The organism is Microbacterium sp. 22242, from assembly GCF_052045495.1.
Lineage (GTDB): Bacteria > Actinomycetota > Actinomycetes > Actinomycetales > Microbacteriaceae > Microbacterium.
In genome coordinates this window covers 1-54,682 of the sequence record NZ_JBQEOZ010000001.1, presented here as the reverse complement: position 1 = coordinate 54,682, position 54,682 = coordinate 1, and the positions used below count along the sequence as shown (strand labels likewise).

Genomic DNA, 54,682 nt, shown 5'->3' with positions numbered 1-54,682 from the left:
CAGCGCCACGCCGCCGCCGCGCTTGGACAGCTGCAGGGCGGAGTTGATGCCACGGGCGATCGACTCCATGTTGTCCTCGATGCGCAGCAGGAAGCAGCTGACGAGCTCGCCGCGCTGCGCCTTGCCGGCGTTGAGGAAGGTCGGGGTCGCCGGCTGGAAGCGGCCGGAGATGATCTCCTCGACCAGGCCCGTCGCGAGCTTCTCGTCGCCGTCCGCAAGGGCGAGGGCGGTCATCACGACGCGGTCCTCGAAACGCTCCAGGTAGCGCTTGCCGTCGAAGGTCTTCAGCGTGTAGCTCGTGTAGTACTTGAACGCGCCGAGGAACGTCTCGAAGCGGAACTTCTTCGAGTAGGCGAGATCGTTGAGCTTCTGGATGAACTCGAACGAGTACTTCTCCAGGACGGCGCCCTCGTAGTACTCCTTCTCCACGAGGTAATCCAGGCGCTCCTTGAGCGAGTGGAAGAACACCGTGTTCTGGTTGACGTGCTGCAGGAAGTACTCCCGCGCCGCGCGCTTGTCCGCGTCGAACTGGATCTTGCCGTCCGCGTCGTACAGGTTCAGCATCGCGTTGAGGGCGTGATAGTCGATCCCTTCGTATGCTGCGTCGGCCTTGAACGCGGCCTCGACCTTCGCCGGCGCTGAGTCCTTCAGTGCGTCACGCTCTGCGTGCTCGATTGCAATACCCACCATTGATCCAATCCGTCGGTCACCCGATCGACGTCGTCCTGTGTGCCGTAGATCTCGAGCCGGTACAAGTGGGGCACGTGGCACTTGCGGCTGATGATGTCACCGGCGGCGCAGAACGCGTCGCCGAAGTTGGTGTTGCCTGCGGAGATCACTCCGCGGATGTGTCGCCGGTTGCGCTCGTCGTTGAGGAACCGGATGACCTGCTTCGGCACGGCGCCCTTCTCGTCGCCCCGCCCCTGCCCGCCGCCGTAGGTCGGTGTGACCAGGACGAACGGCTCGTCGACGACGAGCGGCTCCTCCGTGCTGTGCAGCGGGATCCGCCGGGCCGGAAGACCCAGCTTGCCGACGAACCGGGCGGTGTTGCCCGAGATGCTCGAGAAATAGACCAGCAGAGGCGCGGCAGTCGCTGTCGCGGTGTTCATGACTGCCTCCTCTTCTTCGTCGCCGATCCCTGAAATCTCGAAGTACTCGAAGGGCTCCTCGCGGAGGGTTACGCCAGACGCGCGGCGAGCTCGTCGATCTTGTCGGGACGGAAGCCCGACCAGTGGTCCTCGTCGGTGACGACGACGGGAGCCTGCAGGTAGCCGAGCGACTTCACGTGCTCGAGCGCCGCGGCGTCCTCCGAGACGTCGTGCACCTCGTACTCGATGCCCTTCGCGTCGAGCGCGCGGTAGGTCGCGTTGCACTGCACGCAGGAGGGCTTGGTGTAGACCGTGATGGACATGTGTTGCGCCTCTTCTTTCCCCTCAGAACCCGGCTTTCGGACAGGTGGCCCTGCCGGGAGTTCAATACTACATATAGGGACCGACGTTCGGACCGACCACAAGGGCTAGTAGTTACAACAGTGTAGTTTTCCACCGCATTCCCCCGCCAGACCACAGGCTCTCCACCGTTCTGTCCACAGCCGGAGGACGGCTCCGAGCCCCCGCGAACCGCGATATCCCGCGGCCTGCGGATCCCCCGGCCCGATCCGTCCACAGATCCGACGCTAGAAGGGGCATCCGACATTCCCCAGGCTGTGGAATTCGCCCTCCGGCGTGTCGCGGGCGTGTCGCGAGGACGCGGGTGCGCGCGGGGCCCGACCGCCGTCTGGAGAGCGACCGACCGGTAACGTGGATCCGTGGCCGGAACGGGATACAGGGAGCTTCTGCGCACCCCGGGGGTGGGACGCATCATCGCCGCGCAGCTGACCGCACGCTTCCCCAACGGCATGTCCAGCCTCGCGATCCTGCTGCACGTCGAGCACATCACCGGCTCCTACGGCGCGGCCGGCCTCGTGCTCGCCGCCTCCTCGGTGGGACAGGCCGTGGCCGGCCCCGTCACGAGCCGCTGGATGGGCCGCTGGGGCATGCGCCGGGTGCTCACCCTCACCCTCGCCGTGTGCGTGCTGGCGTTCCTCGGGCTCGCCTTCCTGCCCCTGCCGTTGGCCGGCCAGATGGCGCTGGGGCTCATCGCCGGGCTGTCCACGCCGCCGATCCAGTCGGCGGTGCGCACGATCTACCCGAAGCTCGTGAACTCGTCCCAGCTGACGCCGCTGTTCTCGCTGGACGCGTCGCTGCAGGAGATCATCTGGATCGTCGCGCCGGTGGTGATCACAGTGGTCTCCACCCAGGTCGGCACCGAGCAGGGCCTGCTGCTGGTGGCGGCCGTGCTCGTCACGGGCGGCGCCTGGTTCATCCTCTCCCCCGAGGTCGGGAGGGTGCGGATCCCGCGCAGCCGCCGCGGGTTCGGCGCCGTGGTGCTCAAGCCGCCGGTGCTGCTGGCCACGGCGATCGGCTTCCTGCTGATCGGCTGCTGCGCGGCGGTCGAGGTGGGCGTCGTGAAGACCTTCGACGAGGGCGGACTGCAGGCAGGACTCGTGCTGGCGCTCTTCTCGGTCGGCAGCCTGATCGGCGGCCTGGCATCGGGCCGGATCCCGATCGGTCCGTGGGCGATGGCGCGCCGTCTCGTGGTCGTGACGGTCGGGCTCTCGCTGACGATGATCTCGCTGAACGTCTTCTGGCTGGGCGGCACGCTGGTCGCCGCCGGCATCGGCGTCGCGCCGGCCCTCGCCGTGCTGTTCGCGATGACGTCCGCGAGCGTCAAGTTCTCCGAGACCGCGGAGGCCTACGGCTGGGTCGGCACCGGACAGCTCATCGGCGCCGCCGCCGGATCCGCGATCGCCGGCTTCCTCATCGACAGCGCGCACAGCCCCGTCGGCGCCTGCCTCGCCGCCGCCCTGTTCGCCGCCGCCGCACTCGTGGTCTCGGTCGTCTTCGTGCGCTCCTTCCCGGACCTCCGGCACCGCGACGCGTCCCCGCTGCCGGACACCGAGGCCGTCCCGCTGCTCTGAGGAAGCCTCCTCCTGATCCTCGGAATCCGCAGGATCCGCCGATTCCGACCTACGGTTTCTGTTGTCATCTCCGAGTTGGAGTGACAGGATCGGAGCATGAGCGCCGATCTGCAACGGAAAGCACACGATCACCTCTGGATGCACTTCACCCGCCAGTCCACGATGGACCGCAGCGGGGTGCCGATCATCGTCCGGGGCGAGGGTCACCACATCTGGGACGACACCGGCAAGCAGTACATCGACGGGCTGGCCGGCCTCTTCGTCGTCAACGCCGGCCACGGCCGCAAGCGGCTCGCCGAGGCCGCCGCGAAGCAGGCGGAGCAGCTGGCGTTCTTCCCGCTGTGGTCGTACGCGCACCCCGCGGCGATCGAGCTCGCGGACCGCCTCGCCGGCTACGCGCCGGGCGACCTGAACCGCGTCTTCTTCACAAGCGGTGGCGGCGAGGCCGTCGAGACCGCGTTCAAGCTCGCCAAGCACTACTGGAAGCTGCGCGGCAAGCACACCAAGCACAAGGTCATCTCGCGCTCGATCGCCTACCACGGCACGACCCAGGGGGCGCTCGCGATCACCGGCATCCCGGCGATGAAGGCGATGTTCGAGCCGGTCACGCCCGGCGGCTTCCGCGTGCCGAACACGAACATCTACCGTGCCGCTGAGATGGGCGCTCCGACGGATCCCGAGGCGTTCGGCGTCTGGGCGGCGGACCGTATCGAGGAGATGATCCAGTTCGAGGGGCCCGACACGGTGGCCGCCGTCTTCCTCGAGCCGGTGCAGAACTCGGGCGGCTGCTTCCCGCCGCCTCCTGGCTACTTCCGGCGGGTGCGGGAGATCTGCGACCGCTACGACGTGCTGCTCGTCTCGGACGAGGTGATCTGCGCGTTCGGCCGGATCGGGCACATGTTCGCATGCGACGCCTACGGCTACGTGCCCGACATCATCACCTGCGCCAAGGGCATCACGAGCGGCTACTCGCCCCTGGGCGCCGCGATCGTGAGCGACCGCATCTACGAGCCGTTCGCGCACGGCGACCTGTCGTTCCCGCACGGCTACACCTTCGGCGGACACCCCGTGTCGGCCGCGGTCGCCCTGGAGAACCTGGACATCTTCGACGAGGAGAAGCTGAACGAGCGGGTCCGCGAGAACTCGCCGCTGTTCCGTGCCGAGCTGGAGACCCTGCTCGACCTGCCGCTCGTGGGCGACGTGCGCGGCGACGGCTACTTCTTCGGGATCGAGCTGGTCAAGGACAAGACGACCCGCGAGACGTTCGACGACGACGAGTCGGAGCGGCTACTGCGCGGCTTCCTCTCCGGCGCCCTGTTCGAGGCGGGCCTGTACTGCCGCGCCGATGACCGCGGGGATCCCGTGATCCAGCTCGCCCCGCCGCTCACCGTGGGCCCGGCGGAGTTCCGCGAGATCACCGGGATCCTGCGCGGGGTGCTGAAGGAAGCCGAGTCGGTTCTGTAGTCGCCGGGGATGCAGGACGAGACGCGGTGCCCGTGAGGGCACCGCGTCTCATCTCGGACATGGGGGCGAGGCTGTGCTCGCCCGGCCCGCTCACCGCGACGGCGTGGCGATCATCAGGCTCGTCGGGCCCACCTGCTCGACGCTCACGAGGTCGAGCGCCGCGCCGTCGGGGAACAGGCGACGCCCCGCACCGGTCGCTGTCGGGAACACCCGCAGCCGGTACTCGTCGACCGCGCCTTCCGCGACGAAGCGCTCGACGAGCGAGCCGCTGCCGATGACGACGACGTCGCGCTCTGCGGCGGTCTTCCGCGCCCAGCCGACCGGATCCGCCTCGACCTGCCGGGAGTTCTGCCACCGGCCGAGATCGATGTCACCGCCCGTCACGACGGCCTTGTCCGCGGCGTTCAGCGCCCGCGCGAACGGATCCGTCGCGTCGCGCGGCGGCCACAGTGCGGAGAACGCCTCCCAGGTGCGGCGCCCGAACAGGAAGATCCCCGACTGCAGGATCGGCCCGTAGTGGAACTTGTCCCCCGAGATCGCCTCGGGGCCGTGCCGGAAGCACCATCCGCCGAAGGGCGTGCCGTCGGATCCGTCCGGATCCTCCACGACCCCGTCGAGGGTGATGAACTGCGCCACGATGATGCGTGCCATGTCATGCTCCTTGCGTCGTGCCCGATGCGGATCCTCCGCGGCGGGCTTCAGAGAGATATACGGACGAGGGGCGCCGAACTCATCGGTGCGGACGGAAACCGCGCGACGGGCTCACACCGCGACGAGGCCGTCCCGCTCGAACAGCCTGAACAGCGCGTCGTCCCGGTAGACCAGCACATGGCCGATCCGCTCGCCGGATGCATCGGCCTCGAACAGCTGCACGGTGTGCGGATGCGCACCGTCGTCGTCGACGCGCAGAAGGAGGAAGCCGTGCTGCCCGTTGGCCGAGGTCGGCCGGGTCTGCCAGCGGGTGCCCTGCCACTCGAACAGGTGCGCCATGAACGCGGCGTACGTCTCGCGGCCGATCGACCAGGACGGCACCGGCGGCATCTCGAACAGCACGTCGGCGGCGACGAGCTCGGCCAGCGCCGCCGCGTCGGCCCGCTCGATCGCCCTCGCGTACCCCTCCACGGTCTCCCGCCGCAGCGGAGCGGGGCGTGAGGAGCGCTCGGCGACGGCGGCCTTCGCCCGCTGCAGGGCGGAGTTCACCGAGGGCACGCTCGTCTCGAGGATCTCGGCCGTCTCCGCCGCCGTATGTCCGAGCACCTCGCGCAGGATGAACACCCCGCGCTGCGTCGGTGGCAGCGCCTGCAGGACGAGCGTCACCGCGAGCCGCACCCCGGACGCTTCGGCGACCGCGCGCTCCGGCTCGGAGTCCGGCCACCAGCGGGTGGGCGCCGGCACCAGCCACGGCACATCCAGCGCCGGCACCAGTGGTGCACCGACGTCGAGGCCCGGATCCGTCAGGTCGCGCGGCAGCGGGCGCCGCGGCGCCTCGCGGAGCCGGTCCACGCACACGTTGCGGGCGATGCGATACACCCAGGTGGACAGCGCCGCCCTGGCGGGATCGTACGACGCCCGGCCGCGCCAGGCTCGCTCGAGCGCGTCCTGCACCGCGTCCTCCGCGTCGAACGGGGAACCGAGCATCTGGTAGCAGAAGGCGAGCAGGCCGCCACGGAGCGCGGCGAGGTCGGAGGCGTCCACGAAGTCGATCGTAGAGAGGTTCCCGGCCCTTCGACAGGCTCAGGGACCGGGGCGCGGGCGGGCCCTTCGACAGGCTCAGGGATCGGGATGCGGGCGGACCCTTCGACAGGCTCAGGGACCGGGTCGCGGCCGGACCCTTCGACAGGCTCAGGGACCGGGACGGGGAACGCGCCGGTCTGTCGGAGCTGCAGATCGCCCCTGTCGCCTACTTGGCTTGGAAGTCGAACGCCTTCAGAAGCTCCTCGATGGCCCGATCGCGCTGCTCGCCGCCCTCGTCGAACATGTGCGCCACGTGCGTACGCAGGTGGTTCTCCAGCAGCAGCTTGTTGAGCGACTCGAGGGAGCGCTGGATCGCACGGGACTGCGTGATGATGTCCATGCAGTAGTCCTCGTTCTCGATCATCTTCGCGACGCCGCGGAGCTGTCCCTCGAGGATGCTGGTGCGGTGCAGGGCGCGCTTCTTGATGTCTTCGATCACGAGGTCGAGAGTACCGTCCGCGTCCCCCGTCGCGGACGGGCACCTGCGAGGATGGGCGCATGGCCCGCGCGCGTGAAGCACTGCTGCCCCCCGCGGATCTGGAGCGCCTGCGGGCGCTGCGGCGGATGAAGACCGTCGCCCTCGCCGCGCTGGGGGTCATGGCCGTCGCCTTCGTGGTGGCGTTCTGGCTGCAGTCCCGCTACCCGTGGCTCGAGTACGTGCGCGCCGCCGCGGAGGGCGGCATGGTGGGCGCCCTGGCCGACTGGTTCGCCGTGACGGCACTGTTCCGCCGTCCCCTCGGGCTGCCGATCCCGCACACGGCGATCATCCCCAACCGCAAGGACGAGATCGGGCGCACGCTCGGCGAGTTCGTCGAGACCAACTTCCTCTCCGCCGAGGTCGTGCGCACGAAGCTCTCCGAGACCTCGATCGCCGCGCGACTCGGATCCTGGCTGCGCGTTCCCGCCCACGCGGAGCGGGTCGCGACTGAGGGGTCCACGATCGCCTCCGCCGTGCTGCGCGCCCTGAGCGACGACGACGTGCAGAGCGTGATCGCCGAGCTCGCCCGCGAGCACCTGGTGGACCCGGAGTGGGGCACGCCCGCGGGCGCCTGGCTGCAGCGCATCGTCGAGGCCGACGCCCATCGCGGCGCCGTGGACCTCGCCGTCGACAGCATCGCGACCTGGCTGGACGGCAACGCCGCCGCCTTCCACGGGCTGCTGTCGCGGCGGCTGCCGGGATGGGTGCCGCGACTCGCGCATCGCTTCGTGGACGAGGCCGCCTACAACGAGGCGGTGCGGTTCGTGCGCGCCGTGCAGGCGGATCCGCGTCATCCCGCCCGGCGCGCCCTGGACGGCTATCTCGCGCGCCTCGCCGACAACCTGCAGCACGATCCGGGCACCAGGGCGCGCCTGGAGAACGCGAAGGCAGCCGTGTTCGACAGCCCGCGCGTAGGCGCGCTGGCCGCTGAGGCGTGGAATGCGGCCAAGACCGGGCTGCTGGCCGCGCTCGCGGATCCGGAGAGCGGCCTTCGCCGCCGGGGCGCGGTCGCGATCGGCGAACTCGGGGACCGCCTGGCGACCGAGGACGCGTTGCAGCACCGCGTCGACACCTGGCTCACCGACGCGGCTGTGTTCCTCGTCGACCGCTACCGGCATGACATCGCGTCGATCATCACGGACACCGTGGAGCGCTGGGATCCGAAGGAGACGACGGAGAAGATCGAGCTCATGGTCGGCCGCGATCTGCAGTACATCCGCCTGAACGGCACGGTGGTCGGGGCGCTGGCGGGGCTCGCGATCTTCGCGGTCGCGCACGCGCTCATTCCGGTGTAGGCGTGCGCCGATGCCGCCCGGTCGGATGCCCAGCCCATTCCTCTTCGAGCGCGACCAGCACTCGCCGGATCCGGCTCGTCGACGCTGAGCCAGGCGTGACACGGAGCGGCGAGAAGACCGGCGACCACGTGCGTGCTGCGCGCGCGGGTCACCGGGTGCAGAATGAGACCCGGGCGCAGCCCGGTCCTGCCTGAGCGGCCTGCACCCCCATCCACAGGGAGAACACGTGTCGCAGCGACGGATGGGCATCTTGGTCTACGACAACGTGACCATGATCGACGTGGCGGGACCGGCGGACGTGTTCTCGCACGCCAACAGCTTCGGTGCCGACTACGAGACGCTGCTCGTCTCGGCCGACGGTCGCAGCGTCAAGGCGTCGAACGGTCTGACTCTGACCGCGGAACTGCCTGCCGCCGAGGCGGGTCGTCTTGACACCGTGATCGTGCCCGGTGCCTACGGGATGATCTCGCGTCCGTTCGAACAGGCGCTCACCGACGCCGTCACCACCCTCACCGCAGAGGCCCGGCGGATCGCGTCCGTCTGCACCGGCTCGTTCCTGCTGGCGCAGATCGGACTGCTCGACTACCGCAGGGCGACGACGCACTGGACCCGGGCCGCGCAGTTCGCGAAGGCGTTCCCGCGGGTACGCGTGGATTCGGAGGCCCTGTTCGTCCGCGACGGCCACATCATCACGTCGGCCGGCGTCAGTTCCGGCATCGATCTCGCGTTGGCGATCGTCGAGGACGACTGCGGCCCGCGTGTCGCTCGTCAGGTGGCCCGGCAGATGGTGGTCTTCCTGCAACGGCCGGGCAGCCAGTCGCAGTTCTCCGCACCGTCGCGCGATCATCTCGCCGCCGACAACCCGCTGCGCCGGCTGATGGACACGATCGCCGCCGACCCGGCCGGCGACTACTCGCTCGCCCGGATGAGCACGATTGCGAACGTGAGCACGCGCAGCCTCACCCGGCTCTTCCACGACGACATCGGGACCACGCCGGCTCGATACGTGGAACTGATCCGGATCGAAGCGGCTCAGATGATGCTGAAAGCCGGCGCATCGGTCGCCGAGGCCGCCGCTCGCAGCGGCTTCGGCACATCGGAGACACTGCGGCGCGTGTTCGTCGCGAGGGTGGGGTCGAGCCCTTCCGTCTATCAGGAGCAGGTGCGTTCAGCGTCCTAGCCGCTGCCGGAGCCGCGGTGCTCACGCGTCGGCGAGGTTGGCCGGATGTGTGGGCATCGCGGCCCGATTCTTCCTGGGCCGATTCTCGGTTCGCCGCGAGAGTGAGGTCACCGCATACGAGATGCGGTACCGACAGCCAGGAGAAACTCATGCCGTTCGTCAACGTCAAGCTCGTCGAAGGCGTCTTCACCGAATCCGAGAAGCACGCCATGGCCGCCGCACTCACCGATGTCATGGTGAGGTTCGAAGGTTCCGAGGCGTTCCGCGAAGTCGTCTGGGTGCTGATCGAAGAACTGCACGCCGACGGCTGGCACATCGGCGGCGAGCCGTTCCGCGGACCCGCCAGCATCATGGACCAGATGGCGCGTGCGAAGGATGTCTACGAGTCCATCGACGGTCATCCCGTCACCCGGCCCGAGCTCGCCGTGGCCGCCCCTGTCACCTCCCGCTGACCCGAGTCAGGGCGCACACCGGCGCATCCGCCTGCCCGGCCGCCGACTGCCCGCCACCGACGGGCTGCGGCGGCCTGGACGGCCGCGAGGAGCGCCCCCGACCGGATCGCCATCGAAAGGAATCGATCATGAACACCGCACTGATCGTCGGACACCCCGACCTGACCGCCTCGCGCGTCAGCGCGGCGCTGACCGCGACGGCCGCGCGCATCCCCTCCGTGGACGTCCGCCTCCTCGCGGACCTGTATCCCGGAGGCGCGCCCGACGCCCGCGCCGAACAGGCCGCGCTCTCGCTCGTCGACGATGTCGTCCTGCTCTACCCCACGTACTGGTACTCCGTTCCGGGCGCATTGAAGAACTGGCTGGACACGGTGATGATGCGCGGCTGGGCGTACGGCACCGGAGCCCCCGGTGCGCTGGCGGGCAAAGCGCTGCGCGTGGTCACGACGACCGGCGGCGACGCACGCGGCTACCGGCCGGGCGAGTTGCACAGCTACGAGTACGACGCCGTCCTCGCGCCGCTGCGGGCGACCGCGCACCGGCTCGGGATGCGGTGGCGCACTCCGCTGGTCGTGCACGGCGTACGCGACATCGACGACCAGGCGCTGGCGGAGCTGAGCCGTCACTTCGGCGACCTCCTGCAAGGCCTGGCGGAGCCCGACATGCGCTGGGGGAACCCGCCGTTGGCCGAACCGGTCGACGCGGCCGAATTCGTCGAGGCGGTCGGCCGATGAGCCCCGCGCAGCGGATCCCGCTCAACACTCTCGCGATCCCCTTCGGCCTGGCCGGACTGGCCGAGGTCTGGACGGTCGCCGGCAGGCTGCTGGGCGTTCCGGGCGCCGTCGGCCAGGCGCTCTGGGCCGTGGTCGCGATCGCGTGGATCTGGCTGATCGGCGCGCACCTGCGGCGCGGCGGGCGCAGCGCCGACTCCCTCGCCCAGCAGCTGCGGCAGCCCGCGCAGGGCCCGATCGCGGCATTGGCGCCCGTCGTGGGAATGCTGCTCGGAGCCGATCTGCACCGATTCGTCCCGCTCGCGGGCGAGATCCTCGTGATCGGATCCATCGTGGTCGCCGCCGCGCTGGCGGGATGGATGCTGGCCTTCTGGCACAGCGGAAGCCTGCCGCCCGAGGCTTTCCACGGCGGCTATCTGCTGCCCACGGTCGCGGCCGGGCTCATCGCGGCGACGACGTCCGTCATGATCGGCCTTCCTGTGCTCGCGGTCGGGTCGTTCGCGGTCGGCGTCTTCTTCTGGATCGTGATCTCCACCGTTCTGCTCGCGCGGCTGGCGTTCTTCACTCCGCTGCCCGGCCCCCTCACCCCGACGTGCGCGATCCTGCTCGCCCCTCCGGCCGTCGCCGGCACCGCGTGGTTCACGATCCGCGGCGAACACGCGGATCTGGTCTCGACCGCGCTGCTCGGCCTGCTGGTCCTGATGGCGCTGCAGCAGCTGGCCCTCATCCCCCGCTACCGGAGGCTGACCTTCACGCTGGGTTTCTGGTCGTTCACGTTCCCGCTCGCCGCGGCCGGCGGATACGGGGCCGAGTGGGCATCGCTCGCCGCGTTCCCCGGTTGGCAGCTCGTCGCCTGGCTGCTGATCGTGCTCGTCACGGTCGTGATCCTCGCGGTCGCGGCGCGCTCTCTTCTGCTCATCACGAGCGTGCGCCGCGGTGCGCGCCGAGCCGAGATCGTCCTGCGTCACGCCGATGACGCCGTGCAGCGCCGCTGAGGGCTGCACACGTCACGACCGCACGGATGTCTCACAGGCCAGACAACGAGCACGGCGGCTTGCCCGTCGTGGAACCCGCGCCGTGGCACTCTGGACAGCGGATGCCGACCGCGCCTCCGAGAAGGGACTCCTCATGGCACTGTCGCACGATCCCCTCTGGCCCCGCGGCGGGGACTGGCCCGCGTTCGAATCGAGCGCCGATGCGGTCCTGCTGGGCGTGCCCACCTGGCGGACATCCCTCTCCCCCACGGGCGCGCACGCCACGCCCGCCGCGATCCGCGACGCGCTGCGCCGGTACAGCCCGACCCTGATGGGGCCGCCCGCCGTCGACCTCAACGCCGTGCTGCGGATCGCCGACGCGGGCGACGTGCACGAGCCTGACGGCGACGAGGGCGTCGCCCGCACGGTCGCCCGGGTATCGGAGCTCACCGCGGCGTCCCGGCTCGTGGTCGCGCTCGGCGGCGACAACTCGCTCACCTACCCCGTCGCTCTCGGCGCCGGCGCGACCGGCCTGATCACGATCGACGCGCACTTCGACCTGCGCGACGGCGTCTCCAACGGCTCCCCCGTGCGCCGGCTCGTCGAGGACGCCCCGGAGGGATCCGCGATCGACCCGCACCGGATCGTGCAGATCGGGATCGCCGACTTCGCGAACTCCGCCGCCTACGCGCAGCGCGCGGCGGACTGGGGCATCCGCGTCATCACGCTCGACGAGGTGCGCCGCCGCGGCATCGCCGATGTCGTCGCAGAGGCGGTGGAGATCGCCGGGGCCGGCGACGCCTCGCGCGTGCACCTCGACATCGACGTGGATGCCTGCGACCGCGCCGCGACGCCCGGCTGCCCGGCGAGCGTGCCGGGCGGCTTCGCGGCGTGGGAGCTGCGCGCGCTCGTGCGCGGGATCGCCGCCGACGCGCGCGTGGTCAGCGCGGACATCGCCGAGGTGGATGCGACCGCCGACGACGAGGACGCCCGCACGGTGCGCCTCGCCGCGCTGTGCGTGCTGGAGCTGCTCGCCGCGCTGGCCGGCCGGGGATGAGCACGGATCCGGACGGGTCGGCGGCGTCGCGCAGCACGCAGGATCCGTTCCGCGACGGGGGACCAGGGCTGCGTGCCGCGCTGGCCGTGCGGTTCCTGCTCGAACTCGCGCTGCTCGCGGGATCCGCGATCGCGGCGGTGCGGCTGGCGCCGGGCTGGCCGGGCTGGCTCGTCGCGGTCGCGGGCGTCCTGCTCGTCGGCGTCGTCTGGGGTCTTCTCCTGTCCCCCAAGGCCCGCATCGACATCCGCCCCATCGGGCGGGTGTGTCTGGAGGCCGTGCTCTTCGGCTCCGTGGCGGGAGCGCTCTGGGCGTCCGAGCTCGGCGGGGCCGGCGTGACGCTCCTCGTCGCCTGGATCCTGGACCGGATCGCGCTGAGACTGCTCAGCGGCGTCGCAGCGCCGCGTCGATCGCCTCGTCGCCGTCGTTGAAGCGGATCGTCCGCCCGATCGTGGCGGGTTCCACGAGCGCCTGCGCGATCACCCGGGCGACGTTCGCCCGAGACACCTCGTCGGAGCTCTCCGTGGCGGCGTCGATCCGTCCCGTCGCAGGTCCCAGGGTGAGGCGGCTCGGGCCGAGGACGGTCCAGTCCAGCTCGGTCGAGCGCAGGTGCTCATCGGCCTCGGCCTTCGCCTGCGCGTAGGCGTGGAACGAGTTCGAGGCGGGGATCCCGTGCTGGAGCGAGGATCCGAAGTACGACACCATCACGTAGCGGCGCACGCCGGCATCCGCGGCCGCGTCCATCGAGCGCGTCGCCGCCTCGAAGTCGACGGCGCGGGTCCGCTCCGCGCTGCCGCCGCCGGCACCCGCCGACCAGACCACCGCGTCGTGCCCGGCGATCAGCGCCGCCATCGCCTCTCGCGATGCCGCCTCGACGTCGAACACGACCGGGGCCGCGCCGGTCGCGCGCACGTCCTCGATCTGGTCCGCGTCGCGGATGACCGCGGTGACCTCGTCGCCGCGCGCGGTGAGCAGGGGTTCCAGGAGCAGTGCGATCTTGCCGTGCCCGCCGAAGATCAGGATTCTCGCCATGGCACCACGCTATGCCCCATCCCGCCACCACGAGGCGGCGGATCCGGATCCGCTCCAGGCGGGACACTGCGCAAGAGCGCCTCGTCCCGTCGCGCTCGGCGTGCGGCATCCTCGCCGGACGGCGCCCGCCCCGGTGTCAGACGGCGCGCACGCCGTCCTTCCAGACCGCCTCGACGAGCGGCACGCCGGGGCGGTACGCCAGATGCACGCGGCTCGTGCTCTTCAGCAGCACCACGTCGGCGCGCATGCCCGGAGCGATACGTCCGATGTCGGTGCGGCGCAGGGCGGCGGCTCCCCCGGCGGTCGCCGCCCAGATGGCCTCGGCGACCGTCATGCGCATGTCGCGCACGGCGACGGCGATGCAGAACGGCATCGACGAGGTGAAGCTCGAGCCCGGGTTGGTGTCGCACGCCAGCGCGACGGTCACGCCGGCGTCGATGAGCCGCCGTGCGTCGGGATAGGGCTGGCGGGTGGAGAACTCGACCCCGGGCAGCAGGGTGAGCACGGTGTCGGATCCGGCGAGCGCGGTCACGTCGTCGTCGGTGAGGTAGGTGCCGTGGTCGATCGAGGCGGCGCCGAGGTCGACCGCGAGCTGCACGCCCTCGCCCGGGCCGAGCTGGCTGGCGTGCACGCGCGGCTGCAGCCCCCGGGCGATCCCGGCCTCCAGCACGCGGCGGGACTGCGGCACGGTGAACGCCCCGGTCTCGCAGAACACGTCGATCCACTTGGCGTGCGGAGCGCAGGCGTCGAGCATCTCGCCGGTCACGAGCTCGACGTAGTCGTCGCCGCGGTCGGCGTATTCGGCCGGCACCACGTGCGCGCCGAGGAACGTGACCTCGGGCGTGACCTCGGCGGCGAGGCGCACCAGGCGCTCCTCGGTCGCGACGTCGAGGCCGTAGCCGCTCTTGATCTCGACCGTGGTGGTCCCCTGCGCGAGCATCTCGTCGAGGAAGCCGCGCAGGCGGATCCGCAGCTCGTCGTCCGTGGCGGCGCGGGTGGCTGCCACGGTCGAGCGGATCCCGCCCGCGGCGTACTTCTGCCCCTGCATGCGCGCTTCGAACTCGGCGGCTCGGTCGCCGCCGAAGACGAGGTGGCTGTGGCTGTCCACGAAGCCGGGGATCACGGCGCGGCCTTCCGCGTCGACGATCTCGTCGGCCTCGGGCGCGTCGGCGGCGGGGCCGACCCAGGCGATCCGGCCGTCCTCGATGAGGATCGCCGCATCGTGCAGAGTGCCGCAGAGGTCGTCGTCCGCCGCGACGTTCGTCGTCAGCTCGCCGATGTTCGCGATCAGGATCCGCATGGCAGTGCCTCTCAAGTCGTTCCCGCGTGAAAGGGCCGGACGCTTCGACAAGCTCAGCGACCGGACCTCCTCCGCGAAGTGTCGCGTCCCGCGCTGCGCGCCCCCATCCCCCGACGGAGTGCGCAGCGCGGGACGCCGTCTGTCTCAGAGCCCCATCGGGACCTTGAGTCCGCGCTCCCGCGCGATGTCCTTGGCGTGGTCGTAGCCCGCGTCGACGTGCCGCATGACGCCGGTGCCCGGGTCGTTGGTGAGCACGCGCTCGAGCTTCTCCGCAGCGAGGGCCGAGCCGTCCGCGACGGTCACCTGGCCGGCGTGGATGGAGCGGCCGATGCCGACGCCGCCGCCATGGTGCAGCGACACCCAGCTCGCGCCCGATGCGGTGTTCAGCAGCGCGTTCAGCAGCGGCCAGTCGGCGATCGCGTCCGAGCCGTCCTTCATGGACTCCGTCTCGCGATAGGGCGAGGCGACGGACCCGGAGTCGAGGTGGTCGCGCCCGATCACGATCGGGGCGGACAGCTCGCCCGAGGCGACCATCTCGTTGAACTTCAGGCCCGCCAGGTGGCGCTCCTTGTAGCCCAGCCAGCAGATGCGGGCCGGCAGCCCCTCGAAGTGGACCTTCTCGCCGGCCTTCTCCAGCCAGCGGTGCAGCGCCGCGTCCTCAGGAAACAGCTCGGCGATGGCGCGGTCGGTCTTGTAGATGTCCTCAGGGTCGCCCGAGAGGGCAGCCCAGCGGAACGGGCCGCGGCCCTCCTCGAACTGCGGGCGGATGTACGCCGGCACGAAGCCGGGGAACTCGAACGCCCGGTCGAAGCCGCCGAGCACGGCCTCGGCGCGGATCGAGTTGCCGTAGTCGAACACCGCCGCGCCCTTGTCCTGGAACGCGACCATGGCGGCGACATGCGCGGCCATGGACTCGCGCGAGCGCCGGGTGAACTCCTCGGGGTCGCGCTCGGCCTCGGCCTTCCAGTCCGCCACCGAGATGCCGATCGGCAGGTAGGCGAGCGGGTCGTGCGCGCTGGTCTGGTCGGTGACGATGTCGATCGGCACCCCGCGGCGGAACAGCTCAGGGAAGACCTCGGCGGCGTTGCCGACGATGCCGACGGAGAGGGCCTCCCCGGCGTCCTTCGCGGCGACGGCACGGGCGATCGCCTCGTCGAGGTCGGTGTAGTAGACGTCCAGGTAGCCGTGGTCGACCCGGCGCGACAGGCGCGACTCGTCCACGTCCACGATGAGGCAGGCGCCCTCGTTCAGCGTGACGGCGAGCGGCTGCGCGCCGCCCATGCCGCCGGCGCCGCCGGTGAGCGACAGAGTGCCCTTGAGCGAGTCCTTGCCGAGCGAGCGGGCGACCGCGGCGAACGTCTCGTACGTGCCCTGCAGGATGCCCTGGGATCCGATGTAGATCCAGGATCCGGCCGTCATCTGGCCGTACATGATCAGGCCGAGCTGCTCGAGCTTGCGGAACTCGGGCCAGGTGGCCCAGTCGCCGACGAGGTTGGAGTTGGCGATGAGCACGCGCGGCGCCCACTCGTGCGTGCGGAACACGCCGACCGGCTTGCCGGACTGGACGAGCAGGGTCTCGTCGGGCTCGAGCTCGTCGAGGGTGCGCACGATCGCGTCGTACGCCTCCCAGCTGCGCGCGGCGCGGCCGGTGCCGCCGTAGACGACGAGGTCCTCGGGGTGCTCGGCGACCTCGGGGTCGAGGTTGTTCATGAGCATCCGCTTCGCGGCCTCGGCGCCCCAGCTCTTCGCGGTGCGCTGGTTGCCGCGGGTCGCCCGGATCGACCGGGTCGGGTCCGAAAGGGTCGGCCCTTCGACAGGCTCAGGGACCGAGATGGTGGTGGTGTCAGTCATTCGCGTGCTCCTTCGCAATAGCGGCGATCCGGCCGGACTGCACGAGCGCGGTCACGGCCTCCATGTCGGGAGAGAGGAAACGGTCGGGGCCGGGGCCGCCGGCCACGGTGCGGACCAGGTCGCGCACGGCGCCGGTCGCTGGCCCCGCCTCGAGCGGCGCGCGCAGGTCGAGGGCGCGGGCGCCGGTGAGGATCTCGATCGCGAGCACGCGGCCGAGGCCGTCGATCGCACGGCGGAGCTTGCGGGCCGCGGCCCAGCCCATCGAGACGTGGTCCTCCTGCATCGCGGAGGACGGGATCGAGTCGACGGACGCGGGCACCGCGAGGCGCTTGAGCTCCGACACGATGCCGGCCGCCGCGTACTGCGCGATCATCAGGCCGGAGTCCACGCCGACCTCGTCAGCGAGGAACGGCGGCAAGCCGTGGCTGCGGGCAGGGTCGAGCGCGCGGTCGGTGCGGCGCTCGGCGACCGAGGCGACGTCGGCCACCGAGATCGCGAGGAAGTCGAGCACGGCGGCGACGGGCGCGCCGTGGAAGTTGCCGTTCGACTCGATGCGGCCGTCGCTGGTCACGACGGGGTTGTCCACGACGCTGGAGAGCTCGCGCTCGGCGATCGTGGTGGCGTACGCGGCGGTGTCGCGGGCGGCGCCGTGCACCTGCGGCGAGCAGCGCAGCGAGTAGGCGTCCTGCACGCGGCCGTCATCGGGACCCTTGTGGCTGGCGACCATCGGCGAGGATCCGAGGAAGGAGCGCAGGTGCGACGCCGACACGGCCTGGCCGATCTGGGGGCGCAGCGCCATCAGGTCGGCGGCGAAGACGGCGTCGGTGCCGAGCTGCGACTCGATCGACATCGCGGCCGAGATGTCCGCCGTGATCAGCAGGTCCTCGAGGTCGTGCAGCGCGAGCACGAGCATGCCGAGCATGCCGTCGGTGCCGTTGATGAGGGCGAGGCCCTCCTTCTCCACGAGCTGCAGCGGCTCGATGCCGGCCATGGCGAGCGCGTCGGCGGCGGGGACGAGGTCGCCGGCGGCGTTGCGCACCTCGCCCTCGCCCATCGAGGCGAGCGCGATGTGGGCGAGCGGGGCGAGGTCGCCCGAGCAGCCGAGCGAGCCGTACTCGCGGACGATCGGGGTGATGCCGGCGTTCAGCATCGCGGCGTAGGTCTCCACGACCTGCGGGCGCACGCCGGTGTGGCCGGACGCGAGGGTCTGCAGGCGCAGCAGCTGCAGCGCGCGGACGACCTCGGTCTCGACCTCGGCGCCGGTGCCGGCGGCGTGCGAGCGGATCAGGCTCTGCTGCAGCTGGCGGCGGCGCTCCGGGGCGATGAACGTGGTCGCCAGCGCCCCGAATCCGGTGGACACGCCGTAGTGCGGCTTGGGGTCGGCGGCCATCCCGTCGATGACACCGCGCGCAGCGGCGACGCGGTCGAGCGCGCCCTGGTCGATGACGATGGCGGCGTGGTGGCGGGCGACGGCGACGACATCCTCGGGGCGCAGCGGCGCCGCACCGACGATGACAGGGGAAGTATGAGGCATGAGACGATTCCACACCCTCGGGATCCGCGTGAACAGGCCGAACGCGCCTCCGCTGTCTGCGATACCAGACAATCGGGATAGGGCGGCGCGTGGGGCCGGCTCGAGGTCCTACAGCGCGTCGATGAGGCCGGCGAGCGCGGCCATGTCGTCGAACACGAACGTGCCGGCGCCCGTGAGCCGCTGCGCCGGGACCGTGCCCGCGTAGGCGAGCACGCGCATCCCCGCGGCCCGCGCCGCCTGCACCCCGAAGGGGCTGTCCTCGACCACGACGCACTGGTCGGGCGTGGCGCCCATGCACTCCGCGGCCCGCAGGAACACATCCGGCTCCGGCTTGCCGCGCGCCACGTCCTCCGCGCTGAAGATGCGGCCCTCGAAGTGCTCGAGCAGGCCCGTGAGCGTGAGCGTCTCCCTGATCCTGGTCCGCCCGCTGTTCGAAGCGACGCACCGCGGAAGGCGCAGCCCTGCCAGCGCGTCGCGGATGCCGGGCACGGGCCGCAGCTCGGTGCGGAAGGCCTCCGCGTACCAGTGGTGGTACGCGGAGTCCCAGCCCGGCTCCAGCGGCCGGCCGATCACGTCGGCGATGCCCGCCTCGAAGACCTCCGCGGACGCCCCGGCGAACCGGTCGAGGATCTCCGGCATCGGCACCTCGAAGCCGAGGTCGGCGAGCACCCGCTGGCTGACCCTGGCCGCGACCGTCTCGCTGTCGACCAGCACTCCGTCGCAGTCGAAGATGACGAGCGCCGGGGCGCTCACGCGCCGCGCCCCACTACTTCCCGATCCCCTCGGCGAGGCCGCGCACGAAGAAGCGCTGTGCGGCGAAGAAGAACAGGATCATCGGGACGGACGCCAGGGTCATCCCGGCGAACACCATCGGGTAGTTGGTCGACAGCTTGGATGCGAGGTTGGCGAGACCGACCGGCAGCGTCATCGTGTCTGTGCTGCTGACGAAGATGAACGCGAACAGGTACTCGTTCCAGGCGAACAGGCACTGCAGGATGACCGCGGAGACGACGATCGGCATCGACATCGGCAGCGTCAGGCGCCAGAACTGCTGCGCCCTGGACGCGCCGTCCAACCGGGCCGCCTCGTCGACCTCGTGCGGCAGATCGACCATGTACGAGCGGATCAGGAACGTCGTGAACGGGATCCGGAAAGCCGTGTACAGGATGATCAGCCCCAGCAGCGAGTCGTAGATGCCCAGCCCCTGCAGGATCCGCAGCAGCGGGATCAGCGCCACGGTGGGCGCCAGCATCATGCCGCCGACGATGAGGAACAGCACGGTGCGGGAGAACGGCATGGTCAGCTTGGTGAGGCCGAACGCCGCCCAAGCGCTGATCAGGGTGGTCGCGATGATCGAGACGACCGTCACGATCACGCTGTTGATCATGTACTGGCCGACGCCGAGGTTCCAGGCGTCGACGTAGTTCTTCCAGTTCAGCGTGGTCGGCGGGCCGAACGGGTCGGACAGGAACTGCTGGTTGACCTTCAGGCTGCTCAGCAGCATCCAGATCAGCGGGATCACCACGATCAGGGCGATCACGAGCAGGAGGCCCCAGATCAGCAGCCGCAGCACGATGCCGGCGAAACGGATCCTGGTCACCATTCGACCCTCCTTCGACGGGCGATCCACAGCTGGACGATGGCCAGCGCGATCGTGATCACGAACACGACCGTGGCGATCGCCGCCGCGTAGCCGAACTCGTTGTTGATGAAGCCGGCGTGGTAGAGCCACGTGCCCAGCACCTGGCTGCTGTTGTTCGGCCCTCCGGCCGTCATCACCATCACCTCGTTGAACACCTGGAACGCTCCGGTGACGGTCACGATGATGAGCAGCGTGCTCATCTCCCGCACCAGCGGCGTCGTGATGTGCCAGATGCGGGCGAGCGAGCCGACCCCGTCGAGGTCGGCGGCGTCGTAGAGCTCGCGCGGGATGCGCTGGATGGCGACGGAGTACAGCAGCGCGGTGTAGCCGAAGCTCTGCCACTGGCTCATCACGATGATCGCCCAGATGGCCGTCGACTCCTGCCCCAGCCAGGCGTGCGCGAAGCCGCCGAGTCCGACGACGCGGAGGAACTCGTTCAGCAGGCCGGTCTGCGGCTGGTAGATGAAGTAGAACAGCAGGCCGGCGACAGTGAGCGAGATCGCCGACGGGATGAAGTAGATCGCGCGCAGGATGCCGCCGTGCTTGCGCACGAACGTCTCGACGAGCGCGGCGAGGATCAGCGCGCCGACGACCTGGAAGATCAGCGAGACGACCGCGTACGCGACGTTGTTGAACAGGGACCGCCAGAAGATCGGGTCCTGCGCCGCCTGCGCGTAGTTGTCGCCGCCGACGAACTCCGGGATCGGCTTGAACACCGACCACTGGAAGAAGCTGAGATAGATGTTCTCCAGGAGCGGGTAGTAGACGAAGACGGCGACGAGGAGCAGGCCCGGCACGACCCAGAGGAAGGACCTCCAGCCGCCGATCGCCCGGAGGGGCGACCGGCGGCCGGAAGGGCCTCGCCGTCCGGTGCGACCGCGCGTGACGATCGCCTCGGTGACGGTGATGTGGCTCATGGGAGAGCTCCGCTCACTTCGATCCTGCAGCGGCCTGCTGCACGGACTTCATCACGCTGCTCGGCGAACCGCTGCCGCCGACCAGGGACTCGCCGCCGGCGAGGTAGGCCTGCGCCACCTGCGGGGAGGCGACGGTGTCCAGCCAGATCGCCAGGCTCGACGCCTTCGCCAGATCCGACATGGCCTCGACGACCTGCGGCTGGGTGGTCGCAGCGTCCAGCGAGTCCTTGACCGGGCTCGGGTAACCGCTCATCAGGTCGGGCATCTTGGACGCCCCCTGCTTGGACACGACGAACTTCAGGAACGCGACCGCGAGGGCGGGGTTCTTCGACTTCGGGTTGACCATCAGCAGGTCGGGAGCGCCGACCAGCGCGCCGGTGTCGCCCTTGGCGTCGTCCGGCGGCGGCAGCTGGAACAGGCCGAAGCCGTCCTTGTCGGCCTGCGTGTCCTTGAGCAGCCCGATCTCGAGCGACTCGAGGTACATCATCGCCGACTTGTCCGCGCCGAAGCCGACCTGGGCATCCGTGTGGTCGATGCCGTTGGCGGAGGTCCCGGTCACCGTGCACTGGTCGATCACCTGGGTGAACTGGTCGAGCGCCTTGACGTAGCCGGGGTCGGTGTAGGAGCCCTTGTCCGAGGAGTAGTCCTTGTCCAGAGTCGCCGCCGGGACGTTGTACGCGTTCAGCTGCGTGACGTAGTGCAGCGCGGGCCAGCCGTCCTTGTTGCCGAAGTTGACCGGCGTGATGCCCTTCGCCTTGAGCGTCTTGCAGACCGAGAGCAGGTCGTCGAACGTCTTCGGCACGGTGATCCCGTTGTCGGCGAAGATCTTCTTGTTGTAGAACATGAACTTCGCGTCGAGATCGATCGGGACCCCGTAGTTCTTCCCGTCGTAGGCGCCGGCCTGCACCGCCGACGGCGCCAGCGACTCGTTCCACGACGTGCCCTTGCCGATCGCCGAGGTCAGGTCGAGCGCGAGCCCCGCGTCCACGAACTGCTTCGCGTACGAGCCCGGCCAGGAGAAGTAGATGTCGGGGATGCTGTTGGACGACGCGAGCACCTTGATCTTGTCCTTGTAGCCCTGATCGGACTCCTGCTGGACCTTGACCGTGACGCCGGGGTGCGCCTTCTCGAACTCCTTCGCCATCTCCGGGAAGAACTTCGACACGCTCGGGTCGGAGAACTTGTTCACCATCGAGATCGTCCCGTGATAGTCGACCTTGTTCAGGTCGACGGACGCGGAGCCGCTCCCACCCGACTGCGCGGAGCAGCCGCTGAGGACGACCGCGGCGAACGCCGTCGCCGCCAGGAACCTGGTCTTTCGTGTTGGCCTCATTCTTCGCACTCACCTCTCTGTAACGTGCGCTGCCCTCAACCGGACACGGGCAGTCTGACACGAAGTTGATACCGGTGTCAATCATGAGTCGAAAACGTGATACCTGAGCCGGGTCGTGAGGGATCCGTGCGGAGAAGTTCCCCATGGGCCACATGCCGATCTCGGCGGTGCGGCGGCGCGATGCCCGGAATCATGCGGAAACCCGCCCTCTTGACAGGATTCATCAGACCATTCACACTGTTGTCCGACAAGTATCACCCTTTTGGGAAAGGACCCAGGCATGCTGAACTTCGACGCGGAGCGGTTCCTCCGGATCGAATCCGGAGCGCTCGCGCTCGCCCGGCCCCTGCAGCAGCTCGTCGGCGAGCTGCTCGACGGCGGAGCGCGGAACCTCTTCTTCCTCGGCGCCGGCGGCGCCGGCCGGCTCATGGAGCCCGCCGCTCAGCTGATCGCGCGGAACGGCGACTTCCCGGTGCACCTGGAGAACGCCGCCGAGCTCGTCGCCATGGGATCCGCCAACCTCGGTCCGCAGTCCATCGTGGTGATCCCGTCGCTGTCGGGGACGACCCGCGAGGCCGTGGCCGTGCTGGAGTATGCGCAGGAGCGCGGGGCGAAGGTGATCGCGCTCACCGCCCACGCGGACTCCCCCGTCGCGCAGCAGGCCGACGTCGCCTTCACCGCCTTCGCCGAGGACGACACCTCGTCGGAATCGTTCTACCTGCAGTCCCTCGTCATCGCGCTCGCGCTGCTGAACCGCCTCGGCCGTTTCGACGGCTTCGAGGCCGCACTCGCCGAGCTCGAGCAGCTGCCGCGGCTGCTCCTCGGCGTGAAGGAGGCGTTCGAGCCGACCGCGGCCGCGATCGCCGAGAGCATCCGGGACGACGACTACCACATCGTGACGGGCGCCGGCCCGAGCTGGACCGAGGCCTGGTACTACGGCACGTGCATCCTGGAGGAGATGCAGTGGATCCGCACCCGGCCGATCCACGCCTCCGACTTCTTCCACGGCACGCTCGAGCTCGTCGAACCCGGAGTCAGCGTCCTGCTGTTCAAGGGCGAGGACGCGTCGCGGCCGCTTGCCGAGCGGGTGGAGAGGTGGGTGCCGTCGGTGACCGACCGCCTGACCGTGATCGACACGGCGGACTTCGACCTCCCCGGCATCTCCCCCGAGATCCGCGCGCTCATCCCGCACGTGCTGATCGCGACCGTGCTGGAGCGGGTCAGCGCGCACCTCGAGGTGCTGCGCGACCACCCCCTCACCACGCGGCGCTACTACCGCCGGATCGACTACTGAGGCGGCCATGACCAGGGACGTGCGGGTGGCCGGGGTGGGCGACAACACGGTGGATCGCTACCAGGGCGGACCGGTGCTGGTCGGCGGCAACGCGCTCAACGTCGCCGTGCAGCTGCGGCTGCTCGGACTCCCTGCGGCGTACTCCGGCGTCGTGGGCGACGACGCGGACGGGCGCACCATCGCGCGCGCCCTCCGCGACCGCGACGTCGAGCTCTCCGGGCTCGTCACGGCGGCCGGGCCGACGGCGGTCACCGAGATCGCGCGGACGAGCGAGGGCGAGCGGGTCTTCGTGCGTGAGGACTTCGGCGTCACGGCGGACTATCGCCCCTCGGACGCGGAGATCGCGCGCCTGGCGTCGCTCGACTGGGTGCATCTCGGCATGGTGCCGGACGCGCCAGAGCTCGTGCGGCGGCTGCGCGACGTCAGACCCGGCGTCGCGATCAGTCAGGACTGCGCGGTGTCGGGCGGGTACGCGGGGCTCGATGTCGCCTTCTGCTCTGCCGGCGAGGACGCGTCGGCGGCGAGGGCCGCCGCCGCTGCCGCTCTCGCGGGCGGCGCCGCGCTCGCGGTGGTCACCCGCGGCGCAGCCGGCGCGCTGGCGACCGACGGCGCGGACGAATGGCGCTGCGCGGCGCTGCCGATCGACGTCGTCGACACGACCGGCGCGGGAGACAGCTTCATCGCGGGGTTCATCGCCGCGCGGCTCTGCGGCCGCGACGTGCCGGCCGCGCTGGACGCGGGTGCGCGCACGGCGGCCCGCACCTGCGGCCACATCGGCGGGTTCCCGCAGTGAGCGCGGTGCGATGCCAGGATGAGAGGGTGACGACGCACGCCCGCTCCCCGCTGGGGGCGCCATGACGCCCCGGGCCGGGAGCGACGGCCGCGCCTCCACGTCCTCCCTGCGCGACGACATCGCCCGGATGATCTCCGACGAGGGCCTCGCGCCCGGCGACCGGCTCCCCACCGAGGCGCAGCTCGCAGAACGTTTCGGCCTCGCCCGCTCGACCGTGCGGGAGGCGCTGAAGCGGCTCGAGGAGGAGGGCCTCGTCGACGCCGTACAGGGCAAGGGACGGTTCGTCTCCGCGGTCGCCGCCGCGATCGTGGAGCGGCCGATCACGCGCTACGAGGGCGTCACCGAGATGCTCGGCCGGCTCGGCCACGAGGTGACGACCTCGGTGTTCTCGGTCGCGGAGGTCCCCGCCGACGCGGCGCAGGCGCAGAGCCTGGACGTCGCGGAGGGCACCCCGCTGATCCGGCTCGCACGGCTGCGCTACGGCGACGGCGAGCCGCTGGTGTTCAGCATCGACCACATCCTGCGCGACGCGCTGCCCGGACCGATCTCCCATCGCGACTGGTCGGCGCCGCTGACCGAGGCGCTGGAGGCGAACGGGCACCAGATCGTGTCCTCGGTGGCCCGGATCAGCGCCGTGGAGCTGGCCTTCGACCTCGCGCGCCGGCATCGCCTCACGGGACTGGGACCGTGGCTGCTGGTCACCGAGGTGTGCCTGACCAGGGCCGGACGGCGCGTCCTGCTGGCCGAGGACTACCACCGCGGGTCGCTGATCGGCTTCAACGTGCGCCGTCAGCGCTGACCGCATCCTCCTTCAGCGGCGCGACCGACTTCAGCGGCGCGACCGACGCCCGGGAGACGAAGGTCGACGGGATGGTCTCGATCACCGCGTCGCCGTCGTCGCCCGCGATCCGCGCGAACGCGTGCTGCGCCGCCGCGCGGCCGAGCTCGAGCATCGGCTGCGCGATCATCGTCAGCGGGGGCTCGATCACGCTCGCCCACGAGCTGTCGTCGAATCCGATCACCGAGATGTCCCTGGGATGGCGCAGACCCGCCGCCCGGATGGCACGGAGCGCTCCCACCATCGCGTCGGTCTCGGTCGTCAGCACGGCGGTCGGCGGATCCGGCATCGCGAGCATGTCGCCCACGGCCCCGACCGTCGCCTCCTCGTTGTGCGCGCAGGTGCTGACCAGGGCGGGATCCAGGGGGATCCCGGCCTCGTCCAGCGCGTCCACGTAGCCGCGCAAGCGCTCGGTCTCGCTCCACAGCCAGTTCTCGGCGGATGCGAGCAGCCGCCGCCGGTCCGGCAGCGCGTCTGGCAGCGCCGGCCCCCACACGAAGGCGATGCGGCGGTGTCCCCACTCGATGAACTGCCGCACGGCGTCGCGCGCCGACTCGCGGTTGTTGATGACCACGGCGTCGAGGTCCAGGCCGCGCACCTTGCGGTCGATCAGCACGACGGGGATCCTGCGGCTCATCGCCTCGAGGATGTGCGCCGTCTCGTTCGGCCGCAGCGCGGCGGAGGCGATGATGAGCGCATCCACCTGCTTGTCGATGAGCACGCCGACGGCGGCCTGCTCGGTCGCGAGCTTCTCGTCGGTGCTCATCACGATGGCCGTGTAATCGGTCGCCTCGCAGGCGTCGGCGATGCCGCGCATGACGCCGGCGAAGAACGGGTTGCCGACGTCGGCGACGATCACGCCGATCGTCTGCGTGATACCCGTGGTCATGCTGCGCGCGAGGCTGTTCGGCCGGTAGCCGAGCTTCTCCGCGGCCGCGAGCACCCGCGCGCGCGCCGCCGGGCTCACCGCGCCGTAGTTGCCGAGCGTCCTGGCCGCGGTGGCCTTGCCGACGCCCGCTTCGGCGGCGACTTCGGCGACCGTCGGCGAGGAGACGGATCTGGACCGTTGTCCGGGCATCGCACCTTCCTTTCGCGACGGGACCCCTTCGTGACGAGACGCCGTCTCGCCAATCTAGCCGACAGGCGCCCGGATCAGCCCAGGGTGGAGGACGGGCGGAACGACATGTCGGCGCCCTCGGGGATCGCCCGGCCGTGGCCGAACGCGCCGTCCGTGAAGCACTGCTCCGCGGCGAACGCGGACCCCGCCGAGAGCGCGGCGTCGATCGCGTCCGACGAGGGCGTGCGACCCTTGCGCCACCCTGCCTGGAGCAGCGAGCACACCACGGCGCCGAGGAACGCGTCGCCGCAGCCCATCGTGTCCGCGATCGGCCGCGCGGCGTCCAGCGGGACCGCCTCCGCCCGGTGCAGCGCGGTCCCGTCGAAGAGGAGGGATCCGTCTGCGCCGCGCGTGCCGATCGCCATCCCGGCGCCGCGGGCCACCACGGAGCGCAGCGTCGCCGCGGTCTCCGTCTCGGTGAGGTGCGAGCAGGACAGCAGCGCGAGATCGAGATGCGGCGCGAGCGGATCCAGGTACTCCGGAGAGCGGAAGCGGCTCTCGCTGGACAGGTCGTAGGTGACCAAAGCGCCGGTGTCCGTGAGCACCGGCAGTTGCGTCTCCGTGGCCGAGTAGACCCCGGAGTGCACGAGGTCGAAGCCGGCCACGTAGTCCAGGTCCTCCGACGTCAGCAGGATCGGCTCCCGCACCGTCACGCCGCCGTCGTTGCCGCCCAGGAACACCCGGTCTCCGTCGACCACCTCGACCATCGCGATGCCCGTCTCGCCCTCCCGGACGACGCAGCGGGACACGTCGAGGCCGATGGCGGCGAGCTCGGATCGGAGGAAGGCTCCCGCCTCGTCCGATCCGAACACGCCCAGATAGGCCGCCTCGATCCCGAGCTCGTGCGCGAACACCGCGAAGTTGACGCAGTTGCCACCGGGGTAGTCGATCCGCCGGTCGACGAAGCGATCGATGACGTTGTCGCCGAATCCGAGGACCCTCACGGCCGCTCCTCAGTACTCGACGACGCGGTAGTACCGGCGCACGTCGAGACGGTGGTTGCGGACCAGCTCGAGGTGGGCGCTCAGCCGGCTCGCGGCGGTCCCGATCACGAGCGGCGACACCAGGGCGCGGAACTTCTCGTCGAAGCCCTCGAGCGCGTAGTCCGCGGTGTCGAAGACCGTGACGTCGTCGGAGTACAGCTCGACGAAGTTGCGCACCCGCTCCATGAGCGGCCGCGTCTCGTCCTCTCCGAAGAAGAGCAGCGTCGTGGTGTCCTTCTCGATGAGCTCGAGCGAGCCGTGGAAGAACTCGGCGGCGTGCACGCGGGTGGTGTGCAGCCACTGGCACTCCTCGAGCACGCACATCGAGTACAGGTAGGCGTACCCCCACACGTTGCCGGATCCGACCACGAACAGGTACTCGACGTCCTTGTGCTTGTTCGCGAACACGGATGCCTTCGAGTCGGCCTTCTTCGCGACGTCGACCATCAGGGCCGGCAGCAGCGCGAGCTGGCCGGCGAACTCGTCGTAGTCGGCGAACTCGCCGCGGGCGCGGAGCAGCCCGGTCACGAGCAGCAGCAGCTGGATGTCGTAGGAGTGCGCGCTGGAGAGGAAGACGTGGTCGAGCGACCGGGCGAACGGGCTGTCCGCCTCGCCCGTGAATCCGACGGTGGTGGCACCCTGCGCCTTCGCCCACTCGATCGCGGAGTTGACGTCGGGCGTCGAGCCGGTGGCCGACACGAACACGGCCAGGGACCCCTCGCCGAACGCGGTGTCGGGGGCGAGCAGGAACTCCTGCGCGATCGCGGCGACGCCCGGCAGGGTCGACTTCGTCTGCAGCAGCAGGGCGTACGGCATCATCTCGGCGTACGAGCCCCCGGCGCCGAGGAAGTAGACGTTCTTCACGCCGTCCCCCAGCTGGGCGACCAGCGCCTCGATGTCGTCGCGCAGCGCGACGGCGCTCGAGAGCTGAGCGGTGAATTCGTCTTGGTTGAACTTGAGCACAGCGGGATTCCCCTTCTTCGCGGATGAGAGTGATACCGGTATCACTCCTCAGCATCCTGACACAGGGCCGATCCGCGGTCAAGACCCCGATTCGGAGCCAGATTCCGGACTGGTGCGGCCGGGCGGCGAGGGCCCCGGAGCCCTGGATCCCCGCGGCCGGCGTTCTGAGGACTCCGCATCCCGGCCTGCGCCTCCCGGGGACCGCCGGTCCCGAAAAGCCGCAGGATCTGGCAGCCCTTGACGTGCACCATGACCGGCGATTACGCTCCTTCCATTCCCTCATGGGACCGGTATCAGGCCGGCGGCGCGGTTCTCGTCCTCGCCACCGGGTGCACAGGCGGTCCCCGAACCCCAGGAGAGAGCCCATGACCGTCGCGGAACCCGCCCACGTCGTGATCCTCGGCGGCGGCATCTTCGGCACGTCCGCCGCCGCGCAGCTCGCCCGCAAGGACGTGCGCGTCACCCTCGTCACCGAGAGCGCGCTCGCCAGCGGCGCCTCCGGCCGGTCCCTGGCCTGGCTCAACGCCGCCTGGAACTGGCCGGCGCCGTACTTCGCGATCCGGATGGCGGGCATCGACCGCTGGCGCACCTGGGCCACGCGCCACGCCGACGCGGCGCGGTACCTGCGCTTCACGGGCGGGCTGATGTGGGCCGACGAGGCCGACGGCGAATCGCTGCGCGACCTGTTCGCCACCGAGCGCGAGCGCGGCTACGACGCGCAGTGGGTCGGCCGCGACCGGATCGCCGAGGTCGCGCCCGGCGTGGATCCCGCCGCCGTCGCCGAGGAGGGCGCGATCTTCAACCCCGGCGAGGGCTGGGTCGACCTGCCCTCCGTGATCGCGCTGCTCGCCGAGGAGGTCGTCTCCCGCGGCGGGTCGGTCCTCGAGCGCGCCGGCACCTCGCGTCCGATCGTCGAGCACGGCAGGGCGGTCGGCGTGCGCACCGCCGGCGGCGAGGAGGTGCGCGGCGACGCGGTGCTGCTCGCCACCGGCCCCTCGGTGCCCGGTCAGCTCTCCGAGCTCGGCATCGAGATCGGCACGTCCAGTCCCCCCGCGTTCGTCGCCTTCACGGCTCCCGTGGACACGGCCCTCGACACGACGCTGAACACCCCGCACGTGGCGATCCGCCGCACCGTCGACGGCGGCCTGGCCATGGACTCCGGCTGGTCGGAACGCTCGATCGAGGTCCGCGAGGACGGATCCCTGCACATCCCCGACGCGGTCGTGACGCGGCTGCTCGACGAGGCGCGGCGCGTGCTGGCCGGCCACCCGCACCTGCAGCTGGCGCGGATCGGATCCGGCTACAAGCCCGTCCCCGCAGACGGCGAGCCGGTGTACGGCCGGATCGACGAGGTCCCGGGCCTGTACGTCGCGTTCAGCCACAGCGGGGCCACCCAGGGCCTGATCGCGGGCGAGCTGCTGGCCGACGAGATCGCCACGGGATCCGTGTCGCCCCTGCTCTCCGCATTCCGCCCCGGCCGGTTCGCATCGCCGGCCTGATCCGTCCCGCACGGCGTGCGCCCGCGCTCCTGCTCCGGAGAACCCGGCGTGGGATCCTGAGTGGATGAGCTCTGAGCGCGAGGTCCCCGAGTCGAGCGCCGCCGTGCTTGCGGGCGCCCGCGACGACCGTCCGCAGGTCCCGGCGGCGGACCAGACGCTCCGGATCCTGCGGTTCCTGGCCCGGCGCGCCGGCCCGGTGGCCGCGTCGGCGCTGGCACGCGAGCTGGGGATCCCCCGATCGAGCGTCTACCACCTGCTCGCGACCCTCGAGGCGCACGGGTTCGTCGTCCATCTGCCGCAGGAGCGGCGCTGGGGGCTGGGCACGAGCGCGTTCGAGCTGGCGGGAGGCTACGCGCGTCAAGAGCCGCTCGCACGCCTCGGCCGGCCGCTGCTCGCGGGGCTCGCGGACCGTCTCGGCGAGAGCGCGCACCTCGCCGTGATGACCGGACGCGACGTGCTCTACATCGTCGAGGAGCGCGCCCTGCGCCGCCCCGCGCTGATCACCGACGTGGGGGTGCGCCTGCCCGCGCACCTCACGGCGACCGGCCGCGCGATGCTCGCCGCGCTGCCGCGCGAGCAGGTGCGCGCGCTCTACCCGGACGCGCGGGCCTTCGCCGAGCGCACCGGCCGGGGCCCGAGCCGGCCCGCCGAGCTGCGCGAGGTGCTGCGGGATGTGCGCCGCGAGGGCTTCGCGAGAGAGGACGGCGAGATCACCGCGGGCTTCCGCTCGATCGGCGTCGCGGTGCGCGACCACGTCGGCTGGCCCGTCGCCGCCGTCGCCGTCACCTGGTCGGAGGAGGCCCCGGTCGACGCCGACCGGATCGCGGACCAGGTCTCCGAGACCGCACGTCAGCTGCAGCGCCGCCTCGGCTACGGCGCACGGTGACGACCGCGCACCGCGCCGCGGAGCCTGTTCACAGCCGCGGACGCCAGTCTCGATCCGTGCCCACGTCCTCCCGATCGCGCCTGGGACGCATCGCGATGATCGCCGGTGCGACGGCGACGGCGCTCGGCGTGCTGGGATCCTGGATCCCCTCGTTCTGGGGCGACGAGGCGGCGAGCGTGATGTCGGCGACGCGCAGCTGGCCTGAGCTGTGGCGGATGCTGCAGACCGTCGACGGCGTGCACGGGGTCTATTACGCGTTCCTGCATATCTGGATCGGCCTGTTCGGCGCGAGCGAGTTCTCCGTGCGGCTGCCGAGCGCGATCGCGGCCGGGTTCCTGGCCGCGGGCACGGCGGTGCTCGCGGGGCGCTGCGGCGGGCCGCGGCTCGCACTGGCGGCCGGGCTGATCGCGGCTCTGCTGCCGCGCACCGCCGTGATGGCGGCGGAGGGCCGCTCGTACGCGATCGGATCCGCGATCGCCGTGTGGCTGACGGTGCTGCTCATCGATCTGCTCGACCGCCGCCGCAGCTGGTGGGGCTGGGCGGCCTACGCGGTCGGCATCGCCGTGGGGATCTACGTCTTCCTCTACCTCGCCCTGCTGCTCGTCGTGCACGCGGTCCTGGTCGTCCTCTTCCACCGGCGGCGGCTCCGGCGGTGGGCGGCCTCGGCGGCTCTCGGCGTCGTGCTCGCCGCCCCCATCGTGCGGCTGGCCGCCTCCGAGCGGAACCAGATCGGCTTCCTCGCCGACCGGGACTACCTCACCCCGCTCGACGTGCTCGCGCTGCAGTGGTTCGACCCGGCGACCGCGATCGTCTGCTGGACGCTCATCGTCGTGGGGCTGGTCGCCGTGTTCCGTCCCCGCCCCCGGGACCCGGATCGGGTGCGGTTGGCGACGCTCTGCCTGCTGTGGCTGGTGCTGCCGACCGCCGCCGTGCTGCTCGGCAGCGTGCTGATCGCGCCGATGTACACCGTCCGCTATCTGTCGTTCTGCACGCCCGCGGCGGCGATCCTCGTCGCGGGCGGCGTGCTCTCCGCGGCCCGCTGGGCCGCCGGCCGCGTCCCCGTGGCCGCGACGACCGCCGGCGCGGTCCTGCTCGCGGTCGTGCTCGCCGCGTTCGTCCCGAACCTGGTGGTCCAGCGGGAACCCTTCGCGAAGGACGGCAGCGACTGGCGCGAGGCCGCCGCCTATCTGCACGGGCACGCGCGGGCCGGCGACGCGGTCGTCTACGACGAGCGCCCCAAGGACTCGGAGAAGCCGCGGCTGATCGCCGGCGTGTATCCGACGGACGTCTCGGGTCTGCGCGATCCCGCCCTGATCACGCCCTTCCGCGTTCGCGCCGGCCTCTGGGACCGCACACGCCCGAACAGCACGCTCACCGCCGCGGACCTCGGCGGCCGCGTCTGGGTGCTCGAGCGGGGTCCGGATCCCGAGCGCTCCCCCGACGTCGCGCACCTGCAGTCCCTCGGCTACCGGATCGTGGCCCGCCACCGCGTCAACGTGACCACGGTGCTGCACCTCGAGCGTCCCTGAGCCGCGCAACCCATCGTCGCGCCCCGCTCGCCCCGCTCGCTCGGGGACGGGAGAGCTCAGACCGGGACGTACATCACGACGGTCAGCCCGGGTGCGTCGGCCGGCACGAGGCTGTGGTGCTCGAACACGAGCGGTCCGTCGGACGGGTGCACGAACTCGCGCTGCCGGGACGCGAAGCGCTCGACCGCGTGCTCGGCCCACTGGATCCGGAAGTCCTCGCTCGCCGCGAGCAGCCGCCCGATCAGCGCGCGGTGCCGGTCCGAGCTCAGCCGCACGCCCGACTCGGCGCGGAACTCGGCGAGGAAGCGGCGGCTCTCCTGGTCCCAGTCCGGCAGCATCCGGCGCAGCCGCGGGTCCGTGTAGATGAGCCAGAGCAGGTTCCGGTCGGCCGGATCCACGGTGTCGATGGGCGCGTACAGCCGGGAGTACGGCTCGTTCCAGCCGACGATCGCCCAGTCGCTGGCGACCACGAACGCCGGGAAGTCGAGCGCGTCGACGAGCCGCTGCAGGTGATCCGGGATCCGTTCCGTCTCCTCCGCCGCGGCGTCCTCCGCGGGACCGGCGAGCCGCACGACGTAGTCGGTCTCGGCGGGGCTGAGCTGCAGGACGCGCGCGACGGCTCCCAGCACCTGCCGGGAGACGCCGATGTCGCGGCCCTGCTCGAGCCAGGTGAACCAGCTCGCGCTGACCCCGGCGAGCGCGGCCACCTCCTCGCGGCTGAGCCCGATGTCGCCCCGCCGCGCAGCGAGCGGAAGGCCGAGTGCGGACCGGCTGGCCGCGCGGCGGCGGGAGGCGAGGAACTCCCCCAGCTGCTCACGCCGGGGGGTGCGCGGACGGATCACTCTCACACAGTACCCGGAGTACTAGTACAAACCCTCCTCGCGCCCGGGCTCGGCAGAATCCCGGGACGGGTCCACAATGGTCACCATGGTCGCTTATCGCTCTCGCACGGTCACCCACGGACGCAACATGGCCGGCGCCCGCGCCCTCTTCCGCGCCGCCGGCGTGAACGGCGCGGACCTCGGCCGCAAGCCCATCATCGCGGTCGCGAACTCGTTCACCGAGTTCGTCCCCGGCCACACCCACCTCGCCCCGGTCGGCCGCATCGTGTCCGAGGCGATCAACGAGGCCGGCGGCATCCCGCGCGAGTTCAACACGATCGCCGTCGACGACGGCATCGCGATGGGCCACGGCGGCATGCTCTACTCGCTGCCCTCCCGCGACCTCATCGCCGACTCGGTCGAGTACATGGTCAACGCGCACTGCGCCGACGCCCTGGTCTGCATCTCGAACTGCGACAAGATCACGCCCGGCATGCTGCTCGCCGCGCTCCGCCTGAACATCCCCACGGTGTTCGTCTCCGGCGGCCCGATGGAGGCGGGCCGGGCGACTCTGGTCGACGGCACCGTGCGCTCCCTCGACCTCGTCGACGCGATCAGCGACGCCGTGAACGAGAAGATCTCCGACGCCGACATCCTGCGCATCGAGGAGTCGGCCTGCCCGACCTGCGGATCCTGCTCCGGCATGTTCACCGCGAACTCGATGAACTGCCTCACCGAGGCGATCGGCCTCTCCCTGCCCGGCAACGGCTCGGTGCTCGCGACGCACACGGCCCGCCGTGCGCTGTACGAGAAGGCCGGTTCCCTGGTCGTCGACATCGCCAAGCGCTACTACGACGGCGACGACGAGAGCGTGCTGCCGAAGAGCATCGCGACCCACGCCGCGTTCGGCAACGCGATGGCGCTGGACATCGCGATGGGCGGATCCACGAACACGATCCTGCACCTGCTCGCCGCCGCGCACGAGGCGGGGGTCGACTTCGGGCTCGCCGAGATCGACGCGATCTCCCGACGCGTGCCGTGCCTCGCGAAGGTCGCCCCGAACTCCGCCGGGGGCAAGACGTACTACATGGAGGACGTGCACCGCGCCGGCGGCATCCCCGCGCTGCTCGGCGAGCTGCGCCGTGGCGGGCTGCTCGACGACTCGGTGCACACCGTGCACGCCGCGACGCTCGGCGAGTGGCTGGACGAGTGGGACATCCGCAGCGGATCCGCCTCCGACGTGTCCGAGGACCTGTGGCACGCGGCGCCCGGCGGCCGCCGCTCGGCCACCGCGTTCTCGCAGTCCGAGCGCTGGGCCTCGCTGGACACCGACGCCGAGGGCGGCTGCATCCGCGACGTGGCGCACGCGTACTCGAAGGACGGCGGGCTGGGCGTGCTGCACGGCAACATCGCCGAGAACGGCGCGGTCGTGAAGACCGCGGGCGTGGACGAGTCGATCTGGACGTTCTCCGGCCCCGCCGTCGTGTGCGAGTCGCAGGACGAGGCGGTCGAGAAGATCCTGAACAAGCAGGTCAAGGAGGGCGACGTCGTCGTCATCCGCTACGAGGGCCCCAAGGGCGGTCCCGGCATGCAGGAGATGCTCTACCCGACGTCGTTCCTCAAGGGGCGCGGCCTGGGCAAGGCCTGCGCGCTGGTCACCGACGGCCGCTTCTCCGGCGGCACCTCGGGCCTGTCGATCGGCCACGTCTCCCCCGAGGCGGCGGCCGGCGGCGTGATCGCGCTCGTCGAGGACGGCGACATCATCTCGATCGACATCCCCACCCGCAAGCTCGAGCTCGACGTGCCGTGGGAGGAGCTGGAGCGCCGCCGCGAGCACCTCGAGGCGAACGGCGGCTACCGGCCGCGCAACCGCGTCCGCGAGGTCAGCCCCGCGCTGCGCGCCTACGCGCACTTCGCCCAGTCCGCCGACAAGGGCGCGATCCGCGTCGTCCCGGAGCTGTAAGCCCGGCCGGCAGGCCCGTCGTCCCGGGGCCCGGCGTCCCGGAGCCCGGCGTCCCGGAGCCCGGCGTCGTCCGGGATCCCGGCGAGAAACCACATTCAGCATGAGACACCACGCCTGCGGGCCGGTCTCATGCTGGAAGTGGTTTCTCACCGGGTGCGGCGCTCCCGAGGAGCTCGCCGCGCCGGCTCGACTCGCGCACGACGATCGCGCCGTGATCGGGATCCGGCACCTCGATCGTCAGCCCGGGCTCGAGCTGGCGCAGCAGCGCTGCGGCGGCCTGGCGTCCGAGTGCCTCAGGCTGCAGATCGACGGCCGTGATCGTGGGCGCCAGCGCGCGCAGGCACTCGGCGTCGGATCCGCACACCACGACGACGTCCTCGGGCACCCGCATCCCGAGTTCGCCCAGGCGGTCCACGACGCCGCGGGCATGATCGCTGGTCAGGCAGTACACGCCGTCCGGGCGCTCCGGCAGCGCCATCAGCTCGTCCGCCACCCGTCCCACCTCGACAGGTCCCGCCCGCTCCGGCACCCGCAGCACGATCTCCGGCATCCCCGCGTCATGCATCCGCTCCCGATAGCGCTGTTCGGTGGCGATGTTCCACTCGATCGCGTCGAGCCCGACGATCAGCGCCGGCCGGGTCGTCCCCGCCAGGGCGAGGTGATCCAGCACCCGCTCGGTGATCACGCCCGTCGCGATGCCGACGACGTGCGGATCCATCGGGTCACCGGGATCGGCTCCCACGAGCGTGTACGGCGTCCGGCTCCTGCGCAGCGCCGCGACCAGCGGGTCGTCGGCGACCGGATCCGTGACCACGATCCCGTCGCAGGCGTAGGCGGTGACCGGGGCGCCGGGCACCGTGGGGTCTGCGACCAGCATGAGCGCGTATCCGTGCCCCAGCGACGTCAGCGCTGCGGCCCCCGCGAACCGAGGGAAGTAGTCGACGTCCGCCAGCTCCTGCGGCTCCGGCCCGACCGCAGGACGCAGCACGAGACCGATCACGCCGAGACGGCTGCGGCGCAGTCCGCTCGCCACCACGTCGGGGTGGTAGCCGAGCTCCGATGCCGCGGCACGCACGCGCGCCTGGGTCGCCGGGTTCACGACCCCGTTGCCCGAGAACGTGTGCGACACCGTCGTCGCAGAGACGCCCGCGCGGCGCGCCACATCGCGGATCGTGGATCGCTGTCGGCGCATGGCCCGATGATATCTGCGGATCGGGCTTGTCCAAATCGTTTTGGGTATCTAGCGTGGCGTTTCAGCGCGAACAAGGACGTCGCGCCGCACCCGACACTTCGCACCAACCTGGAGAACCCATGTCACAGGCGACACCTCCCGATGTCATCCCCGCCGCTGAGGCACCCGCACTGACCCATCCCGTGCCGACGGACAGCCCCGTCCGCGTCGAGACGCACGGCATCGACTACATCCCCGACGCGGAACGGCACGGACGCGCCAGGGACTTGTTCGCGGTGTGGGCCGCCCCGAACGTGAACTTCCTCGCGGTCGTCATCGGCGCGACCCTCATGCTGATGGGCCTGAACCTGTGGCAGGCCCTCGCCGCGATCGTGATCGGCAACCTGTTCGCCATCATCACCGGCATCGTCGCCGGATCGGGCCCGGCCGCCGGCGCCCCGAGCGAGGTCATCACTCGCGCGATGTACGGCATCACCGGCAACCGGTTCAACGTCGCGATCGCCGGCTGGCTGATCAGCGTCTGCTACCTCGCGATCAACTGGGCTGCGGCGACCACGGTGCTGGTCGGCCTGCTCGGACGGATGGGGATCCCCGGCAACGGCTGGACGATCGCGATCAGCGCGATCGTGATCGCCGCGGCCACGATGGTCATCAGCGTGTACGGGCACGGCCTGATCATGCGGCTCTACCAGCCCATGGCGATCGTGCTGGCGCTGATCTTCGTCGTGATGGCCTTCTTCGTGGTCGGCGGCGCGCACTGGGGCTTCGCCCCGGCCAAGCCGCTCGGCGGCATCGAACTGGTCGCTGTGATGGCGTCCGCCATCGCGCTGGTCGCCTCAAGCCCGCTGTCCTACACGAACAGCGCCGACTTCGCGCGCTACCTGCCGGCCGGCACCCGGGTGCGCGACGTCGCGCTGTGGACCGCGCTCGGCGCGGTGATCCCCGGTATCGTCGCGACCTTCATCGGATCCCTCGCGGCGAGCGCGGTCGACATGAGCGACCCGCAGGCCGGCCTGGAGAAGTTCCTGCCGGGCTGGTTCGCACCGATCTTCCTGATCTCGGTGATCGTCGGCACGATCGCGAACAACGCGATGACCGCGTACAGCTCGGGTCTCGCCCTGCAGGCGGTCGGGATCAAGCTCCCCCGCTCGCGCACCGTGCTGCTGGACGGCACGGTCGGCGTGCTGATGACGCTGTTCGCCCTGCTGGTGTGGAACTTCCTGGACAGCGTCTCCAGCGCGCTGCAGCTCGCCGTCACGATCCTCGCGCCGATCATGGGCGTCTACCTCGCCGACATGCTGTGGCGTCGCAACCGCTACGACGGTCCTGCCCTCGCCGACGACTCGCGGGGCAGCCGGTTCTGGTTCTCCGGAGGCGTGCACATCGCCGGAGCCGTGGCGGTGCTGGCCGGGGTGGTCGCCTCGCTGATGTGCAGCGCGACGCTCGTGTTCGTGGGACCCATCGCGAACGCCATGTCCGGGATCGACCTGTCGGTGCCGGTCGGCCTCGTGGTGCCGTTCGTGATCTACCTCCTCATGGTCCGCTCCTCACGGCGCTCGCAGGCCTCCCTGTAACCGTCCGCACCCCCGCATCCCAGACCGCATCCCGCATGACCCAGAACGGACCAGACGACATGACCGACACGAGAACCGTGCACTACCGCGGCGGCGCGATCTTCACCTCCGGCACCGAGCCGTGGGCGCAGTCGCTGATCGTCGAGGGCACGCGGATCCGGTACATCGGCGACACCGGCACGGCCGACGCGCTCGACGCCGACGAGGTCGTGGAGCTGGAGGGCGCGCTGGTGATCCCCGGGATCGTGGACGCGCACACGCACCTCGTCAGCCTGGGCGAGTCCCTCGAGCAGGTCGACCTGCAGGATGCACCGGATCTGGCCGAGCTCCAGCGCAGGATCGCGGCCGCCGCATCCGCGGCTCCGCACGCGGAGCGGATCATGGGGCGCAGCTGGCTGTTCTCGTCGCTCGGCGGACGCGCGCCGCACCGTGACCTGATCGACGCCGTGGTCGCCGACCGCCCCGTCTACCTCACCGCGAACGACCACCACTCCGCCTGGGTCAACACGGCCGCGCTCGCCGAGCTCGGCATCGACGACGCCACCCCGGATCCTCTCGGCGGCACGATCGAGCGCGACGCGGCCGGCGTCGCGACCGGCATGCTCCTGGAGAACGCGGTGTTCGGGCTGCTCCGCGAGCGCCTCGACGCGCTCACCTCGGATGCGACGCGCGAGGCCCAGCTCGAGGCGGCGTTCGCCTCGTACGTCGCCGCGGGCGTCACGGCGGCCGTCGACATGGCGATGACCGAGCCGGATCTGCGCGCGCTCGTCGCCGTCCAGGAGCGCCACGGCGGGCGCCTGCCGATGCGGGTCGCCGCGCACTGGGCCGTCTACCGCACCGGGACCGCCGAGGGCGATCGGGCCGCAGTCGACCGCGCGATCGAGCTCGCGCAGCAGCACGACGGGTCGTGGCTGCGGATTGCGGGGATCAAGCTGTTCGTGGACGGCGTGATCGACAGCTGCACGGCGGCCATGCGCGCCCCGTTCGCGGACGGATCCCAGCCGGAGGCGCTCTGGGACCTCCCCTCGCTCAGCGCCGTGGTCACCGCCGCCGACGCGGCCGGCCTCCAGGTGGCGATGCACGCGATCGGGGATGCCGCCTCGGCGCTCGCCCTGGACGCGCTCGAGGCCGCGGTCGCCGCGAACGGCCCCCGGGCCGACCGGCGGCACCGGATCGAGCACCTGGAGACGGTGGACGCCGCCACGCCTCTGCGCCTCGCCCGGCTCGGGGTGATCGCCTCGGTGCAGCCCGTGCACTGCGATCCCGCGATCCAGGAGAACTGGCGGGCGAGACTGGGCGACGAGCGCGTCGAGCGCGGCTATCCCTGGGGCGAGCTCGCCGAAGCCGGCGCCACCCTCGCGCTCGGCACCGACGCGCCGACCGCCCCGTACGATCCGCTGCCGAACCTGTTCATCGCCTCGACCAGGCGCTCGGCGTTCGACCAGACGCTGCCCGCGAACGTGCCGGGCAACGCCATGGCGATCGCCGACGCGGTGCGGCGGGCGACGCGCGATGCCGCGTACGCCACCCGCTGGGACGGCGAGCTGGGCGTGCTCCGTGAGGGAGCCTCGGCCGACTTCGCGATCCTCGACGCGGATCCGTTCCGGGACGGCCCTGTGGCCTTCCTGACGGCCGGCGTCGTCCGGACCGTGATCGCCGGCGAGGTCGCGCACCTCGCTCAGCGGGCGCCGGTCGCCGTCCGCTCGTAGAGGTAGATCACGCTGCCGGCGCCGTCGACGCGGCGGGTCTGGTGGAAGCCGAGGCCGTTCAGGTCGCGGAGTCCCCAGGTGTCTTCCACGCCCTCGAAGCTCAGTTCGACGACCCACACCCGGGTCACGCCGTCGAACCGGCCCAGCTCGGCGGCGTGCGGGATCGAGTAGGTCTGGTCGTACCAGGTGTACGACTTCTGGAACGGCGTCTTCAGCAGCAGATCGGTCACGTCGCGGTAGGCGGCGGGATCCGTGGCCTTGGCAAGCCGCGTGCGCTGCGAGGGGCGGGCCCCGTCGTCGAACACGATGCCGTCGCCGGGACGCGCGTTGTCGTGGATGAACGCGGAGATGTCGTTCCAGTCGGACTGGTTCTTCGAGTAGGGCCCGCGCTGCGAGATCGCGACCGGGATCGCGGCGACGAGCACCGCCGCCGTCAGGACCGCGGCGGCCCGGCGCCAGCGCGCCAGCCGCGCCAGCCGGCGCACGCCGAGCGCCATCATGATCGCGACCGCGGGCGCGGAGAACGTGCCGTACCGGGCGGTGTATCCGGCCACGAACGGGATCGCGGCGATGAGCAGCCCCATCGGGATCAGCATCCACGCGAGCGCCACGGTCTCCAGCCGCAGCCCGATCGGGCTGCCGGCGCGACGGGCCCGCACCGCCTCGACGGCGAAGAGCACCGCGGCCACGAGGATCGGCACCCAGGCGATCACCGCGAACCACCACTCCTGGAACCACATGTCGGAGAGCACGACCTTGGGCGTGACCGACTCGCGCACCGCGAGGAACGCGATCTGGCGCCGCTGCAGGAACCCGAACCAGGCCAGCGGCGAGGCGAGCAGCAGCGCCACCCCCGTGCCGACCGCCCACGCCTTCCAGCGCCGCCGCAGCGGCGGTGCGCACAGCACGATCACGGCGAGCGCCGGCACCATGAGTGCGAAGTAGAGGAACAGCCAGGTGCCGAACGCCAGCACCGCGGCGTAGGCGATCCACCTCCCGGTCGTCCGCCCGCGGCGGAGCGCGATCTCGACCAGGATCACGATCAGCACGCACGCGAGCGCCGCACCGATGGCGTACGAACGGGCCTCCTCCCCCGCGAAGATCAGCCGGGGCAGGGTCGCCGCGAACACGCCGGCGAGGACCGCGAACCGGGTCGTCCCGAACCGTCCGCAGAGCCAGACCACCGCGGCCGTGCACACCCCGATGGCGAGTGCGGACGGGAACCGGATCGAGAACGCGCTGGGCCCGAACACGTCGATCCACGCGTGCAGGCCGAGGTAGTACAGGCCGTGCACGGCGTCGACATAGCCCAGCATGTGCCACAGGGTGGGCAGCGGCCGGGTGGCCGACATCAGGCTGGCCGCCTCATCGCCCCACAGCGACGGGATCCAGGATCCGGCGGCGCTGGCGGCGACCCCCAGCAGTCCCAGCACCGCGGTCCAGAGTGCCAGCCGTCGCGGATCCGCCGTCCGATCCCCGGCGTCCGACACGCGGTCAGGACGCTCCGAGGCGGCGCGGACGGCAGAGGATGTCACAGGTCACGAGCGTAACGGCCGCGACTTGCGGTCCGCTCTCAGGTCCCTTTCCGGACGCTCCGCACCTCGCGAGAGGACGACGGGAGGATGCGGAATCCGTCGTCTCCCGGTCGCCGAATGTTCTCCGAGCGTTCCCACGGGAGCAGGCGAATATCCTGGGTCGGTGTCACTCCCCTCCTCCGTACGGCGTCTGCGGACCGGCGCCCGTCGTCTGAAGCGCGCTGTCGAAGCCGAGCGGATCGCGTTCTGGCGATCCCGCCCCGTGCGCTCCGATCAGGTCCTGTACGAGTCGTTCGCCGGCAACGGCGTGCTGTGCAACCCCGAGGCGATCTTCCGCCATCTGCTGGACGACCCGACCTACGCTCAGCTGCGGCACGTCTGGGTGATCGCCGACGACGCCGCGATCGCGCGGTTCCGCGCCGAGTTCGCGGGGCATCCGCGGGTCTCGTTCGTGCGCCGCGGATCCGCCTCGTATCGCCAGGCGCTGGCCGTCAGCGGCTGGCTGGTCAACAACGCGACCTTCCCGACCTGGTTCGGCAAGAGGCCGGGCCAGGTGTATCTCAACACCTGGCACGGCACTCCGCTGAAGCTGATGGGCTTCGACATGCCGGCGGGCGCCGTGCAGTCGGCGAACACGCTGCGCAACTTCCTGATGTCGGACTACCTCCTCGCGGCGAACCCGTTCATGGCCGAGACGATGTACGAGAGCGCCTACCGTCTGACCAACGTGTACCCCGGCACGATCATCGAGGAGGGCTATCCGCGCATCGACCGGCAGCGCCTCGACGCCGCCGCCGAGGCGGCCGTCCGCGCCGAGCTCGAGGAGAACGGCGTCGTGCTCGACGGCAAGCCGATCGTGCTGTTCGCGCCGACCTGGCGCGGATCCTCGTTCGACGACCCCGAGGACAACATCGACGAGCTGGCCGCCCAGCTCGCCGCCCTGCAGGAGGGCCTCGGCGACGACCGCGTCGTGGTGCTGAAGACGCACCAGATCGTGCACGCGCACGCCGCAGGGCGGCCCGAGCTCGCCCGCACCCTCGCCCCGAACACGATCCCGGCCAACGTGTTGCTGGGAGCCGCGGCCGGGCTCGTCACCGACTACTCGTCGATCTTCTTCGACTACCTCGCGACCGGGCGTCCCGTGGCGTTCTTCACGCCCGACGCCGACCTGTACGCGGAGGGCCGCGGCACCTACATGCCGTTGGACACCCTGCCCGGGCCCGTCTCGGCCGATGCTGCAGAGACCGGACGGGCGCTGCGCGGGCTGCTCGCGGAGGGCGTTGATGCGCACCCCCGCTACGCCGACTGGGTGGAGCGCTTCGCCCCGTTCGAGGACGGCGAGGTCACCGCACGCGTGGTCGACATCGTGTTCGGCGGCCGGCGCGAGGGCCGCCGCGCGCGACCCACCGCGCGTGACGGCCGCAAGCGCCTGCTCGTGTATCTCGGCGGCATGAAGCCGAACGGCATCACCACCTCGGCGCTGAACCTGCTGGGCGCCCTGGACCACACCGAGTACGACGTCACGGCGCTGCTGCCCAAGCGCGGCGCGTCCACGGATCCGCTGACCCAGGCCCGCATCCCCGCCGAGGTGCGGCAGGTGTTCCGGATCGGCGGGATGAACGGCTCCAAGGCCGTGCACCTGCGCCGCCGCATCGACGACTGGCGCGGATCCCCCCGGCAGCCCGGGGTCGAGCCCTGGCACGAGAACCTGTGGCGCGCGGAGTGGACCCGCGTGTTCGGCGACGCCCGTTTCGACTGGGTGGCGGACTTCAGCGGCTACGGACCGCTCTGGACGAGCCTGCTGCTGCACGCGCCCGCCGCCGCCGACGGCCGTCCCGTGACGCGCGCGGTGTGGATGCACAACGAGATGGCCGCCGACCGGGAGCGCACCGTGAACGGCAAGGCGCGCATGAAGCGCAATCTCGGCGCCGTGTTCGCGATGTACTCCGAGTACGACCAGCTGGTCTCGGTGTCGCACCAGCTCACCGAGCTCAACCGGATCGAGCTCGCGGCGTACGCGCCCGCGGACCGCTTCCGCACGGTGCGCAACTTCCCGGACGTCGAGCATGTCACCCGGGGCATGCGTCGTCCGCTCGCCGAGCTGCTCGACGGCACCGACCCCGAGGAGCCCCGTCCAGCCTGGTTCGAGGCCCTGCAGGAGGACGAGGGCGACCTGCGCTGGTTCATCACGGTGGGCCGGCTCTCCCCCGAGAAGAACCACGCACGCCTGATCCGCGCGTTCCTGCGCGTGCACGCGGCGCACCCGGAGGCTCGACTGCTGATCGTCGGCGGCGGGCCGCTGCGGGCGGACCTGCAGCGGCAGATCGCCGCCGCGGGCGCGGAGGACGTGGTGTTCCTGACCGGAGCGCAACGCAATCCCTATGCCCTGCTCGCGGCCTCCGACTGCTTCGTGCTGTCCAGTCTCTACGAGGGCCAGCCGATGGTGCTCATCGAGGCGGCCATCTGCGAGATGCCCATCGTGTCGACCTCGTTCGGATCCGTCTTCGGCGCGCTTCCGAAGGGATCCATCCGGATCGTCGAGCAGGACGACGAAGCCCTTGCGGACGGCATGACCGCGTTCCTGGACGGCGAGGTGCCGCCGGCGCGGCTGGACGTGGACGCCTACCGCGCGGACGTCATGGCCGAGTTCGAGGCTCTCCTCGAGGAGTGAACGGCGGGCATCCGCGGACCTCCGCGCAGCGGACTCCGCGGATCGCGCCGGTCAGACCGCGCCGAGGATGTGCTCATCCGGGATGAGGATGCCTCCCGAGGTGTTCGCGGAGTTCGCGTACTCCTGGATCCGCCTCGGGTCGAGCTCGGGCGGGTTCGGCTCGTTGAACTCGAACCGGAGCGGGATCGAGGGGTGCAGCCAGATCGTCGACCGCCCCTTCGGCTGCCCCACGTCGTGCCGCCAGGACAGCGTGAAGCTCTCGTTCCTGCGGAGCTTCGTGGCGATCACGACCTTCAGGTGGGCCAGTGCGAGATCGTCGATCTCGATCGCGTGTTCGGAGCTGCCGTAGTAGAGGATTCCCATACTGCTGACCATAAGCCCTTGCAGGAGGACCCGGCGGATCCGTCAGCTTCCCGACGGAGTGCGGTTCTCCGCGCTGACCATCCAGGAGAGCTGTTCGATCCGCTCGAGGATGGCGTGCAGGATGTCCGCGCTCGTCGGATCCTCCTCGTCGACCCGGTCGTGCACCTCACGGCAGGTCGCGGCCACCGCATCCAGGCGCTCGGTCATCAGATCGATCGCGTCGGTCGTCGCGACCTCGCCGTGCGGCGCTTCGGGCAGCGTGGTGGTCTCGGCGACCACGTCGCTGCGACCGTCGGGCAGGGCGTGCAGAGCGCGCATCCTCTCGGCCACGGTGTCTGCGAACGTGCGCGCGGCGGCGATGATCTCGTCGAGCTGGAGGTGCGTGTCGCGGAAGTTCTTCCCGACGACGTTCCAGTGCACCTGCTTGCCCTGGAGCGCCAGTTCGATGAGGTCGATGAGCACCCGCTGCAGGCATTCGGTGAGCTGCTGGGACGCCGCGAACCCCTTCTCCGCGTTCTCCTCCGGGGTGCGCTGCGCTCCGGTCGCGCGCCCGGACGTGCGGCGGTTCCTGGTGGCGCTCGCGCTCTTGGTGGCGCCCTTGCTCTTGGTCGTGCTCTTGCTCTGCGTGTCGGTGCTCATGAGGCTCCCTCGTGTGTGCCTGCGGCGACCGCCGGGACCGGCGGGCAGGGCCGACGATAGGAGCTGGACGGCCGGGCCGCACCGCCCTTGCCAAGAACGGCGCGGGAAGGTAGCTTTCGCGCCTCCGGGGGCAATTCTCCGGAACCGGCGACCGGCGCTCCGCACGGGGTTACCATCACGATATGCGGTATTCTCCCGGCACCTGTCCCTGACGCCCGGCCGGGCTCCTCGGACCGGACTCGGCGGGCATCCGCGAGAGTTCGGAAGGAGGAACGATCATGAACACGCGAGTGCAGCCCGAGGGCACCACCACGCACGCCGAGTGGGGCTCGGGCCATCCCCGGCTGCTGATCAGCTCGGAGGAGACGCGTCTGGTGCACGAGCTCGCCGACGACGAGACGCGCATCGGATCCTCTCCCGACTGCGAGGTCAGCCTGCCGGGGATCGCGCCCGTGCACGCCATCATCCGGCACGACGGCCTCGACGAGTACGACCTCGAGCTGATCGGCCCCGGTGAGACGAGCGCGAATCTCGAGAAGGCTGCGGAAGAGGAGGGCCGCGCCGTCGAACCTCTGCACACCGGTGCGCGGTTCACGGCGGGCGACTGGCGGTTCGTGTTCGTGCGCGACGAGTACGCCGACCACGGCCGGCCCTTCGGCGGCCGTCTCGGCGGCGAGGGCGAGCATCAGCGCCGCCAGCCTCCGCGTCCGGACTACGCGCACGAGGGCCACACCGCAGCGATGCCGGCGGTCTCCGAAGCGGCCGAGCCCGAGGTGATCGAGCCCGACGCCGTCGATCCCGCGGCGGACTGAGCCGCGGCGGTGCGCAGGCGGCGTGNGGGGCGCCCGTCACGCTTCACCGGGGACGCTTCTCCTCGGGTGCGGGCTCGAGGTCGTGCATGTGCTGCACCGCCTCCAGGACGTCGGCGGCGGTCGCATAGTGACGGGCGGTCGCCACTGACCGCAACCAGACCACGTCGACCCGGTCGTCATCGAGCCGGCTGACACAGGCGACCGTGTGCCGCACGTCCGACCGATCGAACCGATGGTCGAGGATGAGCCATTCCTCTTCAGTGAGGCGGCGGAGTTCGAAACGTGCAGGTGCGAGCATGGACATGTCACTCCATTCGATTTGACTCACTCTGCGCCGCTGCCGCCCTCCCGTCACTCCCCTTGACACTCGCGCCGGGCGGTGCATACGGCGGTGCCAGCCGTGTCGACCGTCTTGATCGGATCCGCTCCGCGGAGCAGGATGACAGTGATCGGAGGCCGGCATGCGCACCACCAGGGAAGTGATCGAAGACCACCTGTCCCGGCGCCTCGAGGGCGACCTCGACGGAGATCTGCGCAACTACTCCCCGGAGGTGGTGCGGCTCACCGGATCCGGCGTGTACCGCGGTCTGCAGGGTGTGCGGGAGAGCTCGGAGGAGCTCGGCAGGCTGGTCGGCGACGCCACCCTCGCGTGCACCCTGATGGTGACCGAAGGCGGCTACGCGTACCTGGAGTGGACCGCGGACAACGCGAGCACCCACGTCGGCGACGGCGCCGACACGTTCGTGCTCCGGGACGGCCTCATCGTGCTGCAGACCACGCACTGCACGATCGCCGGGCAGAGCAGAGGCGTCGCGCACGCGGGCGCCGGCGGCGGTGTGCTGATGCCGAAGCAGGCCGGGTCCTGAGACAGGACGGGCCGGGTCCTGAGACAGGACGGCGGGCCTGACATGATCCGGCCGAGCCGGATCCGACACGCCTAAAGGGTGTCGGGAGAGACGTCAACCCCCTCTTCCGAGCCGGCGAGCACGCCATAGCGTGCCGTCATGAGCTATGAGATGACCGATCCGCGCACCAAGTACCCGCCTCTACCGGACCCGCCGGACCCGCACACCGACCAGCCGGGCCTGCTCTCCGAGACGGATCCCAGACCGGACCACGGCGAGAACAGCTATCGCGGCTCCGGACGCCTCCCCGACCGCCATGCGCTGATCACCGGAGGAGACTCCGGAATCGGCCGCGCGGTCGCGATCGCCTTCGCCCGGGAGGGCGCCGATGTCGCGATCAGCTATCTGCCCGAGGAGCAGGCGGACGCCGAGGAGACCGCGCGCTGGGTCCGCGACGCCGGCGCGAACGCCGTGCTGCTGCCCGGCGACATCACGGATGAGCAGCAGTGCGACGATCTCGTCGCCGACGCCGCGGAGAGCCTCGGCGGCCTGGACCTGCTCGTCCTGAACGCGGGCTACCAGCGCGCACGGGACGAGGTCGACACGATCCCCGAGGAGGAGTTCGACCGGGTGATGCGCACCAACCTGTACGCGCCGTTCCTGATCACCCGCGCCGCGGTGCCGCACCTCCCGCCCGGCTCGTCGATCCTCGTCACCACCTCGATCCAGGCGTACAACCCCTCGCCCGGCCTGCTGGACTACGCGCTCACGAAGGCGGCCCTCGTCGCCTTCGTGCAGATGCTCGCCGAGCAGCAGGGACCGCACGGGATCCGGGTCAACGGGATCGCCCCCGGTCCGATTTGGACCCCCCTCATCCCGGCCACCGGCTGGCCCAAGAAGCTGCCGAAGTTCGGCGAGGACACCCCGCTCGGCCGGGCCGGACAACCGGCCGAACTCGCCGGGGCATACGTCTTCCTCGCCTCGGAGGACGCGTCCTACGTCTCCGGCGGGATCCTCGCCGTCACCGGCGGCAAGCACCTCTGACCGCAGACCGCGCCGGAACCCCTACGCCCGCCCCCCTCTCGAAGGAGCCGCCATGACCGACGCCCAGCGACCCGACCTCACCACGCACGCGGAATGGGGTGCGGGCCGTCCGCATCTGCTCGTCACCTCCGATCAGGAGCACCGCTTCGTGCACCACCTGGTCGACGAGGAGACCCGGATCGGGTCCGGGCCCGACTGCCAGGTGCGCCTCGCCGGGCTGCAGCCGGTGCACGCGATCATCCGCCACGACCGTCACGACGACTACGACCTGTCCATGCTCGGGCCGGGCGAGACCAGCGCCAACCTCGAGAAGGCGGCGGAGGAGGAGCGGCGGGACGTGGAGGCGCTGCACACCGGCGCGCGTTTCACCGCCGGGCCCTGGAGGTTCGTGTTCGTGCGCGACGAGTACGCCGACCACGGCCGCCCTTTCGGGGGACGTGAGGGCGGCGAGTTCTCGGATCAGCCCGTGCAGGATCCGCGACCGGAGTACGAGCCGGAGGGCGAGGAGGGAGCAGCCGAGGGGCGGCAGAGGGGCGCGACCGTCGAGGACGGCGCCGCCCCTCCGCGCCCGGAGAGCGGCGCCTAGTCCACGATCTCCCGCTGCGTGCGGATGAACGTGCGGTCGCCGTCGCTGAGCTGCGCGGAGCGATCGACGTCGGAGCCGACGATGCGCTCGATCTCCTCGCGCACCTCGTCCGGCACTGATCCGTCCTCGCGATCCTCGAGCAGCTTCTTCGAGCGTGCGGACAGATGGGGCCACCAGTGGTGGACCTCGGGCAGCAGATGGATCTCGGGAAGCGACATGGCTTCCTCCTCTCGGGGTCGGTGGACGGGTCAGATCAGCGGGACGGGCGGAGGCTCAGCCGTTCCCGCGTCCTCCACGCACCGCTTGAATCGGCTGAGATCGCGCTCCGCGATCTCCTGGTCGACCCCGAGACGCGCGCCGGCGCGCTCGAGGAACGACTCCGGCACCCACGACATCCGGAGCACGAGCCGGGTGCGTGCGGGGCCGAGCGGCGTGAACGTCACGCTGCCGTTGTGCTGCTTGCCCGCGTCGCTCTCCCAGCTGATCCGCTCGTTGGGGACGTCTTCGACGGTGACGGCGTAGAAGGAACGCCGCAGCCCGGCGACGCGCGTGTCCCAGTGGGTGAGCCTGTCGTCGATCCGCTCGACCCGCTCGACGCTGGGGAGGATCTCAGGCAGCTCCTCGAGATCGGCCCAGCGGCGGTACACCTCGGCCACCGGCTTCGCGATGTCGACCACGGCATCCGTGGTGCTCGTCATGATGCTCCTCATGCCGTCACGATAGGCAGGTGCGGGAGCAGGCGCCCGGGTCTTCCGAGCGGGCGTGCGAGCACGTATCATCCTCGCCTCAGCCATCGCAGACCCTCCGTCTCCGGGCGGGATCCGAGGCTCACGGGCTGGAGGAAGACCCGTCTCCACGACGCGCCGACGACCGGATACGCGTCATCGTCCCGCGAGTCGTATCCGGTACCTGGAAAGATGTTCTCGGGGAGAGCGCTACGCCGAAGGAGACGATTCAATGGGCAGGTTCACGTACGAAGGGCAGACCCACGCCGACCTCGATGACCGGGCGCTGGCGCACGTGCAGATGGTCGTCGCGAACAAGCTGCGCCGCGGCGAGCCCTTCTATTTCACCTGGAAGGACGACCCGAGCATCGGTCACGGCCGGACCTCGGTCTGGGTGCACCCCGCCTGCAACATGGTGTTCACGTATCACGGCAGCCGCCGGCCGCCTCTGAACCGGTCGTGGATCGACGCGCTCAGCCAGCTCGCGAACACGCCCGCCGGGCTTCGGCTCGTCCCGGAGCCCTCGCAGGTCGTCGAGATGCAGGTCGACGACAACGGACTGCCGCAGTAGGCGAGGCGCGTCGGCGCGGGCGGCGCTGCTCGGGGCGGACGGCGGTTCAGTCCGGCGGCTCGGACGTGTCGGCCGGGGTGTCCTCGTTCGTGCTCTCGACGCCCCCGCCCTCCGCGCCGGTGTGCCCGTCGACCCGTCCGGGATCCTGGCTCCGAGCGGCGTCCTCCTTCTCCTCCGGGTCCAGGCGCGCCTCGCGTGCCTCTCGGCCGTCGTCGCGCTCGGCGCCGTCGTCGCGCGCCGCCTCGGCGTCCCCGTCAGGGCGCGATCCGGCCCCCTTCTCCATCGGCCGGTGCACGTTCGGCGGCAGCAGGCCCTCGTCGTAGATCTCGCTCATGGTCGTTCTCCTCTCCACCCTGTCGATCGCGGTTCAGGATCGGCGACTCCCTGCGCGCCGTCGACGGCCTTGACAGGGAGCGGTTCGACCTCCCGAGGTGCTCGTTCCCCCGCCGCGACGAGCGACGGCGTCGATGCGCGGGCACCGCCCACACCGTGACGCCGCCGGCGACCGCGCAGACGGCGACGATCATGGCGGCGCGTGGTCCCAGCACCACGTCGAAGACGAAGACCGCGACACCGCCGGTCAGCACGGTCACCAGCAGCAGGAGCGCGGTGAGGATCCGGGATCCTGTCGTGACCAGCCGGCGGTCGGGGTCCGGAGCCGGCCTCTTGCGGTGCTGCACGACCGGGAGGAGTCCGAGCAGGGTCGCCGCGCACGCGAGCACGACCAGCACCAGGTACACGATCCTCGCGTGATCGGGAAGCTCCCGGAACGTCGACTGGAACGCCACGGACAGCAGGAAGCCCGAGATGATCTGCGTCCCGGTCTGCGTCACGCGCAGCTCCTGCAGGATCCGCTCCCAGCGCCGCGCGACGTCCTGCTCGGACGCGCCGGACACGGTCGCCCCGCCCTTGGCCGTCATGATCCGATCACCAGTGAGAAGATGCCGAAGGCCCCCGCAGCGCACATGAGGACCGCGGTCGCCCAGCCGAGGATCCGCGCGACCGGGCCGTTGCGGTGCTCCCCCATCAGGCGCGTGTCGTCGGTGACCAGCATGAGCACGATGACGAACGGGCCGGCCGCGATGCCGTTGATGATGGCGGACACGACGAGCAGCCCGATCGGGTCCACCCGGAGCAGCGCCAGCACGATCGCCATCACCAGTCCGACGAGCAGGAGGGCGTAGAAGGTCTTGGCCTGGTGCGGCTTGCGGTCCAGGCTCCACGGGCGGCCGAGCAGCGCCGCGAACCCGGCCGCGCCGGAGGCGGCGAGGACGGGCACGGCCAGCATCCCGGCGCCGATGAACCCGAGGGCGAACAGGATCGAGGCGTAGTCCCCTGCGATGGGCCTGAGCGCCTGCGCCGCCTCCGCGGCTGACGAGACCGACCGATGATGCGCGCCCAGAGTGGCGGCCGATCCGACGATGATCGCGAACATGATCGCGACCGAGAAGACCATCCCGACGATGACGTCGATCCTGCCGAGCAGCAGCATGCGGTGGGCCTTCTGCGGCGGACGCTCGTCCAGTCGCGGCGGCTGATCGCCGCGCGCTTCCGGCGCGGACCGCAGCATCTCCTGCCGCTCCTCGGTCTGCCAGAAGAACATGTAGGGGCTGATGGTCGTACCGAGGACGCCGACCAGGAGGCCGAGGTACGCCGGATCCCACCGGAATCCGCGCCCCAGCAGCCCGGCCCCGACATCCGCCCAGTCCACGTGCGCGACCATCAGGACGGCGACGTACGCGAATAGGACCAGGCAGAGCCACTTGAAGACCCGGGCGATCCATTCGAACGATCCGCGCACGACGATCACCCCGATCGCCACGCCCGCGATCAGCGACCACAACGGGGCGGGGCCGGCGTGCATCAGCTGCATGCCCTGCCCGATCGCCACGAGGTCGGCGGCGGCGTTGACCGTGTTCGAGATGAGGAGAGCGGCCAGCAGCACGGCGATCCAGGCTCGCAAGCCGCGGCGGAACCGCTGCCGGATGAGCGCTCCGAACGAATCGCCGGTCGCGAGCGTCATCCGCTCGCAGGCCTCCTGCACCACGATCATCAAGGGCAGGGTCACCGGAACCGTCCACAGCAGCGCCGAGCTGTACTGGGCGCCGGCCTGCGCGTAGGTGGCGATGCCGGAGGGGTCGTCGTCGGCGGCGCCCGTCACGATCCCCGGCCCGAGCGCGTGGAGCGCGCGGGAGATCCGTCCCCGCTCCTTCTTCTCCGAGCGGTCCTCCGGAGAGCGATGCTCGGTGACTGCACGGTCTTCCATGCCGACAGGTTCCCGGGCCGGGCACCGGCGCACCAGTCACTTGACGGGAGACGGATCCGCGTGCAAGCGCACGGCCCTCCGGGTTGTCAACCCCTGTGCCGCATTCGCTGACGGGTTCCTAGCGTGGACCTCCCGTCGAGAGAAGGAGATCACCATGCCTCGCCAACCCGAACTGAAGGACCCCGAGCTGTACGAGAAGCTGCGCGACGAGGGGAACTCCAAGCAGAAGGCCGCGCGCATCTCGAACGCCGCCGCCAAGGAGGGGCGCAGCAAGGTCGGCCGCCGCGGAGGCGAATCCGGATCGTACGAGGACTGGACCGTCGACGAGCTGCGCGACCGCGCCAAGGAGCTCGGCCTGCACGGCTACTCCGGCAAGCGCAAGAGCGAACTCATCCACATGCTGCGCGACCACTGACGCGNCAGGACCGTTCGCCGGCCCGGCGATGGAAGGAGAACAGCCCCCGGTCGGTTCTCCGTGGACGGCGGTCAGGACTCGGACGGCTGCAGCGGCAGCTGCGGTCCGTGGTTCCACGCCAGGATCGCGGGCTGCTCGCGGGCGAAGCCGAGCACGGACACGGATCCGGCGTCGAGGGTGATCGCTGCGCCGAAGCGCGGCGCGACGCGGAGGAAGACCGCCGTCAGGATCCGCAGGTAGTGACCATGCGCGATCAGCGCGACGTCGCCCTCGGCCATCGCCGGCAGCACCCGGGTGAGTACGCGCGATGCCCGCGCGGCGACCTCCTCGACGGTCTCCCCCGGGGTGTCGCCGCGGATCACGCCGTGTGTGAACGCGCTCCAGTTGTAGCCGAGCTCCGCACGGATGTCCTTCGTGGTGCGCCCCTCGTAGCCGCCGTAGTCCCACTCCACCAGGAGCGGATCGACCTCCGCGTGCAGGCCGGCGAGTTCGGCTGTGCGGCGCGCGCGCTGCAGCGGAGACGACAGCACCAGCCGGAAGTCGTAGCCGGTCACGAGCGCGCCGGCCAGCCGGGCGAGCTCCTCGCCCCGGGCCGTCAGCGGGATGTCGGTGCGCCCCGTGTGCCTGCCGCTCCGGGACCATTCGGTCTCGCCGTGCCGCAGCAGCACGAGCTTGCCCGAGGGGTTGTCGGGGGCGGGACGGTCCGGAAGCGGGTCGACGGCGGGCTGAGGGGTGAGATTCTCCACGCCGCCACGGTACGCCCTCGGCGCCGTCCGCGACGGCGTCAGGCCCGCAGGAGCACGAAGAGCAGGCAGAGCACGCCCACGAACAGCGTCGCGGCGGTCAGCGCGGCCACGGGCCATCCGGAACGCAGCACCCCCGGCTCGCCGGACGTGAGGGCCCGATGCTGGCGCCGATACCTCAGATGCGAACCGGCCAGCACCCCGAGGGCCAGGGCGAGGCCCGCGAAGCCGAGCGCGAGCGCTGCTCCGCCGATCACGCCCGGCAGGATCCGCATGATCACGACAGACCCTCCGGCGAGCGCGAGGGCGGTGCGCTGCCAGGCCAGAGCGGTGCGCTCGGGCTGCAGTCCGGGGTCGAAGACCCGCTCGCGGTCGTCGCTCACGCCAGCAGCACCCCGAGCAGCACCAGCACGGCCGTGGCGACGACCACCGCGACCAGCGGGATCGCGATCCACGGCGGACCCAGCGGCGTGGACTCCCGCAGCGCCCGCTCGGTGCGCATCCAGCCCAGCCACGCCTGCACGGGCGTCAGCAGTCCCGCGACGATGAGCAGGATCGAGGCCGCGTGCCGCAACCCGGGGTGCATGCCCAGTCCGAGCGCTTCGAGGGCGACGCCGCCGGCGAGCAGGGCGAGGGAGGTGCGGATCCACGCGAGGAAGGTGCGCTCGTTCGCGAGCGTGAAGCGCGCGTCGGGCTCCTCGCCGCGCTCGTAGACGTGCCGGGGGAAACGACTGCGGCTCATGCGCTGTCCCTTCGGAGCGAGACGGTGCAGGATCCGGCGCTGCCCGTCGACCAGCCCGGGCTGTTCGAGCTGCACGGCGAGGAATCGGGCATGGACCCATCATCGTCGCTGCGGGTCCGGCGACGAAACCGCCGGGCGCGACCAGCAAGGGATCCGACCGGTGCGGAGGCGGGTCGGGCGAGCGCCCCCGCGCCGCGCGGGCAAAGCGAAAGCCCCGTCAGGAACTGCTTCCTGACGGGGCTTTCGTTCGGTGGACCCAGGGGTGTCTGGGTTCACGACATAGGCGACAGGTGATCGGCGACACGTGAGTCGCGTCATAGGCGACAGACTCAGGCATGTCGAAGCATCGCGTCGTCGTGTTGAAGATCATCGCCGGACAGCTCACAGTGACCGCCGCTGCGTGCGAGTACGGGCTCTCCCGCCAGTATCTCCACGTGCTGCTCGCCCGCTACCGTAAAGAGGGATTGGATGGCCTCGAGCCACACTCGCGCGCTCCGCTGACTTCGCCCCAGACGACGACCACCCGCGTCCGCGACCGTGTCATCGAACTGCGCCAACAGCTGACCTCGAACGGGCTCGATGCCGGCCCGGTCACGATCGCCTGGCATCTGCGAGAAGAAGGCCTACGAGCCCCGTCGACGTCCACGATCCGCCGGATCCTGCACACCGCTGGGCTGGTCACCCCCGAGCCGCGCAAACGCCCCCGTTCCTCCTACCTCCGTTTCGAAGCCGCCCGACCGAACGAGACCTGGCAGTCCGACTTCACCCACTGGCCCCTCGCGGACGACACCGACGTCGAGATCCTGAACTGGCTCGACGACCACTCCCGAAAACTGCTGTCCTGCACCGTCCACCACCCCGTCACCGGCGACGACGTCGTCACCACGTTCCTCACCTGCATCGACACCCACGGGCCGCCCGCGTCCACGCTCACCGACAACGGACGCGTCTACACCGCCCGACACGGAGGAGGCAGAAACGCCTTCGAATACACGCTCGCCGCGCTCAGCATCGTCCAGAAGAACGGTTCCCCGAACCACCCCCAGACCCAGGGCAAGATCGAACGCTTCCATCAAACCCTGAAACGCTGGCTCGCCGCCCGTCCCCGCGCCCGCACCGCGGCCGAGCTGCAGACCCAACTCGACGAGTTCCGCGAACACTACAACACGCGCCGACCGCACCGCGCGCTCGACGGAAGAACCCCGGCCGACACCTACGCCGCCTCCCCAAAAGCCGCCCCCACCGGGACCCCAGACACGGACCGGACGCACTACCGCCTCCGCTACGACCACGTCGCCGCCGACGGGAAGATCAGCTTCCGCCGCGCCGGGCGCATGCACCACCTCGGCATCGGCACCACCCACCGAGGCAAACGCGTCATCATCCTCGCCGACGAACACAGCACCACCGTGATCTCCCTCAACACCGGAGAGATCATCGCGACCAACACCATCGACCCAAGCAAAAGCTACTGGCGCAACAACGAGAGAGAGCCCGGCCGATGGCCGGACTCTCTCTCGTAACTTGTCACCTATGTCGCGACTCAGATGTCAACTATGTCCCGACTCATCACA

General features: G+C 70.9%; 57 protein-coding genes (1 of these 57 cut by a window edge). 26 read left to right on the top strand and 31 right to left on the bottom strand.

Translation table 11 applies throughout. The annotated features are described in order from the left end of the window. The 3 genes from nrdE to nrdH form a co-directional block, all read right to left on the bottom strand. Positions 1–690, bottom strand: the 5' end (the start) of a protein-coding gene (gene nrdE, locus ACTJJZ_RS00285) for a class 1b ribonucleoside-diphosphate reductase subunit alpha (protein ID WP_440719164.1). The gene continues 1,512 nt to the left of window position 1, outside the view; 690 of the gene's 2,202 nt are visible here — the first part of the coding sequence; its start codon is at positions 688–690; its stop codon lies off the left edge, out of view. Continuing rightward, the gene (nrdI, locus tag ACTJJZ_RS00280; RefSeq protein ID WP_440719163.1) at positions 648–1,109 is read right to left on the bottom strand and encodes a class Ib ribonucleoside-diphosphate reductase assembly flavoprotein NrdI; all 462 of its coding nucleotides are present in this window, start codon (positions 1,107–1,109) and stop codon (positions 648–650) included. Before nrdI ends, nrdE begins: the two co-directional genes overlap by 43 nt. A gap of 68 nt (positions 1,110–1,177) precedes the next feature. Continuing rightward, complete coding sequence (gene nrdH, locus ACTJJZ_RS00275; protein ID WP_045251249.1) at positions 1,178–1,411, bottom strand: glutaredoxin-like protein NrdH; 234 nt, start codon at positions 1,409–1,411, stop codon at positions 1,178–1,180. A gap of 396 nt (positions 1,412–1,807) precedes the next feature. Between nrdH and ACTJJZ_RS00270 the strand changes: the two genes are divergently transcribed. After that, entirely contained in the window at positions 1,808–3,019 is a 1,212-nt protein-coding gene (locus ACTJJZ_RS00270) for an MFS transporter (RefSeq protein ID WP_440719162.1), read from the top strand. Positions 3,020–3,115: 96 nt separating this feature from the next. Then, entirely contained in the window at positions 3,116–4,483 is a 1,368-nt protein-coding gene (locus ACTJJZ_RS00265; protein ID WP_440719161.1) for an aspartate aminotransferase family protein, read from the top strand. Between the two features lie 90 nt (positions 4,484–4,573). Here ACTJJZ_RS00265 and ACTJJZ_RS00260 read toward each other — a convergent pair whose 3' ends face one another. The 3 genes from ACTJJZ_RS00260 to ACTJJZ_RS00250 form a co-directional block, all read right to left on the bottom strand. After that, a complete protein-coding gene (locus ACTJJZ_RS00260; RefSeq protein ID WP_440719160.1) occupies positions 4,574–5,134 on the bottom strand; it encodes a dihydrofolate reductase family protein in 561 nt (186 codons plus the stop codon). 111 nt (positions 5,135–5,245) lie between these two features. Further along, entirely contained in the window at positions 5,246–6,178 is a 933-nt protein-coding gene (locus tag ACTJJZ_RS00255; protein WP_440719159.1) for an RNA polymerase subunit sigma-70, read from the bottom strand. A gap of 205 nt (positions 6,179–6,383) precedes the next feature. Then, positions 6,384–6,656, bottom strand: coding sequence for a metal-sensitive transcriptional regulator (locus tag ACTJJZ_RS00250; RefSeq protein WP_440719158.1), 273 nt, complete (start codon positions 6,654–6,656; stop codon positions 6,384–6,386). Positions 6,657–6,715: 59 nt separating this feature from the next. On the opposite strand from ACTJJZ_RS00250, the gene ACTJJZ_RS00245 reads away from it, so the two are divergent. The 7 genes from ACTJJZ_RS00245 to ACTJJZ_RS00215 all read left to right on the top strand — a co-directional run bounded on the left by ACTJJZ_RS00245 (position 6,716) and on the right by ACTJJZ_RS00215 (position 12,812). Beyond that, complete coding sequence (locus ACTJJZ_RS00245; RefSeq protein WP_440719157.1) at positions 6,716–7,990, top strand: DUF445 domain-containing protein; 1,275 nt, start codon at positions 6,716–6,718, stop codon at positions 7,988–7,990. A 241-nt stretch (positions 7,991–8,231) separates the two neighbouring features. Continuing rightward, complete coding sequence (locus ACTJJZ_RS00240; RefSeq protein ID WP_440719156.1) at positions 8,232–9,170, top strand: GlxA family transcriptional regulator; 939 nt, start codon at positions 8,232–8,234, stop codon at positions 9,168–9,170. Positions 9,171–9,319: 149 nt separating this feature from the next. Next, positions 9,320–9,622, top strand: coding sequence for a tautomerase family protein (locus ACTJJZ_RS00235; protein WP_440719155.1), 303 nt, complete (start codon positions 9,320–9,322; stop codon positions 9,620–9,622). Positions 9,623–9,750: 128 nt separating this feature from the next. After that, the gene (locus ACTJJZ_RS00230) at positions 9,751–10,356 is read left to right on the top strand and encodes an NAD(P)H-dependent oxidoreductase (RefSeq protein ID WP_440719154.1); all 606 of its coding nucleotides are present in this window, start codon (positions 9,751–9,753) and stop codon (positions 10,354–10,356) included. Then, entirely contained in the window at positions 10,353–11,348 is a 996-nt protein-coding gene (locus tag ACTJJZ_RS00225; RefSeq protein ID WP_440719153.1) for a transporter, read from the top strand. Before ACTJJZ_RS00230 ends, ACTJJZ_RS00225 begins: the two co-directional genes overlap by 4 nt. Before the next feature lie 133 nt (positions 11,349–11,481). Continuing rightward, positions 11,482–12,384 carry an arginase family protein gene (locus tag ACTJJZ_RS00220; protein WP_440719152.1) on the top strand — a complete coding sequence of 301 codons (903 nt, stop codon included), beginning with the start codon at positions 11,482–11,484 and terminating at the stop codon, positions 12,382–12,384. Next, on the top strand, positions 12,381–12,812 hold the full coding sequence (locus ACTJJZ_RS00215; RefSeq protein WP_440719151.1) for a YrdB family protein: 432 nt from the start codon (positions 12,381–12,383) through the stop codon (positions 12,810–12,812). Before ACTJJZ_RS00220 ends, ACTJJZ_RS00215 begins: the two co-directional genes overlap by 4 nt. Here ACTJJZ_RS00215 and ACTJJZ_RS00210 read toward each other — a convergent pair. From ACTJJZ_RS00210 to ACTJJZ_RS00175, 8 genes are all read right to left on the bottom strand, one after another. After that, positions 12,766–13,413: an SDR family oxidoreductase gene (locus tag ACTJJZ_RS00210; protein ID WP_440719150.1), complete on the bottom strand. Its 648-nt coding sequence runs from the start codon at positions 13,411–13,413 to the stop codon at positions 12,766–12,768. The genes ACTJJZ_RS00215 and ACTJJZ_RS00210 overlap by 47 nt on opposite strands. A gap of 136 nt (positions 13,414–13,549) precedes the next feature. Beyond that, positions 13,550–14,713: an imidazolonepropionase gene (gene hutI, locus ACTJJZ_RS00205; RefSeq protein WP_440719149.1), complete on the bottom strand. Its 1,164-nt coding sequence runs from the start codon at positions 14,711–14,713 to the stop codon at positions 13,550–13,552. A 144-nt stretch (positions 14,714–14,857) separates the two neighbouring features. Further along, positions 14,858–16,564, bottom strand: coding sequence for a urocanate hydratase (gene hutU / locus ACTJJZ_RS00200; RefSeq protein ID WP_440719148.1), 1,707 nt, complete (start codon positions 16,562–16,564; stop codon positions 14,858–14,860). Continuing rightward, a complete protein-coding gene (hutH, locus tag ACTJJZ_RS00195; RefSeq protein ID WP_440719147.1) occupies positions 16,557–18,098 on the bottom strand; it encodes a histidine ammonia-lyase in 1,542 nt (513 codons plus the stop codon). Before hutH ends, hutU begins: the two co-directional genes overlap by 8 nt. A gap of 108 nt (positions 18,099–18,206) precedes the next feature. After that, positions 18,207–18,851, bottom strand: a complete 645-nt coding sequence (locus tag ACTJJZ_RS00190; RefSeq protein ID WP_440719146.1) for an HAD family hydrolase — start codon at positions 18,849–18,851, stop codon at positions 18,207–18,209. Between the two features lie 13 nt (positions 18,852–18,864). Further along, on the bottom strand, positions 18,865–19,701 hold the full coding sequence (locus ACTJJZ_RS00185) for a carbohydrate ABC transporter permease (protein ID WP_440719145.1): 837 nt from the start codon (positions 19,699–19,701) through the stop codon (positions 18,865–18,867). Further along, positions 19,695–20,657, bottom strand: a complete 963-nt coding sequence (locus ACTJJZ_RS00180; protein WP_440719144.1) for a carbohydrate ABC transporter permease — start codon at positions 20,655–20,657, stop codon at positions 19,695–19,697. The genes ACTJJZ_RS00185 and ACTJJZ_RS00180 overlap by 7 nt, the downstream gene beginning before the upstream one ends. A gap of 13 nt (positions 20,658–20,670) precedes the next feature. Beyond that, the gene (locus ACTJJZ_RS00175; protein WP_440719143.1) at positions 20,671–21,990 is read right to left on the bottom strand and encodes an ABC transporter substrate-binding protein; all 1,320 of its coding nucleotides are present in this window, start codon (positions 21,988–21,990) and stop codon (positions 20,671–20,673) included. Positions 21,991–22,270: 280 nt separating this feature from the next. Here ACTJJZ_RS00175 and ACTJJZ_RS00170 point away from each other — a divergent pair, with 280 nt between their 5' ends. From ACTJJZ_RS00170 to ACTJJZ_RS00160, 3 genes are all read left to right on the top strand, one after another. Continuing rightward, on the top strand, positions 22,271–23,284 hold the full coding sequence (locus tag ACTJJZ_RS00170; protein WP_440719142.1) for an SIS domain-containing protein: 1,014 nt from the start codon (positions 22,271–22,273) through the stop codon (positions 23,282–23,284). 7 nt (positions 23,285–23,291) lie between these two features. Then, positions 23,292–24,077 (top strand): PfkB family carbohydrate kinase, encoded by a 786-nt coding sequence (locus tag ACTJJZ_RS00165; protein WP_440719141.1) that lies wholly within the window; start codon positions 23,292–23,294, stop codon positions 24,075–24,077. 61 nt (positions 24,078–24,138) lie between these two features. Beyond that, entirely contained in the window at positions 24,139–24,876 is a 738-nt protein-coding gene (locus ACTJJZ_RS00160; protein WP_440719140.1) for a GntR family transcriptional regulator, read from the top strand. Here ACTJJZ_RS00160 and ACTJJZ_RS00155 read toward each other — a convergent pair. The 3 genes from ACTJJZ_RS00155 to ACTJJZ_RS00145 form a co-directional block, all read right to left on the bottom strand. Then, positions 24,854–25,993 carry a LacI family DNA-binding transcriptional regulator gene (locus ACTJJZ_RS00155; protein ID WP_440719139.1) on the bottom strand — a complete coding sequence of 380 codons (1,140 nt, stop codon included), beginning with the start codon at positions 25,991–25,993 and terminating at the stop codon, positions 24,854–24,856. The two genes, ACTJJZ_RS00160 and ACTJJZ_RS00155, sit on opposite strands and share 23 nt — an antisense overlap. Before the next feature lie 74 nt (positions 25,994–26,067). Continuing rightward, entirely contained in the window at positions 26,068–26,976 is a 909-nt protein-coding gene (locus tag ACTJJZ_RS00150) for a PfkB family carbohydrate kinase (RefSeq protein WP_440719138.1), read from the bottom strand. 9 nt (positions 26,977–26,985) lie between these two features. Beyond that, positions 26,986–27,978 carry an SIS domain-containing protein gene (locus tag ACTJJZ_RS00145; RefSeq protein ID WP_440719137.1) on the bottom strand — a complete coding sequence of 331 codons (993 nt, stop codon included), beginning with the start codon at positions 27,976–27,978 and terminating at the stop codon, positions 26,986–26,988. A 365-nt stretch (positions 27,979–28,343) separates the two neighbouring features. Here ACTJJZ_RS00145 and ACTJJZ_RS00140 point away from each other — a divergent pair, with 365 nt between their 5' ends. The 3 genes from ACTJJZ_RS00140 (at position 28,344) to ACTJJZ_RS00130 (ending at position 31,892) form a co-directional block, all read left to right on the top strand. Then, positions 28,344–29,477 carry an NAD(P)/FAD-dependent oxidoreductase gene (locus ACTJJZ_RS00140; protein ID WP_440719136.1) on the top strand — a complete coding sequence of 378 codons (1,134 nt, stop codon included), beginning with the start codon at positions 28,344–28,346 and terminating at the stop codon, positions 29,475–29,477. 64 nt (positions 29,478–29,541) lie between these two features. Beyond that, positions 29,542–30,363, top strand: coding sequence for an IclR family transcriptional regulator (locus ACTJJZ_RS00135; protein ID WP_440719135.1), 822 nt, complete (start codon positions 29,542–29,544; stop codon positions 30,361–30,363). A gap of 56 nt (positions 30,364–30,419) precedes the next feature. Next, on the top strand, positions 30,420–31,892 hold the full coding sequence (locus ACTJJZ_RS00130) for a glycosyltransferase family 39 protein (RefSeq protein WP_440719134.1): 1,473 nt from the start codon (positions 30,420–30,422) through the stop codon (positions 31,890–31,892). Between the two features lie 56 nt (positions 31,893–31,948). On the opposite strand, the gene ACTJJZ_RS00125 is transcribed toward ACTJJZ_RS00130, so the two are convergent. Then, positions 31,949–32,734, bottom strand: a complete 786-nt coding sequence (locus tag ACTJJZ_RS00125) for a helix-turn-helix transcriptional regulator (protein WP_440719133.1) — start codon at positions 32,732–32,734, stop codon at positions 31,949–31,951. Positions 32,735–32,819: 85 nt separating this feature from the next. On the opposite strand from ACTJJZ_RS00125, the gene ilvD reads away from it, so the two are divergent. Beyond that, positions 32,820–34,676 (top strand): dihydroxy-acid dehydratase, encoded by a 1,857-nt coding sequence (gene ilvD / locus ACTJJZ_RS00120; RefSeq protein WP_440719132.1) that lies wholly within the window; start codon positions 32,820–32,822, stop codon positions 34,674–34,676. A 127-nt stretch (positions 34,677–34,803) separates the two neighbouring features. Here the strand turns inward: ilvD and ACTJJZ_RS00115 are convergent, their stop codons facing one another. Then, on the bottom strand, positions 34,804–35,868 hold the full coding sequence (locus ACTJJZ_RS00115; RefSeq protein ID WP_440719131.1) for a LacI family DNA-binding transcriptional regulator: 1,065 nt from the start codon (positions 35,866–35,868) through the stop codon (positions 34,804–34,806). Positions 35,869–35,987: 119 nt separating this feature from the next. On the opposite strand from ACTJJZ_RS00115, the gene ACTJJZ_RS00110 reads away from it, so the two are divergent. After that, positions 35,988–37,442 carry a purine-cytosine permease family protein gene (locus ACTJJZ_RS00110; protein ID WP_440719130.1) on the top strand — a complete coding sequence of 485 codons (1,455 nt, stop codon included), beginning with the start codon at positions 35,988–35,990 and terminating at the stop codon, positions 37,440–37,442. A gap of 59 nt (positions 37,443–37,501) precedes the next feature. Continuing rightward, a complete protein-coding gene (locus tag ACTJJZ_RS00105; protein ID WP_440719129.1) occupies positions 37,502–39,151 on the top strand; it encodes an amidohydrolase in 1,650 nt (549 codons plus the stop codon). On the opposite strand, the gene ACTJJZ_RS00100 is transcribed toward ACTJJZ_RS00105, so the two are convergent. Continuing rightward, entirely contained in the window at positions 39,121–40,686 is a 1,566-nt protein-coding gene (locus ACTJJZ_RS00100) for a glycosyltransferase family 39 protein (RefSeq protein ID WP_440719128.1), read from the bottom strand. The two genes, ACTJJZ_RS00105 and ACTJJZ_RS00100, sit on opposite strands and share 31 nt — an antisense overlap. Before the next feature lie 163 nt (positions 40,687–40,849). Between ACTJJZ_RS00100 and ACTJJZ_RS00095 the strand changes: the two genes are divergently transcribed. Beyond that, entirely contained in the window at positions 40,850–43,357 is a 2,508-nt protein-coding gene (locus ACTJJZ_RS00095; protein WP_440719127.1) for a CDP-glycerol glycerophosphotransferase family protein, read from the top strand. 51 nt (positions 43,358–43,408) lie between these two features. Here the strand turns inward: ACTJJZ_RS00095 and ACTJJZ_RS00090 are convergent, their stop codons facing one another. Both ACTJJZ_RS00090 and ACTJJZ_RS00085 read right to left on the bottom strand, forming a co-directional pair. Then, positions 43,409–43,720, bottom strand: a complete 312-nt coding sequence (locus ACTJJZ_RS00090) for a DUF7882 family protein (RefSeq protein WP_440719126.1) — start codon at positions 43,718–43,720, stop codon at positions 43,409–43,411. Positions 43,721–43,762: 42 nt separating this feature from the next. Continuing rightward, positions 43,763–44,359, bottom strand: a complete 597-nt coding sequence (locus ACTJJZ_RS00085) for a Dps family protein (protein ID WP_440719125.1) — start codon at positions 44,357–44,359, stop codon at positions 43,763–43,765. A 278-nt stretch (positions 44,360–44,637) separates the two neighbouring features. Between ACTJJZ_RS00085 and ACTJJZ_RS00080 the strand changes: the two genes are divergently transcribed. Next, positions 44,638–45,171: an FHA domain-containing protein gene (locus ACTJJZ_RS00080; protein WP_440719124.1), complete on the top strand. Its 534-nt coding sequence runs from the start codon at positions 44,638–44,640 to the stop codon at positions 45,169–45,171. Between the two features lie 43 nt (positions 45,172–45,214). On the opposite strand, the gene ACTJJZ_RS00075 is transcribed toward ACTJJZ_RS00080, so the two are convergent. After that, complete coding sequence (locus tag ACTJJZ_RS00075; RefSeq protein WP_440719123.1) at positions 45,215–45,475, bottom strand: hypothetical protein; 261 nt, start codon at positions 45,473–45,475, stop codon at positions 45,215–45,217. A 157-nt stretch (positions 45,476–45,632) separates the two neighbouring features. Between ACTJJZ_RS00075 and ACTJJZ_RS00070 the strand changes: the two genes are divergently transcribed. From ACTJJZ_RS00070 to ACTJJZ_RS00060, 3 genes are all read left to right on the top strand, one after another. Further along, a complete protein-coding gene (locus ACTJJZ_RS00070; protein ID WP_440719122.1) occupies positions 45,633–46,037 on the top strand; it encodes a nuclear transport factor 2 family protein in 405 nt (134 codons plus the stop codon). A 138-nt stretch (positions 46,038–46,175) separates the two neighbouring features. Beyond that, positions 46,176–47,060 (top strand): SDR family oxidoreductase, encoded by an 885-nt coding sequence (locus tag ACTJJZ_RS00065; RefSeq protein ID WP_440719121.1) that lies wholly within the window; start codon positions 46,176–46,178, stop codon positions 47,058–47,060. A gap of 52 nt (positions 47,061–47,112) precedes the next feature. Continuing rightward, positions 47,113–47,646: an FHA domain-containing protein gene (locus ACTJJZ_RS00060; protein ID WP_440719120.1), complete on the top strand. Its 534-nt coding sequence runs from the start codon at positions 47,113–47,115 to the stop codon at positions 47,644–47,646. On the opposite strand, the gene ACTJJZ_RS00055 is transcribed toward ACTJJZ_RS00060, so the two are convergent. Both ACTJJZ_RS00055 and ACTJJZ_RS00050 read right to left on the bottom strand, forming a co-directional pair. Beyond that, positions 47,643–47,864, bottom strand: a complete 222-nt coding sequence (locus ACTJJZ_RS00055; RefSeq protein WP_440719119.1) for a hypothetical protein — start codon at positions 47,862–47,864, stop codon at positions 47,643–47,645. The genes ACTJJZ_RS00060 and ACTJJZ_RS00055 overlap by 4 nt on opposite strands. 30 nt (positions 47,865–47,894) lie before the next feature. After that, the gene (locus ACTJJZ_RS00050; protein WP_440719118.1) at positions 47,895–48,356 is read right to left on the bottom strand and encodes an SRPBCC family protein; all 462 of its coding nucleotides are present in this window, start codon (positions 48,354–48,356) and stop codon (positions 47,895–47,897) included. A 247-nt stretch (positions 48,357–48,603) separates the two neighbouring features. Between ACTJJZ_RS00050 and ACTJJZ_RS00045 the strand changes: the two genes are divergently transcribed. Further along, on the top strand, positions 48,604–48,942 hold the full coding sequence (locus ACTJJZ_RS00045) for a DUF7882 family protein (protein ID WP_440719117.1): 339 nt from the start codon (positions 48,604–48,606) through the stop codon (positions 48,940–48,942). Between the two features lie 46 nt (positions 48,943–48,988). Here the strand turns inward: ACTJJZ_RS00045 and ACTJJZ_RS00040 are convergent, their stop codons facing one another. The 3 genes from ACTJJZ_RS00040 to ACTJJZ_RS00030 are packed head-to-tail and all read right to left on the bottom strand — an operon-like array spanning position 48,989 to position 51,208. Continuing rightward, positions 48,989–49,276 (bottom strand): hypothetical protein, encoded by a 288-nt coding sequence (locus ACTJJZ_RS00040; RefSeq protein ID WP_440719116.1) that lies wholly within the window; start codon positions 49,274–49,276, stop codon positions 48,989–48,991. Beyond that, on the bottom strand, positions 49,197–49,862 hold the full coding sequence (locus tag ACTJJZ_RS00035) for a DUF6328 family protein (protein ID WP_440719115.1): 666 nt from the start codon (positions 49,860–49,862) through the stop codon (positions 49,197–49,199). Before ACTJJZ_RS00035 ends, ACTJJZ_RS00040 begins: the two co-directional genes overlap by 80 nt. Beyond that, positions 49,859–51,208, bottom strand: coding sequence for an Nramp family divalent metal transporter (locus ACTJJZ_RS00030; protein WP_440719114.1), 1,350 nt, complete (start codon positions 51,206–51,208; stop codon positions 49,859–49,861). Before ACTJJZ_RS00030 ends, ACTJJZ_RS00035 begins: the two co-directional genes overlap by 4 nt. A 154-nt stretch (positions 51,209–51,362) precedes the next feature. Here ACTJJZ_RS00030 and ACTJJZ_RS00025 point away from each other — a divergent pair, with 154 nt between their 5' ends. Further along, complete coding sequence (locus ACTJJZ_RS00025; protein WP_440719113.1) at positions 51,363–51,623, top strand: DUF7218 family protein; 261 nt, start codon at positions 51,363–51,365, stop codon at positions 51,621–51,623. A gap of 71 nt (positions 51,624–51,694) precedes the next feature. Here ACTJJZ_RS00025 and ACTJJZ_RS00020 read toward each other — a convergent pair whose 3' ends face one another. Genes ACTJJZ_RS00020 through ACTJJZ_RS00010 form a run of 3 tightly spaced genes read right to left on the bottom strand, consistent with a single transcriptional unit; the run spans position 51,695 to position 53,108 of the window. Next, positions 51,695–52,369: a histidine phosphatase family protein gene (locus ACTJJZ_RS00020; protein WP_440719112.1), complete on the bottom strand. Its 675-nt coding sequence runs from the start codon at positions 52,367–52,369 to the stop codon at positions 51,695–51,697. 38 nt (positions 52,370–52,407) lie between these two features. Then, on the bottom strand, positions 52,408–52,749 hold the full coding sequence (locus ACTJJZ_RS00015; protein WP_440719111.1) for a YidH family protein: 342 nt from the start codon (positions 52,747–52,749) through the stop codon (positions 52,408–52,410). Further along, positions 52,746–53,108, bottom strand: coding sequence for a YidH family protein (locus tag ACTJJZ_RS00010; RefSeq protein ID WP_440719110.1), 363 nt, complete (start codon positions 53,106–53,108; stop codon positions 52,746–52,748). Before ACTJJZ_RS00010 ends, ACTJJZ_RS00015 begins: the two co-directional genes overlap by 4 nt. 335 nt (positions 53,109–53,443) lie before the next feature. Here ACTJJZ_RS00010 and ACTJJZ_RS00005 point away from each other — a divergent pair, with 335 nt between their 5' ends. Beyond that, positions 53,444–54,631, top strand: a complete 1,188-nt coding sequence (locus ACTJJZ_RS00005) for an IS481 family transposase (protein WP_440719109.1) — start codon at positions 53,444–53,446, stop codon at positions 54,629–54,631. The last annotated feature ends 51 nt before the right edge of the window (positions 54,632–54,682 follow it).

Excerpts from the sequence above, each read along its gene's own strand:
- nrdI (WP_440719163.1), bottom strand. The coding sequence starts at position 1,109 with ATGAACACCGCGACAGCGACTGCCGCGCCTCTGCTGGTCTATTTCTCG.
- nrdH (WP_045251249.1), bottom strand. The coding sequence starts at position 1,411 with ATGTCCATCACGGTCTACACCAAGCCCTCCTGCGTGCAGTGCAACGCG.
- ACTJJZ_RS00265 (WP_440719161.1), top strand. The coding sequence starts at position 3,116 with ATGAGCGCCGATCTGCAACGGAAAGCACACGATCACCTCTGGATGCAC.
- ACTJJZ_RS00260 (WP_440719160.1), bottom strand. The coding sequence starts at position 5,134 with ATGGCACGCATCATCGTGGCGCAGTTCATCACCCTCGACGGGGTCGTG.
- ACTJJZ_RS00245 (WP_440719157.1), top strand. The coding sequence starts at position 6,716 with ATGGCCCGCGCGCGTGAAGCACTGCTGCCCCCCGCGGATCTGGAGCGC.
- ACTJJZ_RS00240 (WP_440719156.1), top strand. The coding sequence starts at position 8,232 with ATGGGCATCTTGGTCTACGACAACGTGACCATGATCGACGTGGCGGGA.
- ACTJJZ_RS00235 (WP_440719155.1), top strand. The coding sequence starts at position 9,320 with ATGCCGTTCGTCAACGTCAAGCTCGTCGAAGGCGTCTTCACCGAATCC.
- ACTJJZ_RS00230 (WP_440719154.1), top strand. The coding sequence starts at position 9,751 with ATGAACACCGCACTGATCGTCGGACACCCCGACCTGACCGCCTCGCGC.
- ACTJJZ_RS00225 (WP_440719153.1), top strand. The coding sequence starts at position 10,353 with ATGAGCCCCGCGCAGCGGATCCCGCTCAACACTCTCGCGATCCCCTTC.
- ACTJJZ_RS00220 (WP_440719152.1), top strand. The coding sequence starts at position 11,482 with ATGGCACTGTCGCACGATCCCCTCTGGCCCCGCGGCGGGGACTGGCCC.
- ACTJJZ_RS00215 (WP_440719151.1), top strand. The coding sequence starts at position 12,381 with ATGAGCACGGATCCGGACGGGTCGGCGGCGTCGCGCAGCACGCAGGAT.
- ACTJJZ_RS00210 (WP_440719150.1), bottom strand. The coding sequence starts at position 13,413 with ATGGCGAGAATCCTGATCTTCGGCGGGCACGGCAAGATCGCACTGCTC.
- hutI (WP_440719149.1), bottom strand. The coding sequence starts at position 14,713 with ATGCGGATCCTGATCGCGAACATCGGCGAGCTGACGACGAACGTCGCG.
- hutU (WP_440719148.1), bottom strand. The coding sequence starts at position 16,564 with ATGACTGACACCACCACCATCTCGGTCCCTGAGCCTGTCGAAGGGCCG.
- hutH (WP_440719147.1), bottom strand. The coding sequence starts at position 18,098 with ATGCCTCATACTTCCCCTGTCATCGTCGGTGCGGCGCCGCTGCGCCCC.
- ACTJJZ_RS00185 (WP_440719145.1), bottom strand. The coding sequence starts at position 19,701 with ATGGTGACCAGGATCCGTTTCGCCGGCATCGTGCTGCGGCTGCTGATC.
- ACTJJZ_RS00180 (WP_440719144.1), bottom strand. The coding sequence starts at position 20,657 with ATGAGCCACATCACCGTCACCGAGGCGATCGTCACGCGCGGTCGCACC.
- ACTJJZ_RS00175 (WP_440719143.1), bottom strand. The coding sequence starts at position 21,990 with ATGAGGCCAACACGAAAGACCAGGTTCCTGGCGGCGACGGCGTTCGCC.
- ACTJJZ_RS00170 (WP_440719142.1), top strand. The coding sequence starts at position 22,271 with ATGCTGAACTTCGACGCGGAGCGGTTCCTCCGGATCGAATCCGGAGCG.
- ACTJJZ_RS00165 (WP_440719141.1), top strand. The coding sequence starts at position 23,292 with ATGACCAGGGACGTGCGGGTGGCCGGGGTGGGCGACAACACGGTGGAT.
- ACTJJZ_RS00160 (WP_440719140.1), top strand. The coding sequence starts at position 24,139 with ATGACGCCCCGGGCCGGGAGCGACGGCCGCGCCTCCACGTCCTCCCTG.
- ACTJJZ_RS00155 (WP_440719139.1), bottom strand. The coding sequence starts at position 25,993 with ATGCCCGGACAACGGTCCAGATCCGTCTCCTCGCCGACGGTCGCCGAA.
- ACTJJZ_RS00140 (WP_440719136.1), top strand. The coding sequence starts at position 28,344 with ATGACCGTCGCGGAACCCGCCCACGTCGTGATCCTCGGCGGCGGCATC.
- ACTJJZ_RS00135 (WP_440719135.1), top strand. The coding sequence starts at position 29,542 with ATGAGCTCTGAGCGCGAGGTCCCCGAGTCGAGCGCCGCCGTGCTTGCG.
- ilvD (WP_440719132.1), top strand. The coding sequence starts at position 32,820 with ATGGTCGCTTATCGCTCTCGCACGGTCACCCACGGACGCAACATGGCC.
- ACTJJZ_RS00115 (WP_440719131.1), bottom strand. The coding sequence starts at position 35,868 with ATGCGCCGACAGCGATCCACGATCCGCGATGTGGCGCGCCGCGCGGGC.
- ACTJJZ_RS00110 (WP_440719130.1), top strand. The coding sequence starts at position 35,988 with ATGTCACAGGCGACACCTCCCGATGTCATCCCCGCCGCTGAGGCACCC.
- ACTJJZ_RS00105 (WP_440719129.1), top strand. The coding sequence starts at position 37,502 with ATGACCGACACGAGAACCGTGCACTACCGCGGCGGCGCGATCTTCACC.
- ACTJJZ_RS00090 (WP_440719126.1), bottom strand. The coding sequence starts at position 43,720 with ATGGGAATCCTCTACTACGGCAGCTCCGAACACGCGATCGAGATCGAC.
- ACTJJZ_RS00085 (WP_440719125.1), bottom strand. The coding sequence starts at position 44,359 with ATGAGCACCGACACGCAGAGCAAGAGCACGACCAAGAGCAAGGGCGCC.
- ACTJJZ_RS00080 (WP_440719124.1), top strand. The coding sequence starts at position 44,638 with ATGAACACGCGAGTGCAGCCCGAGGGCACCACCACGCACGCCGAGTGG.
- ACTJJZ_RS00075 (WP_440719123.1), bottom strand. The coding sequence starts at position 45,475 with ATGTCCATGCTCGCACCTGCACGTTTCGAACTCCGCCGCCTCACTGAA.
- ACTJJZ_RS00070 (WP_440719122.1), top strand. The coding sequence starts at position 45,633 with ATGCGCACCACCAGGGAAGTGATCGAAGACCACCTGTCCCGGCGCCTC.
- ACTJJZ_RS00065 (WP_440719121.1), top strand. The coding sequence starts at position 46,176 with ATGAGCTATGAGATGACCGATCCGCGCACCAAGTACCCGCCTCTACCG.
- ACTJJZ_RS00060 (WP_440719120.1), top strand. The coding sequence starts at position 47,113 with ATGACCGACGCCCAGCGACCCGACCTCACCACGCACGCGGAATGGGGT.
- ACTJJZ_RS00055 (WP_440719119.1), bottom strand. The coding sequence starts at position 47,864 with ATGTCGCTTCCCGAGATCCATCTGCTGCCCGAGGTCCACCACTGGTGG.
- ACTJJZ_RS00050 (WP_440719118.1), bottom strand. The coding sequence starts at position 48,356 with ATGAGGAGCATCATGACGAGCACCACGGATGCCGTGGTCGACATCGCG.
- ACTJJZ_RS00045 (WP_440719117.1), top strand. The coding sequence starts at position 48,604 with ATGGGCAGGTTCACGTACGAAGGGCAGACCCACGCCGACCTCGATGAC.
- ACTJJZ_RS00040 (WP_440719116.1), bottom strand. The coding sequence starts at position 49,276 with ATGAGCGAGATCTACGACGAGGGCCTGCTGCCGCCGAACGTGCACCGG.
- ACTJJZ_RS00035 (WP_440719115.1), bottom strand. The coding sequence starts at position 49,862 with ATGACGGCCAAGGGCGGGGCGACCGTGTCCGGCGCGTCCGAGCAGGAC.
- ACTJJZ_RS00030 (WP_440719114.1), bottom strand. The coding sequence starts at position 51,208 with ATGGAAGACCGTGCAGTCACCGAGCATCGCTCTCCGGAGGACCGCTCG.
- ACTJJZ_RS00025 (WP_440719113.1), top strand. The coding sequence starts at position 51,363 with ATGCCTCGCCAACCCGAACTGAAGGACCCCGAGCTGTACGAGAAGCTG.
- ACTJJZ_RS00010 (WP_440719110.1), bottom strand. The coding sequence starts at position 53,108 with ATGAGCCGCAGTCGTTTCCCCCGGCACGTCTACGAGCGCGGCGAGGAG.
- ACTJJZ_RS00005 (WP_440719109.1), top strand. The coding sequence starts at position 53,444 with ATGTCGAAGCATCGCGTCGTCGTGTTGAAGATCATCGCCGGACAGCTC.